This is a genomic window from Musicola keenii (genome assembly GCF_014855505.1).
GTDB lineage: Bacteria > Pseudomonadota > Gammaproteobacteria > Enterobacterales > Enterobacteriaceae > Musicola > Musicola paradisiaca.
The window spans coordinates 288,100-330,726 of the sequence record NZ_JAAWVW010000002.1 but is presented as its reverse complement, the minus strand read 5'-3'; the positions used below and the strand labels follow the sequence as shown (position 1 = coordinate 330,726).

38 protein-coding genes (1 of these 38 only partly in view) are annotated in these 42,627 nt (G+C 54.8%); 24 read left to right on the top strand and 14 right to left on the bottom strand.

Annotation, left to right across the window (positions count from 1 at the left end):
- Positions 1 to 117: 117 nt before the first annotated feature.
- The 5 genes from HEP82_RS03755 to HEP82_RS03735 all read left to right on the top strand — a co-directional run bounded on the left by HEP82_RS03755 (position 118) and on the right by HEP82_RS03735 (position 5,095).
- Positions 118 to 1,143, top strand: a complete 1,026-nt coding sequence (locus HEP82_RS03755) for a 3-oxoacyl-ACP synthase III family protein (protein WP_192456842.1) — start codon at positions 118 to 120, stop codon at positions 1,141 to 1,143.
- A 167-nt stretch (positions 1,144 to 1,310) separates the two neighbouring features.
- On the top strand, positions 1,311 to 3,059 hold the full coding sequence (locus tag HEP82_RS03750) for an HAD-IIIC family phosphatase (RefSeq protein ID WP_192456841.1): 1,749 nt from the start codon (positions 1,311 to 1,313) through the stop codon (positions 3,057 to 3,059).
- 2 nt (positions 3,060 to 3,061) lie between these two features.
- Positions 3,062 to 3,301, top strand: coding sequence for a phosphopantetheine-binding protein (locus HEP82_RS03745; RefSeq protein WP_015854010.1), 240 nt, complete (start codon positions 3,062 to 3,064; stop codon positions 3,299 to 3,301).
- Positions 3,279 to 4,025 (top strand): 2-oxo acid dehydrogenase subunit E2, encoded by a 747-nt coding sequence (locus HEP82_RS03740; RefSeq protein ID WP_192456840.1) that lies wholly within the window; start codon positions 3,279 to 3,281, stop codon positions 4,023 to 4,025. Before HEP82_RS03745 ends, HEP82_RS03740 begins: the two co-directional genes overlap by 23 nt.
- On the top strand, positions 4,022 to 5,095 hold the full coding sequence (locus HEP82_RS03735) for an alpha/beta hydrolase family protein (RefSeq protein ID WP_192456839.1): 1,074 nt from the start codon (positions 4,022 to 4,024) through the stop codon (positions 5,093 to 5,095). Before HEP82_RS03740 ends, HEP82_RS03735 begins: the two co-directional genes overlap by 4 nt.
- Before the next feature lie 170 nt (positions 5,096 to 5,265).
- Here HEP82_RS03735 and HEP82_RS03730 read toward each other — a convergent pair whose 3' ends face one another.
- Together HEP82_RS03730 and HEP82_RS03725 are read right to left on the bottom strand one after the other, a co-directional pair.
- Positions 5,266 to 6,186 (bottom strand): ABC transporter permease, encoded by a 921-nt coding sequence (locus tag HEP82_RS03730; protein ID WP_225622309.1) that lies wholly within the window; start codon positions 6,184 to 6,186, stop codon positions 5,266 to 5,268.
- A gap of 71 nt (positions 6,187 to 6,257) precedes the next feature.
- Positions 6,258 to 7,769, bottom strand: a complete 1,512-nt coding sequence (locus HEP82_RS03725; protein WP_192456837.1) for a sugar ABC transporter ATP-binding protein — start codon at positions 7,767 to 7,769, stop codon at positions 6,258 to 6,260.
- Between the two features lie 245 nt (positions 7,770 to 8,014).
- On the opposite strand from HEP82_RS03725, the gene HEP82_RS03720 reads away from it, so the two are divergent.
- Positions 8,015 to 9,100, top strand: coding sequence for an oxidoreductase (locus tag HEP82_RS03720; RefSeq protein WP_192456836.1), 1,086 nt, complete (start codon positions 8,015 to 8,017; stop codon positions 9,098 to 9,100).
- Positions 9,101 to 9,281: 181 nt separating this feature from the next.
- On the opposite strand, the gene HEP82_RS03715 is transcribed toward HEP82_RS03720, so the two are convergent.
- From HEP82_RS03715 to HEP82_RS03700, 4 genes are all read right to left on the bottom strand, one after another.
- Positions 9,282 to 9,494 carry a KTSC domain-containing protein gene (locus HEP82_RS03715; protein WP_015854004.1) on the bottom strand — a complete coding sequence of 71 codons (213 nt, stop codon included), beginning with the start codon at positions 9,492 to 9,494 and terminating at the stop codon, positions 9,282 to 9,284.
- A 463-nt stretch (positions 9,495 to 9,957) separates the two neighbouring features.
- Entirely contained in the window at positions 9,958 to 10,800 is an 843-nt protein-coding gene (fghA, locus tag HEP82_RS03710) for an S-formylglutathione hydrolase (protein ID WP_269150408.1), read from the bottom strand.
- Positions 10,801 to 10,813: 13 nt separating this feature from the next.
- Positions 10,814 to 11,935, bottom strand: coding sequence for an S-(hydroxymethyl)glutathione dehydrogenase/class III alcohol dehydrogenase (locus HEP82_RS03705; RefSeq protein WP_192456835.1), 1,122 nt, complete (start codon positions 11,933 to 11,935; stop codon positions 10,814 to 10,816).
- Positions 11,936 to 12,008: 73 nt separating this feature from the next.
- Positions 12,009 to 12,872, bottom strand: coding sequence for a LysR family transcriptional regulator (locus HEP82_RS03700; RefSeq protein WP_192456834.1), 864 nt, complete (start codon positions 12,870 to 12,872; stop codon positions 12,009 to 12,011).
- Positions 12,873 to 13,204: 332 nt separating this feature from the next.
- Here HEP82_RS03700 and HEP82_RS03695 point away from each other — a divergent pair, with 332 nt between their 5' ends.
- The 5 genes from HEP82_RS03695 to yeiB all read left to right on the top strand — a co-directional run bounded on the left by HEP82_RS03695 (position 13,205) and on the right by yeiB (position 20,387).
- Positions 13,205 to 13,894, top strand: a complete 690-nt coding sequence (locus tag HEP82_RS03695; protein ID WP_192456833.1) for a hypothetical protein — start codon at positions 13,205 to 13,207, stop codon at positions 13,892 to 13,894.
- 488 nt (positions 13,895 to 14,382) lie between these two features.
- Positions 14,383 to 16,065: a methyl-accepting chemotaxis protein gene (locus tag HEP82_RS03690; RefSeq protein WP_192456832.1), complete on the top strand. Its 1,683-nt coding sequence runs from the start codon at positions 14,383 to 14,385 to the stop codon at positions 16,063 to 16,065.
- 363 nt (positions 16,066 to 16,428) lie between these two features.
- The gene (locus HEP82_RS03685) at positions 16,429 to 18,105 is read left to right on the top strand and encodes a methyl-accepting chemotaxis protein (protein ID WP_192456831.1); all 1,677 of its coding nucleotides are present in this window, start codon (positions 16,429 to 16,431) and stop codon (positions 18,103 to 18,105) included.
- Between the two features lie 316 nt (positions 18,106 to 18,421).
- Complete coding sequence (folE, locus tag HEP82_RS03680; protein ID WP_015853997.1) at positions 18,422 to 19,090, top strand: GTP cyclohydrolase I FolE; 669 nt, start codon at positions 18,422 to 18,424, stop codon at positions 19,088 to 19,090.
- 121 nt (positions 19,091 to 19,211) lie between these two features.
- Positions 19,212 to 20,387, top strand: a complete 1,176-nt coding sequence (yeiB, locus tag HEP82_RS03675) for a DUF418 domain-containing protein YeiB (RefSeq protein ID WP_225622290.1) — start codon at positions 19,212 to 19,214, stop codon at positions 20,385 to 20,387.
- A gap of 14 nt (positions 20,388 to 20,401) precedes the next feature.
- On the opposite strand, the gene sanA is transcribed toward yeiB, so the two are convergent.
- The 3 genes from sanA to HEP82_RS03660 form a co-directional block, all read right to left on the bottom strand.
- Entirely contained in the window at positions 20,402 to 21,154 is a 753-nt protein-coding gene (gene sanA, locus HEP82_RS03670; protein ID WP_192456830.1) for an outer membrane permeability protein SanA, read from the bottom strand.
- 205 nt (positions 21,155 to 21,359) lie between these two features.
- Positions 21,360 to 22,763, bottom strand: coding sequence for a 30S ribosomal protein S12 methylthiotransferase RimO (rimO, locus tag HEP82_RS03665; RefSeq protein ID WP_192456829.1), 1,404 nt, complete (start codon positions 22,761 to 22,763; stop codon positions 21,360 to 21,362).
- 254 nt (positions 22,764 to 23,017) lie between these two features.
- Positions 23,018 to 24,700, bottom strand: a complete 1,683-nt coding sequence (locus HEP82_RS03660) for a tannase/feruloyl esterase family alpha/beta hydrolase (RefSeq protein WP_225622289.1) — start codon at positions 24,698 to 24,700, stop codon at positions 23,018 to 23,020.
- A gap of 358 nt (positions 24,701 to 25,058) precedes the next feature.
- Between HEP82_RS03660 and HEP82_RS03655 the strand changes: the two genes are divergently transcribed.
- The gene (locus HEP82_RS03655) at positions 25,059 to 26,024 is read left to right on the top strand and encodes a LysR family transcriptional regulator (protein ID WP_192456827.1); all 966 of its coding nucleotides are present in this window, start codon (positions 25,059 to 25,061) and stop codon (positions 26,022 to 26,024) included.
- A 163-nt stretch (positions 26,025 to 26,187) separates the two neighbouring features.
- Here the strand turns inward: HEP82_RS03655 and HEP82_RS03650 are convergent, their stop codons facing one another.
- Positions 26,188 to 26,805 carry a glutathione S-transferase family protein gene (locus tag HEP82_RS03650; protein ID WP_192456826.1) on the bottom strand — a complete coding sequence of 206 codons (618 nt, stop codon included), beginning with the start codon at positions 26,803 to 26,805 and terminating at the stop codon, positions 26,188 to 26,190.
- Positions 26,806 to 27,090: 285 nt separating this feature from the next.
- Between HEP82_RS03650 and HEP82_RS03645 the strand changes: the two genes are divergently transcribed.
- The 3 genes from HEP82_RS03645 to HEP82_RS03635 all read left to right on the top strand — a co-directional run bounded on the left by HEP82_RS03645 (position 27,091) and on the right by HEP82_RS03635 (position 29,699).
- A complete protein-coding gene (locus HEP82_RS03645) occupies positions 27,091 to 27,936 on the top strand; it encodes a MetQ/NlpA family ABC transporter substrate-binding protein (protein WP_192456825.1) in 846 nt (281 codons plus the stop codon).
- A gap of 94 nt (positions 27,937 to 28,030) precedes the next feature.
- Positions 28,031 to 29,047: a methionine ABC transporter ATP-binding protein gene (locus HEP82_RS03640; protein WP_192456824.1), complete on the top strand. Its 1,017-nt coding sequence runs from the start codon at positions 28,031 to 28,033 to the stop codon at positions 29,045 to 29,047.
- The gene (locus HEP82_RS03635; RefSeq protein WP_192456823.1) at positions 29,040 to 29,699 is read left to right on the top strand and encodes a methionine ABC transporter permease; all 660 of its coding nucleotides are present in this window, start codon (positions 29,040 to 29,042) and stop codon (positions 29,697 to 29,699) included. Before HEP82_RS03640 ends, HEP82_RS03635 begins: the two co-directional genes overlap by 8 nt.
- Before the next feature lie 212 nt (positions 29,700 to 29,911).
- Here the strand turns inward: HEP82_RS03635 and HEP82_RS03630 are convergent, their stop codons facing one another.
- Positions 29,912 to 30,730, bottom strand: a complete 819-nt coding sequence (locus HEP82_RS03630; RefSeq protein WP_192456822.1) for an alpha/beta fold hydrolase — start codon at positions 30,728 to 30,730, stop codon at positions 29,912 to 29,914.
- Positions 30,731 to 31,417: 687 nt separating this feature from the next.
- Here HEP82_RS03630 and HEP82_RS03625 point away from each other — a divergent pair.
- Positions 31,418 to 32,623, top strand: coding sequence for a serine hydrolase (locus tag HEP82_RS03625; protein WP_192456821.1), 1,206 nt, complete (start codon positions 31,418 to 31,420; stop codon positions 32,621 to 32,623).
- A gap of 36 nt (positions 32,624 to 32,659) precedes the next feature.
- Here HEP82_RS03625 and deoR read toward each other — a convergent pair whose 3' ends face one another.
- Together deoR and HEP82_RS03615 are read right to left on the bottom strand one after the other, a co-directional pair.
- A complete protein-coding gene (gene deoR / locus HEP82_RS03620) occupies positions 32,660 to 33,439 on the bottom strand; it encodes a DNA-binding transcriptional repressor DeoR (RefSeq protein WP_192456820.1) in 780 nt (259 codons plus the stop codon).
- A gap of 608 nt (positions 33,440 to 34,047) precedes the next feature.
- A complete protein-coding gene (locus HEP82_RS03615; RefSeq protein ID WP_192456819.1) occupies positions 34,048 to 35,736 on the bottom strand; it encodes an aspartate:alanine antiporter in 1,689 nt (562 codons plus the stop codon).
- Between the two features lie 392 nt (positions 35,737 to 36,128).
- Here HEP82_RS03615 and ybjM point away from each other — a divergent pair, with 392 nt between their 5' ends.
- Positions 36,129 to 36,500, top strand: a complete 372-nt coding sequence (gene ybjM / locus HEP82_RS03610; RefSeq protein ID WP_192456818.1) for an inner membrane protein YbjM — start codon at positions 36,129 to 36,131, stop codon at positions 36,498 to 36,500.
- 122 nt (positions 36,501 to 36,622) lie between these two features.
- Here ybjM and HEP82_RS03605 read toward each other — a convergent pair whose 3' ends face one another.
- Positions 36,623 to 36,886, bottom strand: a complete 264-nt coding sequence (locus HEP82_RS03605) for a GrxA family glutaredoxin (RefSeq protein WP_015853982.1) — start codon at positions 36,884 to 36,886, stop codon at positions 36,623 to 36,625.
- Positions 36,887 to 37,032: 146 nt separating this feature from the next.
- On the opposite strand from HEP82_RS03605, the gene HEP82_RS03600 reads away from it, so the two are divergent.
- From HEP82_RS03600 to potH, 7 genes are all read left to right on the top strand, one after another.
- Positions 37,033 to 37,212, top strand: coding sequence for a hypothetical protein (locus HEP82_RS03600; protein WP_192456817.1), 180 nt, complete (start codon positions 37,033 to 37,035; stop codon positions 37,210 to 37,212).
- A gap of 61 nt (positions 37,213 to 37,273) precedes the next feature.
- On the top strand, positions 37,274 to 37,996 hold the full coding sequence (nfsA, locus tag HEP82_RS03595) for an oxygen-insensitive NADPH nitroreductase (protein WP_192456816.1): 723 nt from the start codon (positions 37,274 to 37,276) through the stop codon (positions 37,994 to 37,996).
- Positions 37,997 to 38,008: 12 nt separating this feature from the next.
- Positions 38,009 to 38,911 carry a 30S ribosomal protein S6--L-glutamate ligase gene (gene rimK, locus HEP82_RS03590; protein ID WP_192456815.1) on the top strand — a complete coding sequence of 301 codons (903 nt, stop codon included), beginning with the start codon at positions 38,009 to 38,011 and terminating at the stop codon, positions 38,909 to 38,911.
- 120 nt (positions 38,912 to 39,031) lie between these two features.
- Complete coding sequence (locus HEP82_RS03585) at positions 39,032 to 39,511, top strand: YbjN domain-containing protein (protein ID WP_015853979.1); 480 nt, start codon at positions 39,032 to 39,034, stop codon at positions 39,509 to 39,511.
- A gap of 393 nt (positions 39,512 to 39,904) precedes the next feature.
- Positions 39,905 to 41,014: a spermidine/putrescine ABC transporter substrate-binding protein PotF gene (gene potF / locus HEP82_RS03580; RefSeq protein ID WP_192456814.1), complete on the top strand. Its 1,110-nt coding sequence runs from the start codon at positions 39,905 to 39,907 to the stop codon at positions 41,012 to 41,014.
- Between the two features lie 121 nt (positions 41,015 to 41,135).
- On the top strand, positions 41,136 to 42,269 hold the full coding sequence (potG, locus tag HEP82_RS03575; protein ID WP_192456813.1) for a putrescine ABC transporter ATP-binding subunit PotG: 1,134 nt from the start codon (positions 41,136 to 41,138) through the stop codon (positions 42,267 to 42,269).
- Positions 42,270 to 42,285: 16 nt separating this feature from the next.
- Positions 42,286 to 42,627, top strand: the 5' portion of a protein-coding gene (potH, locus tag HEP82_RS03570) for a putrescine ABC transporter permease PotH (RefSeq protein WP_192456812.1). The gene runs 618 nt beyond the window's last position; 342 of the gene's 960 nt are visible here — the first part of the coding sequence; the start codon lies at positions 42,286 to 42,288; the stop codon falls past the right edge of the window.

Genomic DNA, 42,627 nt, shown 5'->3' with positions numbered 1-42,627 from the left:
GGTATGGAAAACACAAGAATAATTAGTAATAGTTTTTTATAATGATGCATAAAATTGCTGTTGCAAAAAATAAACGGGTATGAGAGCTTTATCACAAGCTTTGATGAGGGAACAGCAATGAGCGTATATATTAATGCGGTGGAAACCTATTTGCCCGGCCCGGTTATTAGTAATCAGGAGTTGGGGGATAAAATCGGATTTAAACCTGATTTAATTAAAAAACTTTTCGGTAATACCGGTCGGCATTTCGCTGTTAATATGAATACCGGTAAACCAACGGCGTCGTCAGCGGAGTTAATTAGCATTGTTATCCGTAAGCTTCTTGCCAGCACAGGGATAAATAAAAATTGTATTGATTTTATTATTGTGGCATCCGCCACGCCGGATACGCTATTGCCAAGCAGCGTAAATCAGGCGTGTCATGCCATGGGATTTCGGCAGATTGAAACCTACCAGATTGTTTCGGGGTGTTCCGGCGCCGTACAGGCGCTGAAACTGGCCCGCGAGCTGGTGGCGACGCCAGATAATGGCCTAAGCAACGGTCTGGTTATCGGGGTTGAAACGGCCCATAAGTTCCTAAATTTCTTTGATGAAAATTCAGGAAAGAAAGAGACGAAGGAACTGGTGAACTATACATTGTTCGGTGACGGCGTCGGTGGATGCCTGGTTTCCAATCAACAATCGGCATCCAGTATTGAGATCGAACATATTTCTTTTAAATATCTGGGTATTGATGAAGCGGTCGGTCAACTGGCGAATTGGCGCGGCAGTCGTAATGACATTGAATATGGCGCTTTGCTGAATGAAGAATATAAATTGATTGAGAAATTAGTGCCGGTTATTACTCAGGATACGGTTAATGCATTGACGGATAAATTAGGCGGGCGTCCAGACTGGCTGTTGCCGCCACAACTTTCCGGCTCGATGCTGGTGAAAATTTTGTCCGATATCGGTTATTCGACAGATAAAATATTCAGCCTAGTGGACAGAATTGGTAACACCGCCAACGCTGCATTATTTTTCCAAATAAAAGAATTTAGCGATATTTCTCTTTCCAATGAATGCGCTATCGGTATTTCTGTTGAGTCTTCACGTTGGCTGGCGGGCGGTTTGATTCTCCGAAATAGAAAAGATCTTTTATAACATGGCGTAAAAAGGATTTTTATCTATACCCCAAATAATTCGAGTTGCAGGAAGACGGCAACCGAGTGAATCCCCAGTCTCTGACCTGAGTAAACGCATCGGGATTTACGTATCAGCCGCCTTTTTGAAGCACGAATTATTGGGGTGTAAAGAAAATAGGGATGTTTATGAAACAGGATAATGCACTAAGTCGGATCGCCGCCTCGAAAAAAATCACGGCGGAAGGGAAACGTATTGTTAATATTGCCACCTTCAGTAATTTCAATCACAAAGCGTTGAATGACCTGATTACGTTCAATCTGAATGAACTGGGTTGCTATCCCTCCTTTTATGATGGTCTATACAGCGACTATTTTCCCCATGTACTGGGCAATGCCGCCGACATCAAAACATTTGGCGCGCAATTCCATTTTTATACCTTGGATACTTCCTTTATTGAAAACGACATCGGTGTATTGCTGCCTGCGGCTGAGATTCGCGAAAAAATTCAGGAGCAAAAAAGCCGGCTGGCATATCTGCTGAATTTTGCTGGCGCCGGCTGTGGCGCTCACGTCGTGCTGAACACTATTCATATCGGCGAGTCGCAACTCAAACAGATTATCGCGCAGGATCAACGGGCGGAACTGAAGCAACTGATCGGAGAGTTTAACTCGTTTCTTTTGGCGTTGGGGCAAACGGAAGACCGCGTGACAGTGGTCGATTTGCAGGCGTCTGGCGGGATAACGGAAGACCCCGCGACCAGCCGGACTGCGCAGTTACTGGGGCTGGGCGTCGGTCTGGCGGCGTTGGATGCCATCGCCCGCGTTGGTGCCGCATCCATCCGGCAGGCGCTCGGGAAAACGCTGAAATGCGTGGTCAGCGATCTGGATAACACGCTGTGGAAAGGTATTTTGGCCGACGACGGTGTCGACGGCATCCTGATGGCGGATAAACACATCGGCACGGGCCACCTGCGTTATCAGGCGTATCTGCGCACGCTGTACGATCAGGGCGTCATTTTAGCCATTTGCAGCAAAAACAACCTGGAGAATGTGGAAGAAGCGTTTAAACGCCGCGCCGATGAGATGCGTATTTCGCTGGATAAGTTCTCCGTGGTGAGCGCCAACTGGCAAGGGAAAAGCGGCAACATCCTGAATATCGCCAACGAGCTGAACATCTCCCCGGAGCACATGCTTTTTATTGATGATTCGGCGTTTGAATGTGCAGAAGTCAAAGCACGCATTCCGGCGATCACGGTGCTGGAGTTTTCCGGCGACATGGCGGAGAACGTTGCTGCGCTGATTTCCGCCGACTATTTCCAGCGTCCGACGATCAGCAGCGATGACCGTATGCGCAATTTGAGCTACGCGCAAAACAAGCGCCGCACTGAGCTGCAAAAAGAGTTTGCGGACGATCAGGCTTTTTTGAGCAGCCTGGATATGACGCTGACCATCCACCCGGTGGAGGCGGGCTCGCTGGATCGTGTATCGCAACTGACGTTGCGTACCAACCAGTTCAATATGACGACGCAACGGATGAGCCCGCAGGATGTCGCCGGCTACCTAACCCGGGAGGGACATCAGGCGGTTACGCTGGCGTGTCGCGATCGCATCGGCGATTACGGCACCATTGGCGCGATATTTTTGCGTTTCGCCAGCGACGGTTGCCATATCGACAATTTCATCATGAGTTGCCGTATCTTCGGGCGGCAAGTGGAGTTCGCGGCAATGCGCTGGCTGTTCGGTCTGTGTCAGGCGCAGGGTGTCGACCGGATCACCGCCGTATACGGCCCGACCGAAAAGAACAAAAAATTCCAGCGGTTCTATTCGGATTGCGGGTTTGCTGAAACAGCCAGCAACCTGTTCACCATTCTCGACCCAGCACCTGCATTACTGGCCGAGAAAAGCAATACCGTCACTGTCAACGAGAGGGAATGACCATGAAACTGGACGATTTTATCGGCTTGATTAACACCAAAACCGGCATGGGGCTGGCGACCGAACAGGCTCAGGAAGATTTGACCAACCTCCCGGAGTGGGATTCGCTCACGTTCGTCTATCTATTGATGGAGATCGAAAAACAGCAGAACGTCAAAATCGATGTCGAAAAGGTGTTGCAGTGCACCACGCTGAATGACATTTACCGGGTGGTGAGCCATGAAGTTGCGGCAAGTTTCTAAGGAACGGCGCCAGACGCTCTCTTTTCTGGCGATATCCAAGGGCATCCCTGCCATTACCGTTATGCGCGAGATCGATGTTTCGCGCATCGTCGCGGGCGGGCTGCAACGCAGGATGACGGCGATAACCATCAAGGCCATCAGCGATGCGCTGCGCCAGTATCCGCAACTGAACGCGATGATCAAATACGGCAGCGCCAGCACGTTGATTTGCCCAGATAACATCAGTAGCCGGGTGACGCTGGAAAAATCGCTGAACGGCGTATCCGGCGTGTATTCCCGGGTGATCAGCAATACGGATCGGTTGCCTGTTGCCGAGATCGATCGGGCGTTGCAGCAGTTCAAACTGGAGGACGCGGCGACCAGCGAGCACTACGAGAAAATCCGTTTTATTCAGCGTTTGCCGCCGTGGCTGGCCAGCCTGTTGCTGCGGTTGGCCATGTTGTCGCCGACGTTGCAGGCGCAAACCTGGGGCAGTTTCACCGTGACGTCGTTGGGGAAAAACGGCCCTGACGCCTGCATTCCTCTTTCCGGCTCTACGTTCACGTTTACGGTGGGGGTGATCAATGAAAAACCATCGCGAAACCCGCAGGACATGGCGACGTCGCATGTAGCGACGCTGTCGATGATCTTCGACCATCGCGTACTGGACGGACGGCTAGCGTCAGAATTTCTGGCACAGATAAAAAGCAATATGGAAGGTGTTGCACTGGAGTCAGCATCATGATGCTGGATGAACTCAAGAATTTTGTGTTGCTGCACAGTAATGTGCTGAATGTCGGCGCGGAAACCCGCGCCATCCTGCCGGACATTCATCATCTGGGCGATGACCTGCCGCATAGCTGGAGCCAGGTGTTTTACCGTCAGGCGCAACACTATGAACATCAGGGGGAATGGCTCAAGGCGTGTTCGCTTTACAATCTGGCGCGTTTTCCCTATCCGGAAACGCCGCTCCAGCATGAGTGCAATCAGCATTGCCTGCGGTTGTTCCGTCAGCAGTATATCGATAGCGGTAAAGTGACGCGGGCCACGTTGTCGCAGGGGCGGCAGGTATGCTACTTCAGCCAAAAGCGCAGCGGCAACGTCGTCATTATCAACGGCGGTATTATCTCGCTGAAAGAGCAATGGGTGCATCTGGTGGGGCTGTTTGAGCGTTTTGACGTGACCGTGGTGCTGACGGAAATGCCGGGGGTAGGGGAAAATCAGCTGCCCTACAGTGAGCAATCTTTCCGCATGTACAGCGATGTGCTGGATTATCTTGCGCAGGATCGTCCCGATATCCGGTGCCATATTTTCGGTCTGAGCTTTAGCGGGTTTATCGCGTATAAAAACAGCCTGACCGATAGCCGTATCCAGGGGATCACCATGGCGGGTACGCCGCTGGATTCGCTGTACCACGATCGGGATGTCTACCGGCGTCTGCCTTATGTTACGCGGCTGGTTATCAGGCAGAACGTGGGGAAAACCCATCCGGAACTGGATGACGACGACAAGGTATTTCGTTACCTCGATACCACGTTCGTCCTGCGTCAGGGAGATATTAATCATAGCGTTAGGCTGTATTACGTTCAGAGCTTGCGCGATGAGGTGATCCCCAATGCCGAAGCGGACACGATCCGCCGTTTGTCCCGGCATAACCATGTGCTGTCGCTGGATGATGTGCATGGGTCGCCCGGATACGGTAAAACCGTGCGGGTCTATCTGCTATGGTCGCTGCTGGATTCGTTACGCTTGTCGCGGGTGTTGCTGCGTGTCGCCGGGGTGGGGGTTCGCCTTTTGCGGTGTCTGAAGAGGTAGTGTCGGACACTCGCGGTGATAACCGCCGGGGCGGCGGTGTCCCGGCGAGATAGGCGTGCGCGCCGACGCCTGTATGACCCGACTGGCGTGTTGAGTTGAAAACCGTTTAGCCTGTTGTCAGTTTGGGGCGGTAACACCGCCCGTTTTTTTGTGTGCCCTCGACGCAGCCGTCAGCGTTTCTGGACATAGGTCATGGCCAGCGCCAGCGCCAGCACCAAGCCTTTGATGATATCCATGGCGTAATAAGGCACCGATAACATCACCAGACCGTTCTGCAAGACCCCGAGCAAGACGGCGCCGACCAGCGTTCCCAGCGCGTTCGGCTTGCCGGAGCCCGCCAGCGAGAAACCGATGTAAGCGGCCGCCACTGCATCCATCAGGTAGCCGCCGCCGGCGTTCACCTGGGAAGAGCCGATGCGGGATGCGAGCAGAATTCCGCCTAGCGCCGCCAGCAGCGACGAGATCAGATACGCCAATACGCGGTAGCGGGCAGTGCGGATACCGGCGAGTCGCGCCGCTTCCGGGTTGCCGCCGATGGCATACATCCGGCGACCATGCTGGGTCAGGGAGAGGTAAAGCTGCACCACCACCGTGACTGCCAGCATGATAATCACGATCACCGGTACCTGACCCAAGGTCGCGAACCGTTCAGGGATCACGCCTTCCGCCATCTCGCCGCTCGGCAGTAACATGTTTTGGGTAATAGAGCCGCCATAGCTGTAGGTCATGGCGACGCCCTGGATCACGAACAGGCTGGCGAGTGTCGCCAGCATATCGGGGATTCGCAGCACCACGATCAGAAAGGCGTTGAACAGCCCCACCAGCAGGCAGATCAACAGCGTCAGCGCGATCGCCCCCGCTGTGCCGAAACCGTGCCAGACGAACAGCGAGATAACCAGCGCGTTGGCCAGCGACGCCGTAGAGCCGACGGAAAGATCGAATCCGCCGACCGACAACGACATGGATACGCCGATGGCGATCACGGTGACGATGGCGATAGAGCGCAGGATATTAATGATGTTGTTGGGATCCAGAAAGGTGTCTGACGCCACCCCAAATAAGCTGATCAGCGCCATGACGGTAATCAGCATGCCCCATTTGTAGAGGAACTCGAACAGGCGATGGTAAAGGGGCTGCGTGCCGTTAGGGGAAAGTAGCTGACTCACGCGGGAGTTCCTCCGGTTGAATAGAGTAATAATGTTTCTTCGTCGGTCTGAGCGGCGTCCAGTTCAGCCACGATCCGCCCGTCCCACAATACGCAGATGCGGTCGCACAACCCCACCAGTTCGGAAAATTCGCCGGAAGCGTAAATGATACCTTTGCCTTGCTGCGCCAGTTCGCCAATCAGGGCGAACAAATCCTGTTTGGCTTTGATGTCTACGCCTTTGGTCGGCTCATCCAGAATCAGTACCTGCATGTCGTTGCGTAGCCACTTGCCGATGGCCACCTTTTGCTGGTTGCCGCCGGACAATCGCCGCAGTTTCTGCTGTGGCCCGCGGGCGCGGATGGTCAGCCGATGGATCAGATCCCTGGCCCAGGACAGCGCCTGACCATGCCCGAAAATACCGTAGCGGGAGAAGCTGTCGCTGGCGCTGATGCTGAGATTCATGGCGACGGATTCGTCAATAAAAATGCCTTCTTTGCGCCGCTCCTCCGGTACCAGCGCGATGCCCTGCGCCACCGAATGCGCCGGCGAGGTCGGCCGCCAAGGGTTGCCCTGATAGGATGCTTCTTCCAGCCGGCTGCGGGTAGCGCCGAACAGCGCTTTGCACAGTTCGCTTTTGCCCGCGCCCGCCAGCCCCGCGACCCCCAGAATCTCGCCCTTGCGCAGGGTCAGCCTGATATCGTGCAGCAGTGTATCGTCATGTAGCCCCTGAATCTGCAACAGGGGATCGGCATCCGGCCGCGTGCGACGCGGCGGGAAAATATCGTCCAGCCGATGCCCCAGCATCCGCTCTACGATCTCTTCGCCGCCAAGCCCTTGCATGGCGCCGCTGCTGACGAATTCGCCGTCGCGCAGCACGGTGAGGGTGTCGCAGATGGCGCTGAGTTCATGAATACGGTGGGAGATAAAGACGATGCCGATGCCTTCACGTTGCAGACGGCGTACTACGCCGAACAGACGCTCGCTTTCCGTGTGGTCGAGCGGCGCGGTCGGTTCATCCAGAATCAGGAAACGGCAGCGGTGGGACAGCGCGCGCGCCAACAGGATCTGTTGTTTCTCGGCCAGCGAGCAGCGGTCAAGCCGCTGTCGAACATTGATGCTGATACCCGATTGCGCCAGCAGGGATTCCGCCTGGCGGCGCAATTGTGACCAGTTTAGCAGGTGGCCCGGCTCCGCCAGCCTATCGAGCATGATGTTTTCCGCGACCGACAGCGTGGGCACCAGCGCAGCGTCCACCTCTTGCTGCACCAGATGGATGCCGTGGCGTTTGGCATCGCGCGGAGAACGAAGGGCGATCTTTTCGCCATCCAGCAGGATATCGCCGCTGTAGTGGTCATAAGCGCCGGACAGCACCGCCATCAGCGTTGACTTGCCCGCGCCGTTGGCACCGGTCAGCGCATGGATGGATCCCCCCTCCAGCGAAAAATTCACTTGTCTGAGTGCCGGGAAACCAGCGAAAGAAATGGAAATGCAGCGCATTTCCAGACGTGATGGCGGTGTTATGGACATAATGAATCGCAGCAGGCTCGTTACGGAGATGGTTACGGGTTTATTCGGCAAAAAAATACCATATTCATCACTGAATAGAACGCCAGAGTGCGGGGAGAAACGCCGTCCTGAATGACTGAAAAAGCATATCTTAAGTAAAAAAGTTATTAAAACCCGCAAATGATGTGCTTAAGATGAAGCACAGTCTCGACATCCGGTATCGTGCGCGGCGCGCGCAGCGGGTGTCCGTTCGTAAGGAATCCACGATGAGTACGACCGCTATCCGGGTTCAGGTCGGCCCGGACAACTATTTTTCTTTTCCCGGCGCTATCGACCGGTTATCCGATTTTTACTCCAGTCAGGCGCTTGAACAGGCGTTGTGGATCGGCGGCGAACGTGCGCTGGCCGCTGCCCGTCCTTATCTGCCGGCGGTGTTTGACGCGCCGACGGCGCGTCATTCCGCGATGACGATGCACTGCAATGAGCGGGATATTGCCGCATTGACGACGCTGGCGGGCCGCGATCGCCAGGTCGTGATCGGCGTCGGCGGCGGCACGGTGCTGGATACCGCTAAGGTGGTGGCCCGTCGGCTGGGTGTGCCGCTGGTGGCTATCCCGACGATTGCCGCCACCTGTGCAGCCTGGACGCCGCTCTCGGTCTGGTATAACCAAGACGGGCAAGCGCTGGGGTTTGAGATGTTCGACGATGCCAACCATCTGGTGCTGGTGGAACCGCGCATTCTGCTGGTGGCGCCGGTGGACTATCTGCTCGCGGGGATCGGCGATACGCTGGCGAAATGGTATGAGGCGGTGGTGCTCAGTCCGCAACCGGAAACGTTGCCGCTGACGGTGCGTTTGGGGTTGCAGACGGCGCAGGATATCCGCGATGTGCTGTTGCGGCAGAGTGAGTCGGCGTTGAAGGCGGTCGCCAGCGGCGTGTTGAATCAGGATTTTCTGGATGTGGCGGATGCCATCATCGCCGGCGGCGGTATGGTGGGTGGGTTGGGTGAGCGTTACACCCGCGTCGCGGCGGCGCACGCGGTGCATAACGGGTTGACGGTCTTGCCGCAGACGGCGCGTTTCCTGCACGGCACCAAAGTGGCTTACGGTATTTTGGTGCAAAGCGCGCTACTGGGGGATGTGGCGACGCTGCGTCAGCTCACGTCGGCTTTTCGGGTGTTCGGGTTGCCCACCCATCTGCGCGAGCTGGATGTGGATATTGATGACGAAGCGGCGCTGCGGGCGGTCGCGGCCCGGACGTTGCAGCAAGGGGAATCCATCCATTATCTGCCGGGCGAACTGAATGAAGCCCGCTTGCTGGCCGCCTTTCGTCAGGTTGAACAGGAAGGCTGAAAGCCGGTATACAGGGTGAGAGGCGGTTAGCTGTTCATCATCACGGCGGGATGACGGCGGAGCGGCCACCGTGCGGGCACTGTTTCAGGCGCTTCGCACGGTGCGATGAACCGCCCGCATTTTCTTTCATTTCATCATGATGGCACCCGGCGTTTGTGACGCCTGACGACAACCAACAGGATTACTGGAGCTTGTCGTAGGGAAAGGAATTTTTGATATAACGGGCGTAATAACGCGCCTTCGCGTTCGAGTCCATCAACTCCTCGTAGATCATCCGGGCGACGTTTTTATACTGATAAAGACTCCCGTTCAGTAATTCGATTTCCAGAATGTTGTTTTCCGCATCGTAGCCGACGGCGAACAGTTCGGTAGATGAAACACGCTTACGTTGCAAACCCATTGCTCCCTGTTGATTCCTGCCTGTGTCCCGTTATTGGCCGCAGATAACACGCTTTCGCGGTTACGGCATGGATGGGGACACCGTTAGTCATTGCTCAATATATAGCCAGAAAGGGTGTTGGGCAAACGGAATAGACCAGTGGCCTATCGCAAAACGCCCGGTAGTCCATCACTCGATATCCTGTGTGCGCCGGCGGCGTTCGAAGGGCGGCGAGAGCACTAACACGGCGGTTTCGTCTGGCTCGGTAGTCGATGAGAAACCGCTGTCAGCAATAATGAGCTGCGCGTGGCGTCGTTATCTGTTGTCCGGATCCCGGCTTCGTTTTTGATTACCTGGACGCCCGCGGGCCTCTTGTGGGGAAACCCGGCGTCGGCGGCCAGATAATGAAAGAAAATAGCCTGACACACGGATGGATATCAGGCGATGAACGCCGGGTATTAAACAACCCGGTGTGACTTTACTGCAAGTATTTTGCGTGGAAGCGCAGATGATCTGCGATAAAACTTGTAACAAAGTAATAGCTGTGATCGTAGCCGGGTTGCAGGCGTAGCGTGAGCGGCCATTGGCGCTGACGAGCCACAGCGGCCAGCGCCTCCGGTTGAAGCTGGGTGGTCAGAAACGGATCGCTATCGCCTTGGTCGATCAATATCGGCAATGGCGCTGCGTCACTGTGCGCCAACAGATGGCAACTGTCGTATTGCAACCACTGTTGTTCGTCCAGGCCGAGATAGGCGGCGAACGCCTTTTGCCCCCAGGGAACCTGCGTCGGGTTAACGATGGGCGCAAACGCGGAAACCGAGCGGAAACGGCCCGGATGCCGTAGCGCCATCATCAGCGCGCCGTGTCCGCCCATCGAATGGCCGCTGATCGACTGGCGATCGCTGACGTTAAACGCGCTGGCGATCAGCGCCGGTAGCTCGTCGCTGAGGTAGTCGTACATCTGAAAATGACGATCCCACGGCGCTTGGGTTGCGTTCAGGTAGAACCCGGCGCCCTGGCCCAGATCGTAGCTCGCGTCGTCGGGAACGTTCTCGCCGCGCGGGCTGGTATCGGGTATCACCAGCGCCAGCCCCAGTTCGGCCGCGGCGCGTTGCGCCCCGGCTTTGGTGGAAAAATTTTCGTCGCTGCAGGTCAGGCCGGAGAGCCAGTAAAGCACCGGCGGCGGCGTAGCGTGGTATGACGGCGGCAGGTAGACGCTGACGGTCATCGGGCAGCTCAGCGCGGCGGAATGGTGACGGTAGCGCCGCTGCCAGCCGCCGAACGCGCAGTGTTCTTCCAGTAATTCCAGCGATGTGCTCATGGCGATCCCCCGATTAGCTGAAATGTACAACCGAGCGGATGGATTTGCCTTCGTGCATCAAATCGAACGCCCGATTGATCTCTTCCAGCGGCATGGTGTGGGTGATGAAATCGTTAAGCTGGAATTCGCCGCCCATATAACGCTGCACGATACCGGGCAACTGGCTGCGCCCCTTGACGCCACCGAAAGCGGAACCGCGCCACACGCGGCCGGTGACTAACTGGAACGGCCGTGTCGAGATTTCTTCCCCGGCCCCGGCCACCCCGATGATGACCGACTCGCCCCAGCCTTTATGGCAACACTCCAGCGCTGCGCGCATCACATTGACGTTGCCGATGCACTCGAAAGAGTAATCAACGCCGCCGTCGGTCAGTTCGACGATGACGTCCTGAATCGGCTTATCGTAGTCTTTCGGGTTAATCAGGTCGGTCGCACCCAGTTTGCGCGCCAGTTCAAACTTGCTGGTGTTGAGATCGATACCGATGATGCGGCCGGCCCCGGCCATTTTTGCGCCGATGATCGCCGACAGCCCGATGCCGCCCAGCCCGAAAATCGCCACGGTATCGCCCGGCTGTACGTTGGCGGTGTTTGCCACCGCGCCCATGCCGGTCGTTACGCCGCACCCCAGCAGACACACTTCTTCCAGCGGCGCCGCTTTGTCGATTTTAGCCAGCGAAATTTCGGCGACCACGGTACGCTCGGCAAACGTGGAGGTGCCCATGTAGTGGAAAATCGGCTTACCGTCTTTGAAGAAACGGGGGGTGCCGTCCGGCATCAGCCCTTTACCCTGTGTGGCGCGAATTGCCTGACACAGGTTGGTTTTGCCGGAACGGCAGAATTTGCACTCGCCGCATTCCGGCGTGTACAGCGGGATGACATGGTCGCCGACGGCGACGCTGGTGACGCCTTCGCCGACGGCTTCCACGATCCCGGCGCCTTCATGGCCGAGAATGGCCGGGAATACGCCTTCCGGATCCTTGCCGGATAAGGTGTAGGCATCGGTATGACAAACGCCGCTGGCGACGATGCGTACCAGCACTTCACCTTTCTGCGGCGGCATCAAATCCACGTCTTCAATCGACAGCGGTTGGTTAGGGCCCCAGGCGACGGCGGCGCGGGTTTTGATCATTTGCATGGTGATACTCCTGGTTATGTTGGGCTAGACGCGATGCGCCGTACCGGGGTGTGTTCCCCTGATGGGGCGCGGCTCAGGCGCCGCTTTCGATCATCAGTTTTTTCAAGGCTTCTACGTTGGGGCCGAATGCCCCCTGGCGCCACACCAGCCAGGTGTCGATAACGGCGACCCCCGACGGCAGCGAGTGCGGTTGTACATTCCGACCTGCAGGCAGAGCGTGCAGGACGCTTTGTGGAACCAGTGCGGCGCCGTTGCCTGCGGCAACGGCGGCCAGTAACACGGAATAGGAGGGCACTTCGACGAGGAGTGCCGGCGTAATACCCTGGGCGCGGAACCAGGATTCCAAATGCTGGCGGTAGCCGCAGCCATTGGCAAAGACCAGCAACGGCGACTGACGCAGTTGTTCTGGCGTCGATGCATCGGTGATCGCCTGTGCCGTCACCAGCGACAACGGTTGGGCATAGATCTGGCAACTGTGCAGTGACGGATGATTAACCGGGCCTGTCACCAGCGCGGCGGCCAGCTCCCCGGCGTTAACCCGTTCTATCAATGTTGCGCAAGGCGCGGTATGTAAATGGACTTTCACCGACGGGTAGCGTTGGTGATAACGCGCCAGCAGCGGCGGCAGTTCGGTCAGCAGCAGGCTTTCCACCGCGCCAAGCTGAAACAGGCCGGAAGGTTCGCCGTTGTGGGTCAAACTGAGCGCTTCATCGCTCAGCGACAGGATTTTTTGCGCGTACCCCAAAAAGTTGTACCCGGCCGGAGAAAGCCGGACGCGCTGTTTCTCGCGGATGAACAAATCGGTACCCAACTCTTGTTCCAGCTGACGCAGCCGGGTTGTCAGATTGGACGGCACACGCTCCAATTGCGCTGCCGCCCGCACCAGCGAGCCCGTTTCGGCAACCAGACAAAACATACGCAGTTGGGTGAGATCCATGATTTCTCTATCCGTGAATAACTTCTTATAGTTGATGATTTATGGTGAGTATATGGAGGGATGGCAGGATTGGCAACCCTCAGACCGAGAAACGGACATCAAGGCGGGAAGGTGTGAGTCATAAAAATGATGGAGGTAATTGTGATCCTGATTAGATTTATTTCTTTTTTGTTAATAAATGGGGTTTCTTTTATGTCATATTAGAAAAAATAGTGTGGCTAAATAAAGTTGACGACGCGCAGGTTTTATTTCGTCACGATGGATGTTATTTCGCTATGACGGATGTTATTCCTTCATGAAATAACACCATAAATGATTCTCCGGAGGCCGCTATGATTCGTTTAAGCGATACGATGGTGAAAAAAGTCATCACATTTATCTTTTCCTCCGTGATGATTACCGGCGGATGCGCGGCGATGATTCATCTGGATGTATTTTTTTCCATGAATGAAAGCCAGCATGAATATGCTCTCCCCAGCCAGGGGGATTCCTCCATTGATAACGGACATTATCAAATATCTCGTACCGTGAAACATATCATGGCAGCGGTTGTGCATCTTCAACGTGGTGAAAGGGAATATGCGGTTCCTAATGTGATTCAGGCCGCAAAAGCGTTGCAGGATAGCCGCATGGCGTTACAGGCATTTCAGCGCGATAGTCATTCCGATGCCGTGAATGATCATGTCAGCGAGGTCGGCTTAGCCTGGCAGCAGCTGCTGGATAGAGGGCTTGAGCCGATGTTGCAGACGGCCCATGCCGGGCTGCCGGAAACCACAACGCAGCACTATCGGCATCACTTCATCCCGCTCAGTCAGCGCTTTGAGCAAACCCTGAACCGCTATCAGGATGCGCTGAGCAAGGAAGAGGCGCAGTCAACGCGATGGCCTTATGCCGATAGCGTCTGGAGTCTGATGTTGGCGACGTTGCTGGCGGCATTACTGGTGCTGATGTTACGCCATCCTGCATTGGGCGATGTATCTCACCGCCTGTGGGGCGTAGTCAGAAGGTATCTAGGGCGCTAGTGGTTGCGTTGATAACGCCGCTATTTCCCCCGCAATTCAACCCGTCTCTCCGGTTCCATTGTTATGGAACCGGTTTTTTTATTGCGCCTGATGTTTTTTTCTGAATCTGATGTCGGTATTTACACCGTATGATTAATTGTCGAAATAATCGCCAAAATATTTTCCCTCAGTTAAGGATGGCTTAATTTTAAATAGGTAGTTTCATTGATGTAAGTTGAGGTTTTTGTAATGTGGTCAAGGCAGACTGACTTTGAATGTCGATGAGATTATAGTGACTTAATGTTTTCGTACTTGTTATTTCTAACGTCGGGGAAAATTAAGCTTGTCACTAAATACATTGTGAGTCATTCATTCGCTAGGGTCATTTTCGTCATGTTGACGAACACAGCAGCAGTAGGGAGAACTTCTGTAAATACCGGGTATGCCGGAAGCAGGGCAGCCAACAACAACATGTACCCTAAGGTACAACTAATTATCTGGAGCCTGTTATGAACGTTTTAAAAGATATTACCGTCAGAAAAATGTTGGTCATCATTTTGACTCTGTTTACTGTTATCTGGGGTGCAGTATCAATATTTACCATGCAGTCTTTTAGCGAAGTGAATTCGCTGATGGACGATAGTTTAGCGCAGAAAAAAAGCTATAGCTTGCTGGTGAAAGGTAACGACCAGTATTTTCGCTCCGTAACCCGGATGTTGCGGGCGGCGGATTTTCTGCAAACCGGCGATACGAGCAACGCACAAAAAGCCTTCGACGCTTCTGCGGCGGCGCTAAAAATCAGCCGCGATATGCTGGAGCAATTTAAGAATAGCCGTCACATCGGCGTCAGCGATGAGGTGGTCAAATCGATGATCACGTCTTGGAGCAACCTGCTGGATAACGCTGTCGCGCCGATGCTGGCGGCTTCCCGTGATGGCCGTGCAGAGGATTTCCGCCAGATTTTTCGCAACCAGTATCCGCCATTAAGCGTTGAGTTCGGCGCGATAGCGGAAAAATACTCGGCGGCGACACAATCTGACTATGGCATCGACACGGCGAAACGTCATGCTGACTTCAATCAGAAACTGCTGTTGGCGGCATTGATTATCGGGATTTTCGTCCTGGTTATGACGGATCGGTATCTGGTGAACTATCTGGTCAAACCGATCAATCTGATCAAGCATCATCTGGGATTGCTGACCGATGGCAAGTTGCACACCGAACTGGATGAGTTTGGCCGTAACTGTGCCGGTCAGTTGATTCCCTATATCAAATCGATGCAGAAGAGCTTGCGCGATACCGTGGTGGTGATTCGCGATAGTTCATCGAATATCTACAACGGCACCAGCGAACTCCGGCAGGGTAATGACGAGTTGTCGAGCCGTACCGATCAACAAGCCGCTGCGCTGCAGGAAACCGCCGCCAGTATGGAAGAGTTGACCTCTACGGTGAAAAACAACGCGGATAACGTGCATCAGGCGAGAAAACTGTCGGAAGAAGCCCAGCAAATGGCCCGAAAAGGGGGCGAAATTACATCGGGTGTGGTGCAAACCATGCAGAGTATTTCGGATAGCTCTCGCAAAATTGCCGATATTACCAGCGTGATCAACGGTATCGCTTTCCAGACCAACATTCTGGCATTGAACGCAGCGGTAGAGGCTGCCCGGGCTGGTGAACAAGGGCGTGGATTTGCGGTAGTTGCCGGTGAAGTGCGTAACCTGGCGCAGCGCAGCGCGCAGGCGGCCAAGGAAATTGAAACCCTGATCAGCGAGTCGGTGAGCCGGGTACAGATTGGTTCCGATCAGGTACAGGAAGCGGGCAATGCCATGGGCACCATTATCTCGTCGGTATCCCATGTGCACGACCTGATGGGGGAAATCGCCGCCGCCTCTGATGAACAAAGCCGCGGTATCTCTCAGATTGGCCAAGCTGTCACCGAGATGGACGGCGTCACGCAGCAAAACGCCGCGCTGGTTCAGGAGGCATCTTCCGCCGCCAGTTCGCTGGAAGAACAGGCACGTAATCTGGCGGATGCGGTGTCGGTGTTCGACATCGGCGATGATCGCGAATCGACCATGTTGCGTCGTCCGTCGGCGCAAACACTGAAACGCCCGGTACAGAAAGCCGCACCTGCACTGAAAGCACCCGCGAAAGCGAACGCATCAAGCAGCAGTAATTGGGAAACGTTCTAATTCGTGACCAACAGGGTGTGCATGCCATCCCGGAGCGGTAAACACTCCGGGATGGCGCGTTTTGCGGTCATACTTTAGTTGCAGGCGCGTTGATGTTGCGGAGTTCACTCACCTGCCGCCTTACTGTAATGCGCATATTCAGGGGATAAAAATCGGGGTTCACCCGGTATTTTTTTATCTCTCGCCTATACTTGCAAGGACGTCGGTATTGGGTGTGAACATCAAACAATGATTTATTTTTTATGCCCTACGGCATGATGTCGAATGACTGATTAATAGGTGTGGTTACTCCGGCTGTATATTGTGATTCCATGAAAGTTCAGGAGTGGCGCACATGCATATCACTTTTATCGGGAGCGTATTATGTCTTTCCTAAAAGATATCAGTATACGAACAATGATGTTGATAATATTCGTTTTTTTGCTGATTGCATGGGGAGCTGCATCCAGTTACAGCCTTTATTCCTTGAGTAATGTCACGACGCTATTAAATAAAAGCGGTATTCAAAAAAATAGTTACTCCTATTTAGTCTATGGCAATGATCAATATTTCCGCTCTGTGACACGCATGGCGCGGGTAATGGATTATTTGCAATTTAATGATGCCAAAAATGCCCAGACAACACTGGATATGGCAAAGACGGCCATTGTTAATACCAAGGGTGCGTTGGAGAAATTCAATAGCGCCGAGCATGTCGGTGTGGATGCAGAGACTGTCAGCGGTATGAGTAATACGTGGTCAGCATTATTGACGACAGCGATAGAGCCCATGTATGCCGCACTGCAACAGAATGATCTGGATAAATTCCGCGATATTTTCCGCAAAATTTATCCACCCGCCAGTTGGGCATTTGGCGATGCGGCACAAAAATACACCAAACAAATCACCAGCACGGACTATGCGTCAGCCGTCACGGCTCAGAACAACTGGAACCGTAACGGCTTGATCGCCGCGATGATTGCCAGCCTGGTGATCTTTGTCATGGTGGAGCGCTACCTCACTCGCTATATGGTGAAACCGGTCAATCAAATCCAGGTGCATATGGCGCTGCTGAGTGCCGGGCGGCTCGATAAGGAGCTGGCGGTGTTCGGCCGTAACTGTATTGGTCGCATGATTCCCAACATTAACGAATTACAGCAGAGCCTCAGACGAACCGTGATGCTGATTCGGGGAACGGCCGCCGCTGTCTATCAAGGGGCGACGGAGATTCGAGAAGGCAACAACGATTTGTCCGGTCGTACCGAGCAGCAGGCGGCATCGTTGCAGGAAACCGCCGCGAGTATGGAGCAGTTGAGCTCTACCGTGCAGCACAATGCGGAGAATGTGCATCAGGCGACCCGGCTGGCGCAGGAAGCGAGCGAAGCCGCCAAGCAGGGCGGAAAAATTACCGATGACGTGGTGGGCACCATGGACAATATCAGCGCCAGTTCGCGCAAAATCGCCGACATCACGTCAGTCATCAACAGTATTGCTTTCCAGACCAACATTCTGGCATTGAACGCGGCGGTGGAAGCGGCGCGAGCTGGCGAGCAGGGGAAAGGATTTGCGGTGGTGGCCAGCGAAGTGCGTAACCTGGCGCAACGCAGTTCCCAGGCTGCCAAAGAGATTGAAACGCTGATTGCCGAGTCGGTATCCCGCGTGAGTACCGGTGCGTCACAGGTGAAACAGGCGGGTGAGTCGATGCAGACGATTATTACTACCGTGGCGCATGTCAGCGATTTGATTGCCGAAATTGCTTCGGCCTCGGATGAACAGAGCCGCGGCATTATCCAGATAGGGCAGGCGGTGAATGAGATGGACGGCGTAACGCAGCAGAATGCGTCGTTGGTTCAGCAAGCGATGGCGGCAGCGGCAGCGCTGGAGGAGCAAGCGCGGCAACTGACGGAAGCGGTGGCAGTTTTCCATCTGGACGATGGGCGGGAAAGTCGTTCTTCGACGCCGATGCCTTCGCCGACGCTGCGTCGTCCTGCGCTTGCGGCGACAGCGGCGTTGCCGCCGGCCAAGAAAGCAGGCGGCAGCGACAACTGGGAAAAATTCTGAAATCTACCCCTGTCGAACGGCCGGCATTATGCCGGCCGTTATTTATCCGGCGAGCGTTTTCGCACGCGATAGCGCCCAGTTGAGGCTATTTCATCAGCGATGAAGCACAATCACTGGATAATCGCCGGGCACTTCGCTAGGCTGTGTCCCTTATTCGCGCAGGGGCTGACGCAGACCGTGACCCGCGCGATAACGGGTTCGGCGCGGCGCACCGCCAGAGTAGCGTTCGACGTCCGGCCCGGCACTACCGCCTGAAGTCTACAGGCATCTGGTTCGCCTCGCGGCCAGAATGAGTCACACCTGCCGGAGAAAAATAATGTCGTCAATATTGTCAAAAGAAGCAGCCCAGGTTCATGAGGCGCTGCTGGCGCGTGGTCTGGAGACCCCGTTGCGCGGCGAATTACAGGATGCGGAAACCCGCAAACGCCTGATTGCGCAGCATATGACCGAAATCATGAATCTATTGAGCCTTGATTTGAGTGACGACAGTTTGGCGGAAACGCCGCACCGCATCGCCAAAATGTATGTGGATGAAATCTTCTCTGGGCTGGATTACGCCAATTTCCCCAAAATCACCATTATTGAAAACAAAATGAAGGTCGATGAAATGGTGACGGTACGCGATATCACGCTGACCAGCACCTGTGAGCACCATTTTGTGACCATCGACGGTAAAGCCACGGTGGCTTATATCCCCAAAGAGGGTGTGATTGGTCTGTCCAAGATCAACCGCATTGTACAGTTTTTCTCGCAGCGACCGCAGGTGCAGGAGCGTTTGACGCAGCAGATTCTGGTGGCGTTGCAAACCTTGCTGGGTACCAATAACGTGGCGGTCTCCATCGACGCGGTGCACTATTGTGTTAAAGCGCGTGGTATTCGCGATGCGACCAGCGCGACCACCACGACGTCGCTCGGCGGCCTGTTCAAATCCAGTCAGAATACCCGCCAGGAATTCCTGCGCGCGGTACGTCATCACAGCTACTGAACGCGCGTGTAATGCGCCGGGTATCCGGCGCGCAATAGCCCCGCTTGATGCTGAAAGACGTGGGCTTTTGTGCGCACGGTCACTACAATTTCCCCATTGTTCCCCTTTGCAGCAGGACATCATGTCGCCTTATCTGCCGCCTTCCCGTATTCCCATGCTGGATTTTGCCCGTGGGCTGGCCATGCTGGGTATTCTGCTGATGAACATCGTGTCATTCGGTTTACCCAGAGCCGCCTATCTGAACCCCGCCTGGAACGGGCCGCCTTCTACCGCAAATGCCTGGGCCTGGGCGCTGATGGATCTGGTAGCGCAAACCAAATTTCTCACGCTGTTCGCGTTGCTGTTTGGCGCCGGTTTACATCTGTTGATGCGGCGCGGTACGCGCTGGATCAACGCCCGCTTGTTCTGGCTGATGGTGTTTGGCCTGATTCACAGCGTCTTCTTTTGGGAGGGCGATATTCTGCTGGATTACGGGCTGATTGGCCTGGTTGGCTACAGCATGCTGCGTTATGCCGACAGCACCCGGATGTTGGTGCGTACCGGGGTAGTGATTTATGTGATTGGGCTCATGATGTTGGCGGTGCTGAGCCAGATCCTGAGTCCTGTCGGCGGTAATTTTTGGCAGCCGGGGGCGGCGGAGGTGAGTTATGAAGCCTGGTGGCTGAGCCAGGGCGGCGCGGAAGCCTGGCTGAATCGCCTATCGCAGCTCAACGAAAACCTGCTGTCGTTGGGACTGCAATACGGCTGGCTACTGACCGGCGCTATGCTGTTGGGGGCGGCGCTGATGCGCAGCGGATGGCTACGCGGCGCATTCAGCCCGCAGCACTACCGACGTATCGCGCTGTGGCTATTGCCGCTGGCCTTGCTGATCGATGGCGCTGGGGTGGTGGTACAGTGGCGCTTGCAATGGGACTATCGCTGGTGCGGCTTGCTGCTGCAAATTCCCCGCGAGCTGGGGGCGCCGTTGCAGGCGATCGGCTATCTGGCGCTGTGCTACGGCTACTGGCAAACGCTGGCGCAATGGCGCATTACCCGCTGGATCGCCAATGTCGGCCGGATGGCGTTGAGCAGTTATCTATTGCAGACAGTGATCTGTACCACCGTGTTTTACCGTCTGGGTGGATTTATGCAGTTTGAACGCTGGCAGTTGCTATTGCTGGTACCGCCGATCTGGCTGTGTAATCTGCTGGCGGCGTGTTGGTGGTTGCGCTATTTCCGGCAGGGGCCGCTGGAGTGGTTGTGGCGCGTGCTGACCCGTCAGGTGGCGGGCGTGCCGTCCGCCAAGGAGACGGAGTGAGATATCCGCCGGGCTCAGCGTGAGGCGGCGGGCGCTTTCTGGCGTAGCGGCGGTTCCGTGCGGTTGCCGAGATCGGGGATGAGCTCCGGCGGCACCGCCGGGTAGCCCGGCTCGTCGTCTGAAACCTTGTACTCCGTGGGGATGGGGATTTGCGGCCCCAGAAAACGCGGTTCCCGCTTCAGTACGTACAGGTCGTACAGCATTGCCAGCCGGGCGCCGAATTCCCGCATGCGCACCGGCCAGATATCTTTCGGTGACGGCACGGCGAAGCATTGTGCCTGAATGCCTTTATGCAAGGCGATAAACAGCGCCCGCTCGCAGTGAAAACGCTGGGTGATGATGGTGAAATCATTGGTGTCGAAGACTTTGCGGGTGCGGACGATGGAGTCCAGGGTGCGGAAACCGGCGTAGTCGAGCACGATGTCCACCGGCTGAACCCCGGCGGCAATCAGATCGCGCCGCATGGTCATGGGCTCGTTGTAGCTTTGCAGCGAGTTGTCGCCGCTTAGCAGCAGGTAGCTGATTTTACCGCTGTTATAGGCGTTGAGCGCACCCTGAATCCGAAACAGGTAATACTGGTTGATGACGCCGGCCCGGTAATATTTGGCGGTGCCCAACACCACCCCGACCTGACGTGGAGGCAGATCCTGCACGTCGTCGTAAATATAGGGCGCGGTGCGCCAACTGATGCAGCGGTCAAGCAGGAACGCGGTGCACGCCAGCACGAGCAGGCTGGTGAACAGTCCGAAAATCACGCGCTTCCACATGCCTCTGCCTTTGTCCGCTCGAAGGAAATAATCATGAGGCAAGGCTACTTTACCCGCCGTAGCGGTGCAAGGCGAACAGTCCGGAAGTGGCGGCTGTTGATGGTTTTTAAACCAGAATGCGGATGTCGTATGGCTGAAGGATCACGGGCTGGGAGGGCCAGCCCGTCAGCAGGAAGGCGGTTATCCGTATCATGCAGGATAACGCTTAGATCAGGCTCCCCCACAAATCGTATTCGTCGGCGTGTTCAATCCTGACCGTCACCAAATCGCCAACGTTCACCCGTTTTTCGCCGTTGAGGTAGACCGCGCCGTCGATTTCCGGCGCATCCGCCATGCTGCGGCCAATCGCGCCTTCTTCATCCACCTCGTCGATCAGCACTTTCAGTTCGCGCCCTACCTTGGCTTGCAAACGCCGGGCGGAAATCTCTTGCTGCAACTGCATGAAGCGGTGATAGCGATCTTCTTTGACCGCTTCCGGCACCGGGTCCGGCAAATCATTGGCGGCGGCGCCGTCCACCGGGCTGAATTTGAAACAACCGACGCGGTCGAGCTGCGCTTCTGTCAGGAAATCGAGCAGCATCTGGAAGTCTTCTTCCGTTTCGCCTGGGAAGCCAACGATAAAGGTCGAGCGTAGCGTCAGTTCCGGGCAGATCTCGCGCCAGCGTTTGATGCGTTCCAGCGTGCGTTCGACCGCGCCGGGACGCTTCATCAGCTTGAGGATTTTCGGGCTGGCGTGCTGCAACGGGATGTCCAGATACGGCAGGATTTTGCCCGCCGCCATCAGTGGGATCACCGTATCGACGTGCGGGTACGGATAGACATAATGCAACCGTACCCAGATGCCCAGCGTGGCCAATTGTTCGCACAAATCCACCATGCTGGTCTTGACCGGCTGCCCGTTCCAAAAGCCGGTGCGGTGTTTTACGTCAGCGCCATAGGCTGAGGTGTCCTGGGAGATCACCAGCAGTTCTTTCACGCCGGCGTCTTTCAGGCGCCGGGCTTCGTCCAACACGGCACCGATAGGGCGGCTGTCCAGATCGCCGCGCATAGACGGGATGATGCAGAAGGTGCAACGGTGATCGCAGCCTTCGGAAATTTTCAGATATGCGTAATGGCGCGGCGTCAGTTTCACGCCTTGCGCCGGCGTCAGGCTGGTGAACGGGTTATGTTCCGGTTTCGGTACATAGTGATGCACATGCGACAGCACCTGTTCATAGCTGTGGGGGCCGGTAATTTCCAGCACGTTGGCGTGCACTTCGCGGATCTGGTTTTCTTTGGCGCCCAGACAACCGGTGACGATCACTTTACCGTTTTCGTTCAGGGCCTCGCCGATAGCTTCCAGCGACTCCTGTACGGCGCTGTCGATAAAGCCGCAGGTATTGACGATCACCAGATCGGCGTCGTTGTAGCTGGGCACCACCTGATAACCTTCGGTACGCAGTTCAGTCAGAATACGTTCGGAATCCACCAGATTTTTCGGGCATCCCAGGCTGATAAAGCCGATGCGATGGGACAAGGGCATGCCGGTGTCGTCGTTCTGGTCGGCCAGCGTTTTTTGCGGCGCGGACAACGTGGTGGTTTGTGAAGGATCGAAGGTGTTAACTGTCATAGCGTCTCGTACATCGGGTTGTGTAGAACAACATCATGTTGAAAATGTTGTGCAGGAACAGGTTGAGCAGGAAAAACGCGGCGGATTATACCTGAATCGCCGTCAGGAAACAGTCCTTGTCGACTAAAAAACAACCAGCGGCGGCGGCCTGGCGGCGGGTTCGCCGGATAAGGGCTAAAAAATGCAGGGAGAAACTTCTCTCCCTGCGGTGAATTCAGCCTGTCGACGCCTGACCTGGCGTCTGTCGCCAAGCGTTATTGGCAGCGATAACTGCCGGAGGCCCGTACATCGCCGCTACCAGTGTAAGCGATGTGTTGAGGGTAGCGACATAACGGCATGTGGATACTGCCGTCGCTGGAGCTGATGCCAATCGTTGAGGGCGCGATGCCTTTTTCAACCCAGTTGCGCAGCGCGGTGAACAGTTGATCCGAGCCGTTCAGGTATTGCGGTAACGGAACCCGCGAACTGATGATATTGCGACCGGTTTCCGGGTCGATCGATGAGCTGGCTTTCAGGGTGCTGTCGTGCGCCAATCCCGGAATCAGGTAAAGCCTGACGAATGGATCGACGGCAGCTTGTCCACCCATGGCGGCAACCACCCGGTGGTAATAGTTGATGGTTCCCTGCGGCATGATTTTTTCATCGGCCAGGCCGTGATAAATCAGTATTTTGCCTTTTGCCGCGCGTAATCCGCTGAGGTTGGGATCGTCGGTGTTGATGCGGCTAAATGCCGTTTGTAGCTGTAGACCCTGGTCATAAGCATGTGCCAGTTCGGCATAGCTCAATGTTTTCCAGCCATTTTTCCCATCGCCCCCCGCATTTTTAAAGCTGTCGCCAGCGATATCGGCGCGTTGCAGTTCCAACGCCACCAAGTCACTGGCGATCGGGAAGGCTTTTTCTCCCGCGAGCGAGGCCGGCAAATTGGTGCCGCGTGTTAATCCCCACCAGAGATGGTCGGGTTTTTTTAACTCGGGCCCGGAGGCATTGTCCTTGGCTGGGTCGGGCGATGTCCCGGAACGGGTTTGTCCGTACCAGATTTTATTGACCGCGGCGGCTTCCCGGCGGGTCAGACAGGCTGGATTCGCGCTGGTTCCCGTCACGCCGTTTCCCGCCTCGTGTTGACAGAGTACGTCGGCATCTTTGGTAGGGTCATAGCGGCATTGCAGCGGATCCAACAAAAATCCCAGCCCTAGGGTATCGCAGGCGTTTACCGCCTTTCCGCTAACGTAATTCAATTTCGCCGCAGCGATAGGCTGGTTCAGGTCGCGCTGCATGACGATCTGGGGATAAAGCTCGCCGGTGATAAATTTTGTCCAGTTAATCGCCGGGGCGCCGGCAAGAATGCCATCGAAATCCCGCGGGTATTTCTGTGCCAGCTTAAGCCCTTGGCGTCCGCCGGTGGAGAAACCGTCCCAATAGGCATAGCGCTGTGCCGTGCCGTAGTAGGCCCGCACCAGCGCTTTGCTCTTGACCGCCATCTCGTGCAGGCTGCGTTCAGCGAAGTCCTGCCACAGGACGTTGTTGATTTTCCCATCCGGCAACATAGCGAATGAACCGTTATTCAGCAGGGTATGTCCGTGATCGGAGGTGACTACCACATAACCTTGCTCGATTGCGGGAATATATTGCGGTCGCGTGCCGATTTGGGCGGGATCCGCGTGGACGCCGCCGGCCCATCCACCGCTGCCCATCGCACGAATAATCTTGTTCCAGCGCTGCGGCTGCGGCAGCCAAATCTCGATACCAATGCCGGCGGATGTCGACGACGCGGCTTTATCTCCGGGCATTCCCGGCCCGATCACCAGTTTGACCAGACACACATCGACCGGCGCGGGCGGATAAGTCTGGGCGGCGGGGGTGTTGATATCGGGTAACGCCGTTGCTGATGATTGATCCAACTTTAGCGTTTCGCCCTGTTTGAAGGACTTGACTGTCATGACGGACGTTTGCGCATCCGGTTTAAAATGGGTTTTAAGGCTGTCATCACAGGCCAGGCCCGTAGCGGCCTGAGCCTGGGATAAACCCGCGGTTATCAGTAAGGCCGAAACGGCGCCTGCGGCTAGCCGTTTTGGATGGTATCGGAACATAAACCTCTCCTCTTATTATTTTAGGGTACGTGTCTACCGTGTGAGGTGACGGTTTATTCTCAACATCCGCATGATATGAAACGAATTAAATTGCGTGGCGAGGCATTAGGCAGACTAATGGCTGGATACGCAAAACATGAACGCTCCTCGCAAAAAACGATGACCGGTCAATGCATAATCCTGCTATGTATGTCATGGGAATGCGACGATGCACGAAACCTCCTCTGTATTACTTAACCGATTACTGGCCTGTGGGAAGTTTCGCCACATCCAGATCCTGCTCAAGCTGGCCGAATTGGGGAGTGTGCAGCGAACCGCCGACGCTATTGGCATCACACAGTCATCGGTCACGCAGACGCTGGCGTATCTGGAGCAACTGCTCGATATCCCGTTGTTTTTACGCCATGCCCGTGGTGTAACGCCCACACCGGCCTGCATGGCATTTATCCCCGTGGCGCGCCACTTACTGCAGGGGATCAGCGATAGCGCAGAGTGCATTTCCGCTTACCGGCGTATGGGGGAAGGGGTGGTGCGGCTGGCGGCGTCCTCGTCGGCGATCAACTATCTACTGACCCCGTCGTTACCGCTGTTTCATGCGCAATACCCCACTATTCAGGTGCAACTTCGTGAAGCCGAGGGCGCGGATCAACTGCTGGCTATCTCCCGGCAAGAGGTGGATCTGGTGATAGGCCGCCTTCCCAGAAAGATGCCGGATGGTTGGTATTTCTCGGCGTTGCGGCCGGACCGGCTCATTGTGGTCGCCAGCGCGCAACACCGGTTGGCCGGCAGAGAGGTGGGCTGGAGCGAACTGGCGGAAGAAACCTGGGTTCTGGCGCCAGCCGGCTCATTGGTGCGCGAAAAGATGGATGAAATCAGCCGCTACTTTCCCTGGCCGCTCAGCGCGTATCCGCTGGTTACTCGCTCTATTTCCCTGTTCAAAACGCTGTTGGTGCAGCATGACCTTGTCGCGCTGTTACCGCTCAGTTTTATCAGCCATGCGATTGCCGCCGGCGAATTCTGCGAGCTAAAAATACCGCTGGTTTTCGATGTGGCACCGATGGGGTACATGCTGCCCGACGACAATGGCCGTGATGCGGCGCGCAAGCTGGCCGATTTTCTGAGCCGCCGTTTTGCATGCCTGAATGAAGCTTCGGTGCCGCAGGCGGTGTGCTGATTTTTCCCGTCCCGGAACAGGGCGAAAACACACTGGGAAACGGCAATGGGCGGTTTGTGCTAACGGTGTGTCTGACCGACGCTCAGCGTTCCGGTGGGGGGACGCGCGGCGCCATGAGGGGCAGGGCCGGTGCGCCCATGGTGGGCGCACGTAGGGGAAACGATTAGCTCAGCGGTAGCATCACCGTCTGTTGAAAGGCTGGGCGCTCGGTCAACTGTTGGTACCAGCGCTCCAAATGTGGATGCGGCTGACGCGCGATCGGCATGTTGAACCAGGCGTAAGCGAAACACCCCAACGGGATGTCGCCAATGCCGAAGTTGTCGCCGGATAACCAGTCCTGCCCGGCCAGTGCTGCATCGGCGACGGACAGTAGTTTTTCACAGTTCGCTTGCCCATTGGCCACCGCCTGCAGATCGCGGTGTTCCGGCGCGGTGCGAATCAGGTTGATGAACACCTGACGGAATGATTCAGAAAAGCCGATGGCCCAGTCCATCCATTTTTCAGCCGCCGCGCGCGCTTTCGGGTCAGCCAGCCAGAGCGTACCGGCGCCATATTGCGCCGCCAGATAACGGACGATGGCATTCGATTCCCACAGCACCAGATCGTCGTCCTGCAGGCAGGGCACCAATCCGTTCGGGTTTAATGCCAGATAGTCGGCATCACGGTTGCGGCCAAACTGCCCGCCAGCCGGGATCCACTCATAGGGTACATTCAGTTCCGCTGCGCACCAGCGCACTTTCTTCACGTTGGTCGAGTTGTCCCGGCCCCATACTTTCAGCATCACGCCACTCCTTATAACAATGAACGCCACCGTCTGCCCAGATAGCAGCCTGCGGCACAAATCACGATGACCTACCCGATTAACACCTCACCCGCCATCAATGACTCCGCTACCTTAGGCGGTGACGGCCCACCATGCAACGGACGTTTTAGCCGTGGTAGAAAGCTCGGTAGGCGATGCAAGCGCAGCATGGGAAATATGGATATAGCTTTTTTATATTTACTTATCCGGCTTATATTCCCAATAATAACCGTGGTTTATTCTTGCAGACAGGACAATATATAAATGATATTCCCCCATTCCTTGCGCGCTGCGCTGGCGGTGACGCTGTTGGCTTCCGGCGTTTCTTTGGCGATGGCGCAGAGCGATCCGCACACGATTATTTTCGGGGTAGCGCCCGGCCCATATGGCGACATGGTCAAACAGGCGATCAAGCCTGAATTGGTCAAGCAAGGCTACAAGGTCGAAGTGCGTGAGTTCAGTGATTATGTTCAACCTAATCTGGCGCTGTCCAACGGCAGTATCGACGCCAACCTGTTCCAGCACTCGCTGTATCTGGAAAAATTTTCCGCTGACAAAGGGCTGAAACTGACCCGGCTACTGACGGTGCCGACCGCCAGCATGGGCTTTTATTCCCATAAAATCACGTCGCTTGATCAGCTGAAGAAAGGGGATGTCGTCACCCTGTCGAATGATGCGACCAATCTGGCGCGCGGCCTGCGGTTTTTGCAGTCGCTGGGGTTGATCACCATTAAAGCGGACATTGACCCGACCAAAGCTTCCGAGAAGGATATTCAGGATAACCCGCGCGGATTGGTGTTCCGTCCGCTGGAGGCGGCACAACTGCCGCGTACTCTGGATAGTGCCACCGCCTCGCTGGTGAACGGTAATTTCGCTATCGCCGCCGGGCTGAAGCTCTCTTCCGCGATCAAGCTGGAGACACTGGATGAGAACCTGAAAAACGTCATTGCGGTGCGTACCGATGATGTGGACAAACCGTTCGTCAAAGATATCAAGGCGGCGGTGGAGTCCCCGGCGTATGCCGCAGTGATTGACGATCCCGCCAGCATGTTCAGCCAGTTCCAGCGTCCAGATTGGATGAAGGCGAAAACGCCGACACCTGCACAGTAATGGCTCAACCCTCGTTGGAGAGGGTGTTGACAAGACAGCCGGTCATGGATCGGCTGTCTGTTTTTTTCCGATCAGCAGCAGGAGTTTGCGGATAATGATTCAACTAGACAATATCTGCGTGGATTTCCCGCAGGGAAAACAGGCAGGTACGCGGGCGGTGGATAACGTCAGCCTGCATATTCGCCGGGGAGAAGTCTATGGCATCGTAGGCACCAGCGGCGCGGGCAAAAGTACGTTGCTGCGGACGATTAATCTGTTGCAGCGTCCCAGCAGCGGTCGCGTGGTGGTCAACGGCGTGACCATCAGCGATCTCAGTGGGCAGGCACTACGCAATGAGCGGCAGCGTATCGGGATGATCTTTCAGCATTTCAACCTGATGCAAACCCGGACGGTGGCGCAGAACGTCGCGTTTAGCCTGCGGGCGGCGGGCCAGTCGACGCAGAATATCGCGCAACGGGTGCCGGAGATTTTGGCGCTGGTAGGGTTGAGCGATAAAGCCGGTTCTTATCCGTCGCAGCTTAGCGGTGGGCAGAAGCAGCGCGTGGGGATCGCCCGCGCCATCGCCAACCACCCGGAGGTGTTGCTATGCGATGAACCGACATCGGCGCTTGATCTGGAAACGTCGGCGTCGATTTTATTGTTGTTGAAGGAGATCAATGCAAAGCTCGGCATCACCATCGTGTTGATTTCGCACGAGATGAGCGTTATCAAATCGGTCTGCGACCGTGTGGCGGTGATGACCGGCGGAAAGGTGGTGGAAGAGGGCGATGTGTTCGATATTTTTGCCACGCCGCAGCATGAGTTTACCCGGCAGTTAGTCTCCCATACGTTGAATTTGGAACTGCCTGCGCGCCTGAAAGAGGAGTTGCAGGGGACGTTGCTGAAAATTCTGTTCGTTGGCGAATCGGCAGAGCAACCGGTGTTATCGGATGTGGCGATGCGTTTCGGTGTTTCCGTCAACATTCTGCATGGCAAGATCGAGTATATCGGGCATCGCGCGCTGGGCATTCTGGTCGCGCTGCTGACCCATCCTTCCGATGCGGCGCTGGTGGCACAGGCCGTGGAACATATTCGCCACAGAACGGCACAGGTGGAGGTGTTGCATGGCTGAGTTATTGACTGACCTGATTAGCGCATTTGGCGAAACCTTTCAAATGGTCGGGATTTCCACACTGCTGGCGATCCTCGGCGGGTTGCCGCTGGGGTTCCTGATTTATGTCACCGATCGGCATCTGTTTTGGGAAAATCGGTTCTGTTATCTGCTCAGCACGATAACGGTTAATATCATCCGTTCTATTCCATTCGTCATTCTGCTGGTGTTGTTGTTGCCGCTGACGCAGTTCTTGCTGGGCAGTACGATCGGGCCCGTGGCGGCGGCGGTGCCGATGTCGGTGGCGGCCATTGCGTTTTATGCCCGGTTGGTGGATAGCGCGCTGCGCGAAGTGGATCCCGGTATTGTGGAGGCGGCGGAAGCCTTTGGCGCGAGCCCGATGCGCATCATCTGCACCGTCTTGCTGCCTGAAGCGCGCGCCGGGCTGTTGCGCGGCCTGACGATTACACTGGTCAGCCTGATCGGTTATTCCGCCATGGCCGGGATTGTCGGCGGCGGCGGCGTAGGCGATTTGGCGATCCGCTTCGGCTATTACCGTTATGAAACCCAGGTGATGGTGGTGACGGTCATTGCATTGGTGATTTTGGTTCAGATCGTGCAGACCCTGGGGGATGGGTTGTCAAAGCGGGCGGATAAACGCGAACGTCGTTAATTATCGGATATAACCAGGCCACCGGAGAAAGGTGGCCTGATATACCCGAAATATTGCTGGTTGCAGATGCGTTGCTTTATTACTCGGTTCTTCTTCGATCCAGTGCTGTGACGCCGCAGTCCGCTGCATGATTTAACACCTCAGCCGGGTGCTATGCCGTAACCTGAATTATTTTGGTATTGTGAAAACATTTATCCCGACAAGCGTGATAATTACTCAAGGAAAGAAATAATAGTATCGGCCACAATCGCTGTCGCTTTTCTGTTTTCCATGTCGAGAAAGTGGCCGGCATTAGGCACGATTTGAAATTGGCTTTTCGGAATATGACTACCAATCTGTTTGACATCGTCGGCAGTCGTATATTCGTCCTTTTCTCCATTAAGAAACAGTGTTTCAATTTCTATTTTTCTAAATAGTTCAACATAGTCAGTCTCCTGAATAGGTAATACCTGTTCAATATGGAAACGTACCTGTTTCAACACCTCGCCATGCAGAGATGTCAAATATTGGTAATTGAAATGTTTAATTAATGGCGGTAGATATTTCCCGACTTCAAGATTCAGCATTTCGGCGGCTTCACCGTAGCGATCCTGTCGCATCAACGCGCGTGCGCCCTCAACATAGGCGCGCATCTTCTCATTGATACGCGGAGAAAACGAAGCCACGATCGCCTTCTTGATATGGGCTGGATGCCGGGCCAGCGCCAGCAATGTCGCCAGCCCGCCCCATGAAATCGAATAAATGTAACTCGGTTGGAGCTGCTCGATAATATCCAGCAGGATATCCACCTCATCCTCTTTGGTAATAATTTTGGTTAATTCGTTATGTGAGAGCGATTCGCCAATAAATGGCATATCAAAGAGGATAACGTTAAATTTCCCCGAGAGGCTCTTGACGGTACCACGAAAAGCAGTAGTGGTGGATAGCGCACCATTGACCATAATAATGGTCTCATTAGCCGGGTGGAAATTATGTTTCTCAACATAAACATTCCAACCATGACAATTAATGATGTTCTTTTCTACACCCATAATCAAACTCCGTTTATTTTTTCTTCCTGATGGATGACACTATCTGTGTTCAGCAGAATTTGCTCTATAGATAGATTGTTTTCTCTTCCGATGGTGATAAAAAATAAGGAAAAAAAAGATATTTTTTTATCTTTGATTGCGCGCTGATTTTGCCTTTATTTATTAACGACAAATTTATCACACTCTTCAAATTAGATAAATGTCACATAATTTATTCAGACTATTCCTCTTCACAAAATAAAATAATTCACCAAAAAAACCATCTTAAAATGGATGTCATTGAAATTATGTGGTACCTAAACAAAACTGGGAGCATGGCGAACATGTGGTCAATGAGTGATTTTTTCTAAATGAAATTAGTTTTTGGGCGTCGGCGTCATTAAGGCCGTCAGGTGGTTCGGATGTGGGGTTGAGCTGGATCCCTGCGTGAGTGCAGGGTAAATTGGCTGTTTTTTCAGCCTGTTCCGGTGGCGTCAACCGGTTCTACCTTCGTATCATGTTTAACGTTCCGGTCGTTCAACGGTGCGCCTGTGGTGGAGATGTTATGCTGACGGCTTGATTGTTATGTATTTAAGGCGCCGTTGATAATCTTTACAGAAGCGTGCTTTTCTTTCAGCGCGATGGCGGGTTACTTTGAAGCGGCCGGCAATTTTCCCTCATGTTTAATGACTCATGGACAGCGTGCGCATGAAGATAATGACACCATTCTATCGTGTTACTACCGTGGTGATGGCAGCCTCATTTCTGACCTTCTTTTCCCCATCGTCATACGCAGAACAACCCTCAGCACCACCGCAGATTGATGCCAAAGCTTTTATCCTGATGGATGCAGCCAGCGGCCGCGTGTTGGCTGAACTGAATGCCGACGAGCGCCTTGACCCGGCCAGCCTGACGAAAATCATGACCAGCTATGTCGTAGGTCAGGCGATTAAAGCGGGCAAGATAAAGCCGGATGATCGCGTCACTGTGGGAAGCGATGCCTGGGCCAACGGCAACCCGTCGTTGCGCGGTTCGTCGCTGATGTTTCTTAAACCGGGCGATCAGATTCTGGTGTCCGATCTGAATAAAGGCATGGTGATTCAGTCTGGCAATGATGCCAGTATCGCGCTGGCCGATTACGTCGCAGGCAGCCAGCAGGCGTTCATTTCATTGATGAATCAATATGCCGCTTCGTTGGGGCTGAGCAATAGCCATTTTCTGACGGTGCATGGGCTGGATACGCCCGGTCAGTACAGTACTGCCCGCGATATGTCTCGGTTGACGCAGGCGCTCATTCGCGATCTTCCCGATGAGTATGCATTACATAGCGAGAAAGCCTTTACATTCAATAAGATTAATCAGCCTAACCGCAACCGCTTACTGTGGAGCGCCACATTACGGGTGGACGGCGTAAAGACCGGTTTTACTAATGGCGCGGGATACAATCTGGTGTCTTCGGCGGTGGAAGGCGGCACGCGGTTGATAGCCGTCGTGTTGGGATCGTCGTCCGATGCGATACGCTTTCGCGAGAGTGAAAAATTGCTGGCCTGGGGATTCCGTTTTTTCGAGACCGTCACGGTCGTGCGTACTGATGAGCCCTTTACCACTCAGCGCGTGTGGTTCGGCGCGGAAAATCGCGTCCGGCTGGGGGTAACGCAAGATGCCGCGGTGACAGTGCCGAAAGGCCAGGTAAAAAATGTGAAGGCCAATGTTACCTTGAATGCCCAGCCGCTACAGGCGCCGCTGAAGCAGGGTCAGGTCGTGGGAAGCCTTGATTTCACACTGGATGGCGTCGTGGTCGGGCAGAGGCCGCTGGTGGTGATGGACGACGTGCCGGAGGCCGGCCTGTTGGGCCGGTTGTGGGACGCTATTCTGATGAAACTGTCCGGTTGGTTTGGCGGGCTTTTTTCCTGAAAATACCCGCCGACAGCCGATGCCGGCGGGCGTGATTTACGAGGCGTCCGGAACCAGCAGGCTGATACTGTTGGCCTTTAAGTGTTGCAGGTAGGACGCTTCCGGCATGTGGCTGGTGATCACCGTATCAAACAGCGTCAGCGAGCCGATACGCGCCGGTTTGCGTTTGCCAAATTTACTGCCGTCCACCACCAGGATGACATGCTGGGAAAGCGACATTGCCCGATGTTTCATCTCAAGTTCCGCGAAGTTGAAACAGGTAGCGCCGGCCGAAAGGTCGATGCCGCCTGCGGAAATAAAGGCCTTGTTCGGGCAAATCTGATCCAGTTCATGTTGACGGCCCAACGGGGTAAAAATGGCGTTGTCGGGATGGTATTCCCCACCGCAGAGGATGACCCGGCCGTTAGGTTTGTGCTGCAACGCCAGAAACGTGTTCAGCGAGTAGCAGATACCGGTAAACGGTAGATCGTCGGGGATGGCGTCGATGATGAAGGTAGTGGTGGTGCCGCAATCGAAAAATACGGTGTCATTGGCCTCAATCAATGAGGCTGCGATTTCACCCGCAGCGCGTTTCTCCGCGACATGTCTGGTTTGTTGATCGGAAACGAAATAACTGCTGGCGTTGCTGACTTTTAAATCGCTGACAACATATCCGCCGAGCAGCACCACTGAGGCGTCAGGCTGGGCGTTGAGATCTCGGCGCACCGTCATCTCCGAAACTCCCAGCAACTGAGCCGCATCTTTCAAATGTAGTTTGTCGGCCTTTTTCAATGCCTGGGCCAGTTTATTGATGCGTGTCGCGCGGCGCATTTCCATGATTTTCCCCGATATAAATTCAGACGTGATTATCCGTTGTCTTCTTGTCCCGCGGAACTGCCCGTTAGTCGAGTCGGCGCTGGTTAGCCTCTTGCTTTCGGACGAAGAAACGGAATCTTGTTAGGTGACGTTGCAGCCCAAAATGTGAAGAAGGGATGCGGTGTATACGGCCGTCGATGTTGCGTGCGCGTGATATGACCACCGTAAAGTGATGTCCAAAATGACGTCCGACATACTGCGCGCTAATCGACAGCTGCAACATAAGCTGACTGATGGGGTACTAATATAATCGCCGGAAAAGGGAATGAGCAAACCTGCAATGCAAAAGTTATAACGATCTTGCAGGTATTAGTGTGACTAATTTCCGTGATAGCCGTCACGTATAGTGATGACTTTTGTTGGAATAAAATGGGGCGAAGGAAAAAACCGAGACAGATCCGCATCGCGAATAAGAAAAGGCCCGTTGTTCTTGAACCTCACCGGCGTGAACAACGGGCTCCTCAATTTAGGGATATCAAAGAAAAGCAGTGGCATTTATTGAGACTGCCGGTGCGAAGGAAAGTTCGCAAAATTTTAAGAAAAAACTGACACTGCTTTACAAAACCAGATCAGCCGGGCAATTGCGGCCAGATGATGACGATCAGCGAACCTGCCAGCGTCAGCAGGACGTTGGCGATGGCGTAGGTGCCGGCATACCCCAACGCCGGAATATTGCTCCGCGAAGCATCACTGATGATCTCCATGGCCGGCGCACAAGTGCGCGCGCCCATGATGGCGCCGAACAACAACGCCCGATTCATGCGTAGCACATAAGCGCCGAACAGGAAGCAAATCACCACCGGCAACAGACTGACCAACAGGCCGGACAGCAACATCTGAATGCCAATGTCTCCCAGACTGGTATTGATGGTGTTGCCCGCACTGAGCCCAACCCCGGCCATGAAAACCATCAGGCCAAACTCTTTCACCATGTTCAGCGCGCCTTGCGGTATATAGCCGAAGGTCGGATGGTTGGCGCGCAGAAATCCCAGCATGATGCCGGAAAACAGCAAACCGGCGGCATTGCCGATGCCGAAGGAGAAATTTCTGAACTGGAACGTGACCAACCCGACCATGATGCCGATGATAAAAAATGCACAAAAGGCCATCAGATCAGTGACCTGACTGTGGATGGAAATAAAGCCAATCCGGTCGGCGATACTTTTGACGCGACGGGCATCGCCGCTGACCTGCAACACATCACCCTTGTTGAGCACGACGTTGTCGTCGATCGGCATTTCAATCTGGCTACGCACGATGCGATTCAGGAAGCAGCCGTGATCGGTCAGCTTCAACTGGCTCAGGCGTTTGCTGACGGCATTGTGGTTTTTTACGACGATCTCTTCGGTAACGATGCGCATATCCAGCAAATCGCGTTCGAAGACTTCTTTGCCGTCACGAAAATTGGGGTTCAGGCGCGCATGCGCGTCCGGATATCCCACTAGCGCGATTTCGTCGCCCAGTTGCAGTACCGCATCGCCATCCGGTGTGGCGAGGATACCGTTGCGGCGGATCCGCTCAATGTAGCAGCCGGTCTGGCGGTAGATGCCGAGCTCACGCAGGTTTTTACCGTCGGCCCAGGCGACCAGCTCCGGGCCGACCCGATAGGCGCGGATGATTGGCAGGTAGATTTTGCGCTGACTGTCGGTGTCCAGACCGCGCTCGCGGGCGATTTGCTGGGCGCTGGTCGGTAGATCCTGATGTTGCAACCGGGGTAGATAACGAGCGCCGAAGATCAGGCTGACGAGCCCGATAAGGTAGGTCAGGGCATATCCCAGGCTCAGGTGTTCTTGCTCGACCGACAGTAATGGGTTGCCGGTGAAGGCGGTGCGCAGCGTATCACCGGCGCCGACCAGCACCGGCGTTGATGTCATGGACCCGGCGAGCATCCCCGCACTTAACCCGATTCCCCAGCCGAACAGCTTGCCCAACAGCAGCGCGAGCAACAATGCGCTGCTGACCATTACCAGCGCCAGCATCAGGTAGTTTTTGCCGTCGCGGAAGAAAATGGAAAAGAAGTTGGGGCCGGCCTCCACGCCGACGCAAAAAATGAACAGCATAAAGCCCAGGCTGAGCGCTTCGGTGTTGATGGCGAAATGCTGTTGGCCCAACAGGAGCGACACCACCAGTACACCGATGGAGTTGCCGAGTTGTACCGAACCAAGCCGCAGTTTTCCCAGACAAAGGCCCAGGCTAAGCACCACAAACAGCAGCAAAATGTAATTCCCGTTTAACAAATCAGAGACGTTTATATTCATGGGATGTAACGTGTTGTTTACCGGTAAGTTCTTGATATAAAAAATAAAGTGGTCTAAATTTATCACATTATAAGGATTCTATCCGCGATGAAACCATCATGGAAAAGAAAGGAATAGGCCTCGAACGTAATACGCTGGGTTATCTCCCCCATCGTGCCGCCAACGCCGGATAACCCCGTGTGACTGCGATGCAATGGGCTGGGAGCGCGGGTCTGGTCAGGCGGCGCCATTTTAGAACGTTCTCCTGCGGACAACCAGCGTGATAGGTGGGAATGTGCGTAAAATCACCACGTTGACCCCACATCAGGGATATCTGCGTCAATCGCCGGAAGTCATTGATTTGATGTCCGCTGGCGGTGATGGCGTTTCATCCATTTTGCGGAGGCGGCAGCATGACAAACAATAGAGGTTGGGTTGGTGTCGTTGGCTGTTTTGTACTGTTTATTCTGGTGTTTCTGAGTCAGAAATTGACGCTCTCCCGTGTCGCAATCAGTGAGGGGTTTCGGGGCGAGCCGGGCATGTTGCTGTTCCTGCTGCCGGGGCTGGTGTCCTGTTATCTGTCCGGATGCCGGCGGTTGAAATATACCCTGCTCGGTGCGTTGGCAGCGTCGTTGATCTGCCTGCTGCTGTTGCAAGTGCGGTGGAACGAGCCAGTATCGTTCTGGCAGGAGCTGGCGTATCTGGTGGGGGCTGTCTTCTGGTGCCTGTTGGGCGGGCTGGCCTTTCTGTTTTTGCGGGCCGTGAGCCGGCACTATTTTCACTGACTTTGTTTTACGGACTTTGTTTCGTTGATTTTTATCACCAACCTGCCGGTTCTTCTGACGGTCGGTGATTGGGTGTGACCCACAAGAGATAGAGGCGCGTATGGCGCCTCCGCGTCGTCCGATTACTGATACAGCCCCAGATGCTCTTTGGCATAGGCCTCAAAATCAGTACAACCGCCGATATGTTGTTCATCAAGGAAAATCTGCGGAACGGTCTGCACCGGTTTACCGACAGTCTTGGACAAATCGTCTTTGGTGATCCCCTCAGCGTGGATATCCACGTAGCGGAAACTGAAATCATCGCGATCCGAAGCCAGTTTTTCAGCCAATTCTTTGGCGCGGACACAATAGGGGCAACCCGGTCGTCCGAAAATTACTGCGTACATGTGAACTCCTTACTTACTTTTGGAATCAGCATCGCGTGCATGCACATGCGATGCGAGTGAAATATCGTTATTCAGCCAACGCCCAGACGGCCCCGGCAGGTGGTTATTTATCGCGGGGCGCAGCCTATACATACAACGGCGCTACTATGCCTGCAACGACAATCAATAGAAAGTGGTCGATACCTGTTGCTGTCATCCGTATTGACGATGATTCGCTGAGGAAACGTGCGTCGGCGCGTTGTCTGATGGGGGGAGTGACGTATAATCGCCATCTGTGCCGTAGTCTGCGGGGGAATGCCGGATTATTTGCCCGGTTTGCCGGATGATAACGACGCCAGTGACGCCCGCGCTGTGTAATTTCAACATTGTGTTCCAAGGATACCCGACGTGACGCCAACCATAGACCTGCTGTGCCGGCATCGTTCGATTCGCGCTTTTACGCCAGAACCGATTGGCGTAGCACAGCGGGAGGCGATACTCGCCGCCGCCCAGAGCGCTTCCAGTTCCAGTTTTTTGCAATGCAGTTCGATCATTCGCATCAGCGATCCGGTGTTGCGTCAGACGCTGGCGCATCTGGCAGGCGAGCAGCCCTGGGTCGGGCAGGCGGCGGAGTTTTGGGTGTTCTGCGCCGATTTCCATCGCCATCAGCAGATTTTTCCGCAAGCGGCGTTGGGGATGGCAGAACAACTGTTGTTGGGCTGTGTAGATACCGCGTTGATGGGGCAGAATGCCCTGACGGCGGCGGAATCGCTAGGATTGGGCGGTGTGTTCATCGGCGGGATCCGCAACAACATAGCGGAAGTGACCCGACAACTGCAATTACCGCAGCAGGTGTTGCCGCTTTTTGGGTTGTGTTTGGGGCATCCTGCTGCCGATCCGGATTTAAAACCGCGTCTGCCTATCGGGTTGGTCTTGCATGAGAACCGCTATCGGCCGCTGGATGGCGAATTGCTGGCGGAGTATGACCAGCATATCGAGACGTATTACCGCCATCGCGACAGCAATACGCGCCGTGAAAACTGGAGCGAGCATGTCCGGCGCACCCTGGGCAAGGAGCGTCGTCCCTTCATGTTGGACTACCTGCATCAGCAGGGGTGGGCCACCCGATAGTCGCGGAGCGTTATGAAGATTGCCATTTTATCGCGGGACGGTTCGCTCTATTCCTGCAAACGCCTCAGCACTGCGGCAGAAGAGCATCATCACAGTGTTGACGTCATCGACCCTCTCTCCTGTTATATGAATATCAATTCCGCCATGCCCTCGATTCATTATCAGGGGCGACAACTGACGCATTATGATGCGGTGATCCCGCGTATCGGTTCGGCGATTACTTTTTATGGTACGGCGGTATTGCGTCAGTTCGAAATGCTGGGCAGCTTTGCGCTCAATAATGCCGCTTCGGTGATCCGCGCCAGAGACAAATTACACTCGCTGCAACTGCTGGCGCGTCAGGGGATTGATCTGCCTATCACCGGGTTTGCCCATTCGCCGGACGATACGGCGGATCTGATTAAGATGGTCGGGGGTGCGCCGCTGGTGGTGAAACTGGTGGAGGGCACCCAAGGCATCGGTGTGGTGCTGGCGGAAACCCAGCAGGCGGCGGAGAGCGTGATCGATGCCTTTCGCGGACTGAACGCTCATATTCTGGTGCAGGAGTACATTCGGGAAGCGCAGGGTAAGGATATCCGTTGTCTGGTGGTGGGCGATCGAGTGGTCGCGGCGATTGAGCGTCAGGCCAAACCGGGGGATTTTCGCTCTAATCTGCATCGCGGCGGTTCGGCGAAACGGGTACGGATTACGCATCAGGAACGGGCAATTGCGGTCAAAGCCGCAAAAACATTAGGACTGAATGTTGCGGGTGTTGATATACTACGCGCCGAGCGTGGGCCGCTGGTCATGGAAGTCAACGCATCGCCGGGCCTGGAGGGAATAGAAACCACCACCGGCATGGATATCGCAGGGATGATGATCGAATTCATTGAGCAGCATCACCGCGCTGTCCCCCGTTCCGCCAAGGTTCGGTAACACTTTCGGCCCTGGCGGCCTGCTCGGATGTTCCTCTGCGTTTCGGCGTCGCTGCCGGCACGTTTCGTTTATCCGCAAGTCGGAATTTTTTCTCAAAGAGTCATTTAAAAGGCGGTCAATATGGATTCAATCATCGTCCCTGATTTGAATTTGCTTCGGCGGTGGCTGGATCAACTGGGCATTATTTATTTCGAGTGCGATTCCTGTCAGGCGCTGCATCTGCCGCATATGCAGAATTTCGATGGCGTTTTCGACGCCAAGGTGGATATTGCCGACAGCGTGATCCTGTTTTCCGCGATTGCCGAAGTAAAACCCACTGCGCTGATCCCGCTGGTCGGCGAGTTGAGCCAGATTAACGCCAGTTCGCTGACCGCCAAGGCTTTTCTCGATATTCAGGACGACAACCTTCCCAAGCTGATTGTGTGCCAGACGTTCAGCGCCGGTGCCGGTATGACGCTGGAACAGTTCCGCCACTTTATGCAGCAGGCCGAGCAGCAAGTCTCCATGGTGATCATGGAAGCCAGCGCCAATAATCTGCTGTTTTTAGGGGAGGAGGAAGAGAGCCCTGCTGGTCGTCTGAACTCGCCAAGCCTGCATTGATTACGTTACGTATCAAGCGCTGTCTATTAGATTTTCTTATTTTTGATAAACCGTATTTTATGCGGTTTATCACACAATCTTGCCAAATATATTTCTGTGTTTGTGCTTTGCTGACGCAGCACATAGATAGAATCTGCATAAATAATCGATAAAACCCATTTTTTACGTTCCGGTATGGTGCGGTTGTAACACTGCGGTTATGCTTTATTTCTGTATGGAGTATGAGACAACCTGTTGTCTGGTTTGTTTAAAGATCAATCGTTTCAGTGATGAAATATGCCGGTACAGGGTTATTTATCTTGATGCGTGATAAACGCAGATAAAGAGCATTTTGTATCCGGTTAATGCGCTGTTAACCCCATAATTCACCGCCTGGAATGGAGGAAGGAACGGATGTTCACCCAACGTAAAACATGGCTTTCGGGTGTTTTAGCCGGCTTACTGATGGCCGCGTCCGTCACCGCAACTGCGGAAGAAAAAACACTGCACGTTTATAACTGGTCTGACTATATCGCTCCGGACACGCTGGAGAACTTCCAGAAAGAGTCAGGTATCAAGGTCGTTTATGACGTGTTCGATTCCAACGAAGTGCTGGAAGGCAAACTGATGGCCGGCAGCACAGGATTCGATCTGGTTGTGCCCTCCGCCAGTTTTCTGGGCCGCCAGATTAGCGCCGGTGTGTTCCAGCCGCTGGATAAGAGCAAACTGCCAAACTACAAGAATCTCGATCCGGAACTGATGAAGCTGATTGAGGAGCACGATCCGGGCCACAAATACGCCGTGCCTTATCTGTGGGCGACTACCGGTATCGGCTACAACGTGGATAAAGTGAAGGCCGCGCTGGGCAAAGATGTGCCGGTCAACAGTTGGGATCTGGTGCTAAAACCGGAAAATCTGGAGAAGCTGAAAAGCTGTGGCGTTTCCTTCCTGGATGCGCCAGCTGAAATCTATGCCACTGTGCTGAATTACATGGGTAAGGATCCGAACAGCACCAAGGAATCCGATTACAGCAAAGATGCGACCGACCTGCTGCTGAAATTACGTCCGAGCATCCGTTATTTCCACTCTTCCCAGTACATCAACGATCTGGCTAATGGCGATATCTGCGTGGCTATCGGTTGGGCGGGTGATGTGATGCAAGCTGCCAACCGCGCTAAAGAAGCGAAAAATGGCGTGAATATCAGCTATGCCATCCCGAAAGAAGGCGCGCTGGCGTTCTTTGACGTCTTCGCGATTCCGAAGGATGCCAAGAATCTGGATGAAGCCTATACATTCCTCAACTATTTGCTGAAACCGGATGTGATTGCCAACATCAGTAACCATGTGTACTACGCGAACCCGAATAAGGAAGCGACAGCGCTGGTGAGTGAAGAGGTGCGCGGCAACCCGAACATTTATCCGCCTGCGGATGTACGTGCCAAACTGTTCACGCTCAAGGTACAATCACCGAAAATCGACCGTGTGATTACACGTTCGTGGACCAAGGTCAAAAGCGGCAAATAACCGTCGTCGGCCTTGATTCATAATCCTGCAGACAGGCGGCTTCAACACCGCCTGTCTGTGCTATTTGTGTTGCAGTCAAACGGCTGCGATTTTGTTCTGCTTCCGCCGGAGAGCAATATTAGTGAACGAAGCGATTCCCCGCCCTCAGCCCAAACTCCAGAAAGTGACTACCCCGTTGCTGGAAGTGCGTAACCTGACCAAATCCTACGACGGACAACTTGCGGTTGATGATGTCAGCCTGACCATTTACAAAGGCGAGATTTTTGCGCTGCTGGGCGCCTCGGGATGTGGTAAATCCACGTTACTGCGTATGCTGGCCGGGTTTGAACACCCCACCCACGGTCAGATTGTGCTCGATGGGCAGGATCTTTCCTTGGTGCCGCCGTATCAGCGCCCCATCAACATGATGTTTCAATCCTACGCGCTGTTCCCGCATATGACGGTGGAAAAAAACATCGCATTTGGCCTGAAGCAGGACAAACTGTCGCGCGGCGAAATCCGTGACCGCGTCGAGGAGATGCTGACGCTGGTGCACATGCAAGAGTATGCAGGGCGCAAGCCGCACCAACTTTCCGGCGGCCAGCGTCAGCGTGTGGCGCTGGCGCGCAGTCTGGCGAAACGTCCGAAATTGCTGTTGCTGGATGAACCGATGGGGGCGCTGGATAAAAAACTGCGCGACCGCATGCAGTTGGAAGTGGTGGATATTCTTGAACGTGTGGGCGTGACTTGCGTCATGGTGACTCACGATCAGGAAGAGGCCATGACCATGGCGGGCCGCATCGCCATCATGAACCGTGGCAAGTTCGTACAGATCGGCGAACCGGAAGAGATCTACGAGAATCCGACATCGCGTTTCAGTGCCGAGTTCATCGGCTCGGTGAACATGTTTGAAGGCATGCTGACCGAACGCCAGGACGATGCGTTGATCCTGCAAAGTTCGGGGCTGGTTCACCCGTTAAAAGTGAATTCCGATGTATCCATCGTGGATGGCGTGCCGGTGTATGTCGCGCTGCGTCCGGAAAAAATCATGTTGTGCGAAGAAGTGCCGGCGGAGGGGTTCAACTTCGCCGTCGGCGAAGTGGTGCATATCGCCTATCTGGGCGACCTCTCGATTTATCACGTCAGGCTCAGCAGCGGGCAGATCATCAGCGCCCAGTTGCAGAACGCCGACCGTTTCCGCAAAGGCTCGCCCACTTGGGGTGACGAAGTGCGTTTGTGCTGGGATGCGGACAGCTGCGTCGTGCTGACGGTGTAACGGACGGGGAAACGTCATGACAATGCTATCTGAACACCGCGAACCGCCGGGACAGAGTATGAGTCCGTTGCGCGCTATGCTGGCCCGGCTGCGGCTGGCTCATGGCCGTAAACTGGTGATCGCGCTACCGTATCTGTGGCTGCTGTGCCTGTTCATGCTGCCGTTTCTGATTGTCTTCAAAATCAGTTTTGCGGAAATGGCGCGTACCGTACCGCCGTACACAAACCTGATGGAGTGGGCGGAAGACCGCCTGCAAATAAGCCTCAATATCGGCAACTATCTGCAATTGTTGTCTGACCCGCTGTATATCGACGCTTACCTGCAATCGTTGAAAGTCGCGGCGGTTTCCACGCTGTGC

What these genes read in the sequence shown, in the direction of transcription:
- HEP82_RS03755 (WP_192456842.1), top strand. Translation starts at nt 118, where the DNA reads ATGAGCGTATATATTAATGCGGTGGAAACCTATTTGCCCGGCCCGGTT.
- HEP82_RS03750 (WP_192456841.1), top strand. Translation starts at nt 1,311, where the DNA reads ATGAAACAGGATAATGCACTAAGTCGGATCGCCGCCTCGAAAAAAATC.
- HEP82_RS03745 (WP_015854010.1), top strand. Translation starts at nt 3,062, where the DNA reads ATGAAACTGGACGATTTTATCGGCTTGATTAACACCAAAACCGGCATG.
- HEP82_RS03740 (WP_192456840.1), top strand. Translation starts at nt 3,279, where the DNA reads ATGAAGTTGCGGCAAGTTTCTAAGGAACGGCGCCAGACGCTCTCTTTT.
- HEP82_RS03735 (WP_192456839.1), top strand. Translation starts at nt 4,022, where the DNA reads ATGATGCTGGATGAACTCAAGAATTTTGTGTTGCTGCACAGTAATGTG.
- HEP82_RS03730 (WP_225622309.1), bottom strand. Translation starts at nt 6,186, where the DNA reads ATGCTGATTACCGTCATGGCGCTGATCAGCTTATTTGGGGTGGCGTCA.
- HEP82_RS03725 (WP_192456837.1), bottom strand. Translation starts at nt 7,769, where the DNA reads ATGTCCATAACACCGCCATCACGTCTGGAAATGCGCTGCATTTCCATT.
- HEP82_RS03720 (WP_192456836.1), top strand. Translation starts at nt 8,015, where the DNA reads ATGAGTACGACCGCTATCCGGGTTCAGGTCGGCCCGGACAACTATTTT.
- fghA (WP_269150408.1), bottom strand. Translation starts at nt 10,800, where the DNA reads ATGAGCACATCGCTGGAATTACTGGAAGAACACTGCGCGTTCGGCGGC.
- HEP82_RS03705 (WP_192456835.1), bottom strand. Translation starts at nt 11,935, where the DNA reads ATGCAAATGATCAAAACCCGCGCCGCCGTCGCCTGGGGCCCTAACCAA.
- HEP82_RS03700 (WP_192456834.1), bottom strand. Translation starts at nt 12,872, where the DNA reads ATGGATCTCACCCAACTGCGTATGTTTTGTCTGGTTGCCGAAACGGGC.
- HEP82_RS03695 (WP_192456833.1), top strand. Translation starts at nt 13,205, where the DNA reads ATGATTCGTTTAAGCGATACGATGGTGAAAAAAGTCATCACATTTATC.
- HEP82_RS03690 (WP_192456832.1), top strand. Translation starts at nt 14,383, where the DNA reads ATGAACGTTTTAAAAGATATTACCGTCAGAAAAATGTTGGTCATCATT.
- HEP82_RS03685 (WP_192456831.1), top strand. Translation starts at nt 16,429, where the DNA reads ATGTCTTTCCTAAAAGATATCAGTATACGAACAATGATGTTGATAATA.
- folE (WP_015853997.1), top strand. Translation starts at nt 18,422, where the DNA reads ATGTCGTCAATATTGTCAAAAGAAGCAGCCCAGGTTCATGAGGCGCTG.
- yeiB (WP_225622290.1), top strand. Translation starts at nt 19,212, where the DNA reads ATGTCGCCTTATCTGCCGCCTTCCCGTATTCCCATGCTGGATTTTGCC.
- sanA (WP_192456830.1), bottom strand. Translation starts at nt 21,154, where the DNA reads ATGTGGAAGCGCGTGATTTTCGGACTGTTCACCAGCCTGCTCGTGCTG.
- rimO (WP_192456829.1), bottom strand. Translation starts at nt 22,763, where the DNA reads ATGACAGTTAACACCTTCGATCCTTCACAAACCACCACGTTGTCCGCG.
- HEP82_RS03660 (WP_225622289.1), bottom strand. Translation starts at nt 24,700, where the DNA reads ATGACAGTCAAGTCCTTCAAACAGGGCGAAACGCTAAAGTTGGATCAA.
- HEP82_RS03655 (WP_192456827.1), top strand. Translation starts at nt 25,059, where the DNA reads ATGCACGAAACCTCCTCTGTATTACTTAACCGATTACTGGCCTGTGGG.
- HEP82_RS03650 (WP_192456826.1), bottom strand. Translation starts at nt 26,805, where the DNA reads ATGCTGAAAGTATGGGGCCGGGACAACTCGACCAACGTGAAGAAAGTG.
- HEP82_RS03645 (WP_192456825.1), top strand. Translation starts at nt 27,091, where the DNA reads ATGATATTCCCCCATTCCTTGCGCGCTGCGCTGGCGGTGACGCTGTTG.
- HEP82_RS03640 (WP_192456824.1), top strand. Translation starts at nt 28,031, where the DNA reads ATGATTCAACTAGACAATATCTGCGTGGATTTCCCGCAGGGAAAACAG.
- HEP82_RS03635 (WP_192456823.1), top strand. Translation starts at nt 29,040, where the DNA reads ATGGCTGAGTTATTGACTGACCTGATTAGCGCATTTGGCGAAACCTTT.
- HEP82_RS03630 (WP_192456822.1), bottom strand. Translation starts at nt 30,730, where the DNA reads ATGGGTGTAGAAAAGAACATCATTAATTGTCATGGTTGGAATGTTTAT.
- HEP82_RS03625 (WP_192456821.1), top strand. Translation starts at nt 31,418, where the DNA reads ATGAAGATAATGACACCATTCTATCGTGTTACTACCGTGGTGATGGCA.
- deoR (WP_192456820.1), bottom strand. Translation starts at nt 33,439, where the DNA reads ATGGAAATGCGCCGCGCGACACGCATCAATAAACTGGCCCAGGCATTG.
- HEP82_RS03615 (WP_192456819.1), bottom strand. Translation starts at nt 35,736, where the DNA reads ATGAATATAAACGTCTCTGATTTGTTAAACGGGAATTACATTTTGCTG.
- ybjM (WP_192456818.1), top strand. Translation starts at nt 36,129, where the DNA reads ATGACAAACAATAGAGGTTGGGTTGGTGTCGTTGGCTGTTTTGTACTG.
- HEP82_RS03605 (WP_015853982.1), bottom strand. Translation starts at nt 36,886, where the DNA reads ATGTACGCAGTAATTTTCGGACGACCGGGTTGCCCCTATTGTGTCCGC.
- HEP82_RS03600 (WP_192456817.1), top strand. Translation starts at nt 37,033, where the DNA reads ATGCCTGCAACGACAATCAATAGAAAGTGGTCGATACCTGTTGCTGTC.
- rimK (WP_192456815.1), top strand. Translation starts at nt 38,009, where the DNA reads ATGAAGATTGCCATTTTATCGCGGGACGGTTCGCTCTATTCCTGCAAA.
- HEP82_RS03585 (WP_015853979.1), top strand. Translation starts at nt 39,032, where the DNA reads ATGGATTCAATCATCGTCCCTGATTTGAATTTGCTTCGGCGGTGGCTG.
- potF (WP_192456814.1), top strand. Translation starts at nt 39,905, where the DNA reads ATGTTCACCCAACGTAAAACATGGCTTTCGGGTGTTTTAGCCGGCTTA.